This is a genomic window from Embleya sp. NBC_00888, assembly GCF_045207655.1.
GTDB lineage: Bacteria > Actinomycetota > Actinomycetes > Streptomycetales > Streptomycetaceae > Embleya.
Window position 1 is genome coordinate 6203994 of record NZ_CP108784.1, and the last position, 57671, is coordinate 6261664.

Below are 57671 nucleotides of genomic sequence, written 5' to 3' on the forward strand. Positions count from 1 at the left end.
CGATGACGCCCGACCAGTTCGAGCAGTGGCAGACCATCCAACAGATCCACCAGCGCGACGCCGCGCTGAACTCGCTGCTCCAGCAGTCGCTGCTGGCCCTGCTGCTGCTGTCGGTGATCGCCTTCGGGTTCGGCTACGTGATGGCCGGCCGGGTGCTGCGCCCGCTCGAGCGGATCACCTCGATCGCCCGCGAGGTGGCCGGATCCAATCTGCACCGGCGGATCGACCTGGACGGTCCGGACGACGAGTTCAAGGAGCTCGCCGACACCTTCGACGACATGCTCGACCGGCTGGATCGCTCGTTGGAGTCGCAGCGCAAGTTCGTCGCCAACGCGTCGCACGAGCTGCGCACCCCGCTGGCGATCAACCGCACCCTGCTGGAGGTCGCGCTCGGTGATCCGGAGGCGTCGGTCGAGCTCAAGCAGCTCGGCAAGACGTTGCTGGCCACCAACGAGCGCAGCGAGGGCCTGATCGAGGGCCTGCTGCTGCTGGCCCGCAGCGACAACGAGCTGACCGAGCGCAAGCCGGTCGACCTGGCCGAGGTGGCCCGCCGCGCGGTGGACCAGACCGGCGCGGAGGCTGCCGAGCGCAAGGTGACGCTCGACGACGAGCTGGGCCCCGCCGTGCTCCAGGGCAACGGGGTGCTGCTGGAGCGGGTCGCGATGAACCTGATCCAGAACGCGGTGCGCTACAACCGGGCCGAGGGCACGGTCGACATCTCGACCGAGACCACCGCGGGTGTCGCGGTGCTCACCGTGGTCAATACCGGGCCGGTGGTGCCCGGCTACGAGGTGGACAACATGTTCGAGCCGTTCCGGCGGCTGCGCACCGAGCGGACCGCCAGCGACAAGGGCGTCGGGCTCGGGTTGTCCATCGTGCGCTCGATCGTGCGCGCGCACGGCGGCTGGATCGAGGTCGAGCCCCGGGAAGAGGGCGGTCTGATGATGCGGATCGGCTTCCCGGCGGGCTGATTTCGGGCGGCGACCGCCCCGGTGCGGGCGGTCGCCGGGGCCGAAACCGATCGTACGTACGTGCGAGAGTCGTGGATCACATTTCCGTCTTGGGGTGGAACCAACCTACGCTGTCGTAAGTTACGGAATCGTAGGGACGCGTCGTGCGGGCGATGCACAGCGTCGTCCTCCGTGTCTGCCGCTGTACGACGTTGTCTGCCTATGCCCTGGAGAGCCGATGAACCTTCTCGCCCCCGCCCCGACCGGTGAGCACCTGCTCCGTGAGTTGGAGCAGGTCGTCGCCGTCGAGCTGGACCGCCACCTCGCGGTGGCCAAGGAGTGGTTCCCGCACGAGTACGTGCCGTGGAGCGCCGGTCGCGACTTCGACGGCGTGCTCGGCGGCGAGGCGTGGACTCCGGCGGAGTCCGGGCTCACCGATGTCGGCCGGATAGCTCTTACGCTGAACCTGCTGACCGAGGACAACCTGCCCAGCTACCACTACGAGATCGCGGCGATGTTCGGCCGCGACGGCGCGTGGGGCACCTGGGTGCACCGCTGGACGGCGGAGGAGGGCCGGCACGGCATCGCGATCCGCGACTACCTGATGGCCGCCCGGGCGGTGGACCCGGTCGCGCTGGAGCGCTCGCGGATGGAGCACATGGAGGCCGGCTACCAGGGCGACCACATGGACAATCCGCTGCACGTGATCGCCTACGTGACCTTCCAGGAGCTGGCCACCCGGGTCTCGCACCGCAACTCGGGCCGCACCTGCGGCGACCCGATCGCCGAGCAACTGCTCGCGAAGGTGGCCACGGACGAGAACCTGCACATGGTCTTCTACCGCAACCTGCTCAAGGCCGCCTTCGAGATCGCCCCGGACCAGGCGATGCGCGCGGTCACCGAGATGGTCACCGACTTCCGGATGCCCGGGCACGGGATCGGCGGCTTCGAGCGCGCGGCGGCCAAGCTCGCGGTGGGTGGCGTGTACAACCTGCCGATCCACCAGAACGACGTGATCCTGCCGGTGCTGCGCCACCTCAAGATCATGGAGCGCACGGACCTGGGCCCGGAGGGCGAGAAGGCCCGCGAGGAGCTCGCGCTGTTCCTCGGCGGCCTGGACTCCCAGGTGGTGCGCTTCGAGGAGCGCCGGCTCGCCTTGGAGGCCCGCAAGGCGGCCAACCGCCGCTGAGTGCACCCGAGCGGAACACGACAGGGCCCGCCGCCCCCTCGGGGGCGGCGGGCCCTGTCGTGCGCGCCGGTTCGGCGCCCGCCGGTCGAAGCCTCGGTTCAGCGCTTGCGGGCCGACCCGCCGAGCGACTCCTTGAAGCCGACCTTGCCGCCCATCCGCAACACCGCGCCCTCGTACATCCGGGCCGCGAGCCGCACCAGCGCCACCAGGGCCAGCAGCGCGATCGCGAAGGCGGCCAGGTTCTCCACCACGGAGACCTCGTCCGCCGCGGTCAGCGCCGGTTGCAGCATCGCCGAGAACGGCGGCACGTACGCCAGTACCTGGGCGAGCGTGCCGCCCTTCTGACCGAGGAAGACGGCGGCCAGGAACGAGGCGATCAGCAGCGAGGTCATCGGCGTGATGACGTTCTGCAGGTCCTCCTGGCGGGAGACCCGGGCCGCGGCGGCGGCGAACATGCACGCGTAGATCGCGTAGCCCACCACGAACCACAGCAGCACCAGCGCCACCGGGTAGACCATCGCGCCGGTCAACTCGATGGTGCCCATCGCGGACGCCGCGGCCAACCCGACCACCGCGGTGACCAGCATCTGGAGCAGGCCGAGCAGGCCGATCCCGAGGATCTTGCCGGTCAACAGCGCGCGGGCGGGCACGGTCGCGAGCAGGATCTCCACGATCCGGCTGGACTTCTCCTCGACCACGCCGCTGGCCACCCACATGCAGAACAGCATGAGCATGCCGTAGAGCACGAGCGTGCCGATGAAGGCGATGCCCTTGCGCGCGTCGCGTTGGTCGGCGTCCGGATCCAGGGTGGTCTTGGGCATCGGTGCGATCGCCGAGGCCTGGTTCACCACGTCCGGGTCGATCTTCGCCGCGCTCAGCCGCTGGTCGCGCTCCACCGTGGCCCACGAGCTCTGCAGCACGGCCGCCAGCGGATCGGCCAGCTTGCTGTCCACCAGGATCCGGCCGTTGTCCACGACCGCGTCCAGCTTCCCGTCCGCGAGCGCCTTCTCGGCCGCCGCCCGGTCGGCGACGGAGCCGACCCGCACGTCCACGTCCAGCAGCGTCGCCTGGCGCTGCGCGGTCTGCGCGAGCTGCGTCTGCTGCGGCCCGAGGAAGGCCACGTCGTACTTGTCCGACCCGCCGCCGAGCGCGGCCGGGATGGCCACCGACGCGAGCAGGATCGCCAGCATCACCGCCACCGAGATCTGGAAGCCCCGATCCCGGATGCGCTCGCTGAACTCGCGGCGCGCGACCAGCCGCACGGCGCACCAAAACGTGCTGCCGCCGGTGCTCACGCGCCGACCTCCGTTCCGTTGACGACCTCGCGGAAGAGTTCGGCGAGCGAGGGGGTCGCGGGCGCGAAGGCCAGCACCCGGCCCGCCGCCCGGGCCCCGTCGAGCAGAGCCTGCTCGCTGGTTCCGGGAAGCAGTTCGACCAGCACCGTGTCGCCCTCCGACTCCGAGGACAGCACCTTCAGGCCGGGCAGCGCCTCCGCCCAACCCGCCGGCGCGTTCGCCAGCCGCACCCGGTAGCGCACCGCGCGGCTGTCCCCGCGCAGCTCGGCCACGGTGCCCGAGGCGTGCATCCGACCGTTGTTGATGATCCCGACCGCGTCGCACAACGATTCGACCAGTTCGAGCTGGTGGCTGGAGAAGACCACCGAGGCGCCGGCGGCGGTGCGCTCGCGCAGCACGCCGGCCATCACATCCACGCCGACCGGGTCGAGGCCGGAGAACGGCTCGTCCAGGACCAACAGCTCCGGCTCGTGCACCAGCGCCGCGGCCAACTGCACACGCTGCTGGTTGCCCAGCGACAACGTCTCCAGCCGGTCCGCGGGCCCGCCCGCCACCTGGAGCCGGCTCAACCAGCGCTCGGCCGACGCGCGCGCGTCGGCGCGGGTCATCCCGTGCAGTTCGGCCAGATAGACCAACTGCTCCTGGATGCGCATCTTCGGATACAGACCACGTTCCTCGGGCATGTAGCCCCAACGACGGCGCACGCCGCGGTCCACCGGCGCGCCCCGCCAGCGCACGTCCCCCGCGTCCGGCGCCAACACGCCCAACGCGATGCGCATGGTCGTGGTCTTGCCGGCACCGTTGGTGCCGACGAAACCAAACATTTGACCCGGTTGTACGGTCAGCGACAGGCCGTCGAGGACGACCTTCTCGCCGAATCGCTTGTCCAGGTCGGCCAACTCGAGCACGACACTCCCCGTGATATTCCAGCCCCCGTGTCGCACTTATATACGGGGGCGAACGGGGCGTTCAAACCGCGGCGCGCGTGTGCGATCCGACACACCCGGGTGCACGTCCCGGCGGGCGTGGATCAGTCGATCCGGCGCAGATCGCGGCGGAATCGACGACCGTTCTCGACGTAGCTGCGCACCGTCTCCGCGAACGCGCCGATCGGAACGGCGTTCTCGCGAATCTTCGCCGGCACCCCCAAGGCCATCGCGTACGACGGCACCTCGAGCCGATTTCCGACCACCGCACCCGCTCCCACCAGGGCACCTGTGCGCACCACGGCCTGATGCATGACCACCGCGCCGTTGCCGACCAGGCAACGATCCTCGATCACGCAGCCCTCCAAATGCACAATGTGACCGATCACGCACTCGTCGCCCACTACCGTCGGCCACGGCGCCGTCGTGTGCAGGACACATCCGTCCTGGACCGACGTGCGCTCGCCGATCACGATCCGGCCGTGATCGGCGCGCAGTACGGCCCCCGGCCACACCGTAGAATCCGCGCCGATCTCCACGCTGCCGATCACGACCGCATCCGGGTGCACATAAGCATCCGGGTGCACCTTGGGTATTTGATCACCCAGCGCGTAGACCGTCACGATTCCTCCTGGTTGTGCAGGGCGGTACGGGGTTACAGTGGCCCCCCATCCAACCAAGTCACCTCTTTGGGGGTTCGGTTGGGTGTCGATTGCGTAACGAGCCTTGATGTAAGGCAAAATCTGCGCTTCGGGTCGGGCACAACTCCGGCCCCTCAAGCGTTACGTGCGCTGAAGGCATCGTCCAAGCAGGTTCACGGGCGGTGTCTGCACGACTGAGCACCGCAGATCCACCCGGAGGGGGAGAGGTACATGGCAACCGACTACGACACCCCGCGTAAGACCGATGACGACATCAACGAAGACAGCATCGAGGAGCTGAAGGCTCGGCGCGTGGACAAGTCGGCCGGTTCGGTCGACGTCGACGAGTTCGAGCAGGCCGAATCACTCGAGCTTCCCGGTGCGGACCTCTCCAATGAGGAGCTGTCCGTCCGGGTCGTCCCGAAGCAGGCCGACGAATTCACGTGCTCAAGCTGCTTCCTGGTGCATCACCGGAGCCAGCTCGCCAAGGAGAAGAACGGCCAGCCGGTCTGCAGCGACTGCGCCTGATCGTGTGCGGTCGAGGACGACCGGCGATGAACGGCAACCCTGCACACGCCATACGGGTACCGGCAGGAGTTGGACCGTCGACGTTCGCCGAGCGTCCTTGAACGCGGGAGCACGACGCGGGACGCGGTGGATGACGCGGATCGTGGGAAGTACCGAAGACGCACGCAGGACGTACGAAGTCGAACGTCCGCCGATTCACCGGCGGGCGTTCTTGACTGTCCGCCGCCGTCCGCCGCCGCATCGCGACGCCGGACGATTCGCTCACTCCCGGCTCCTTCGAGCCGGGATCGAGCCTGCCCTCGCCGATCAGGCGCGGGCGCGCAACGCCGCCACGACGTCGACCAGGCGTTGCGGGTTGCGCGAGGACAGATAGAGGTAGGGCGTGGGATCGGCCGGGTCGACGACCTCGATCCGCGCGGCCCCCGGGATGTAGGCGCGCAGCAGCATGAACGCGCGCGGATCGGCGTTCTCCATCCGCAACGAGCGGGCCTGCTCGGGATCGAGCGCGACCCCCGCACCCAGCGCGGTGAGCGGGATCCGGGCCCGACCGGCCAGCAACTCCGTCTCGGTGACGGTGATTCGCGCCGCACCGTAGGCGCCGGTGGCCCACGCCGCCAGTGCGCCCAGGGCCAGGGCCAGCACGATGGTCGGCACGATCCCGAAGGCCAGCCCCACGAGTGCGCCGGAGACGGCCATCAGGGCGGTCAGGGCCCACCAGGAGGCCGGCACGCCGAGTCGTTCGCTGTACGCCTGCATGCGCCCAGCCTGTCATGCGCGCCCGACACGGGTCAGCGGGGGCCGTGTCGCCGGGTCAGCCGGGCCAGGGCGCGGGTGACGCCCTCCGGAGGCGTGCGCAGGCCCGTCGCCACCCCTTTGGCGTAATCCGAGAGAGCGGTGGGCGCCAACAGATCGAGCAGCGCGCCGGCCCTGGCGTCGTTGCCCACCAGATAGCGCGGCCTGGGACGCGGCGCGCTCAGCGCGGTCCGCACCGCGTGTGCGACCGGGGCCGGACCCGGCAGCGCCTTGGCCCGCCGGACCATGTCGTCGGCGAGGTCGTAGGAGTCGTTGTAGGCCGACGTCTTGCGCGGCGGCAGCCGGGACATGGCGCGCTCCCAGATGTCGGTGCCGAAGCTGCCCGGCTCGATCAGCACCACCTTGACGCCGAACCCGGCGGTCTCGATCCGCAACGAGTCGGTGATCGCGGCCAGCCCCTGCTTGCTCGCGCAGTACCAGCCCAGGAACGGATTGGAGACCCGGCCGGAGACGGAGGAGATGTTGACGATCCGCCCGTCCCGCCGTTGGCGCATCTGCGGCAGCACCAGGCGGGCGATCCGCGCGGGCGCGATCAGGTTGGTCTCCAACTGGGCGCGGATCTGCTCGTCGTCCACGTCCTCGATCGCCCCCGGCTGCGCGATCCCGGCGTTGTTGACCACCGCCCACGGGCCGCCGGCGGTCATCTGGGCGATCTCGGTGAAGGCCCGCACCGTCGACGTGGCGTCGGCGACGTCGAGCAGGACCGTGCGTACGCCCACCTCGGCGCGCTCGGCGGCCTCGCGCAGGCGCTCGGCCCGGTCCTGGGTCCTGGCCGTGCCGATCACGTCGAAGCCGGACCCCGCCAGCTCCAAGGCGACGGCAAGGCCGATCCCACCGGTCGCCCCGGTGACGACCACGCTCTTGGTCATGCGCTTCCTTCCGTCCCGCGACCCTTTCGGGCCGCGGCGCCGGCGGCTCCCAAGCCGCTGCGCAGGTGTCGGTCGGAACGACGGTAGTGTCCTTCGGCGTGAGTCGACCAACATCCCTGACCCCGCCTCCGGAAGCGGTGGTGCCCCAGCCCCACCCGGACGCCCCTCCTCCCGGCACCGAGCTGGGCGAGCACTACAGCGACTGCTTCGGCTGCGGCGAGGCCGCCCCCGGCGGGCTGCGCATTCGCGCGCGCGCCGGCGAGGGCGTCTCCGTGGACGCCGAGTTCACCGTCACCACGCTGCACCAAGGAGCCCCGGGCCTGGCCCACGGCGGGCTGCTGACCTGCGCGTTCGACGAGGCACTCGGCGCGATCGGGTACATGCTGCACACCACGGCGGTGACCGGGCACCTGGAGACGGACTTCCGCCGTCCGGTGCCGGTGGGGTCCACCCTGTACATCCACGCGTGGTGCGAGGCGGTGGCCGGCCGCAAGATCTACTCGCGCGCGGTCGGGCGGCTGGACTCCCCGCAAGGGCCGATCGCGGTCGAGGCGGCGGCACTGTTCGTCAGCGTCGGACTCGCGCACTTCGTCGACAATGGACGTGCGGAAGACGTACAGCGCGTCATGGACAACCCCGACCTGATGAAGGCGGCCCGAGCGTTCGAGGTGAACCCGTGAGCACGAGTGTGGACATCCTGGTGCGTCGGCTCGACCCCGGTCTTCCGCTGCCCGCGTACGAGCACCCGGGCGACGCAGGGGCGGACCTGGTGACCGCGCAGGACGCCGAGATCGCCCCCGGCGAGCGGATGGTGCTGCCCACGGGCATCGCCATCGCGCTCCCGGACGGGTACGCCGCGTTCGTGCATCCGCGTTCGGGACTCGCCGCGCGGTGCGGAGTATCCCTGGTGAACGCCCCGGGCACTGTCGATGCGGGATACCGTGGCGAAATCAAGGTTGTCGTGGTCAACCACGACCTGCGTACGCCGGTCGTTTTTCGTCGCGGCGACCGAATCGCCCAACTCGTGATCCAACGGGTCGAGCGAGCGGGGTTCCACGAGGTCGCCGAGCTGCCCGGTTCCGGGCGCGGCGAAGGCGGCTTCGGATCCACCGGCGGGCACGCGGCGATGGGCGTTTCGAGCGCCGTCGCGGCGGGCAGCGCGGGCATCGTGCAAGACTCGGCTTCCGACAGGGAAGGACTGTGACGTGTTCGGTCGTCGCCGACGCAGCGAAAAGGATGATCTGCCCGTCGAGGAGCACGAAGACCTCGACGACATCATCGATGACGAGGGCGATGCCGACGAGGCGTCGAGCGACGGGGCCGCGCAAGGCTCCGACGACTCGGACCTCGACGAGCTGAGCCGACCGATCCCGCCCGCGCCCCGGCCGGACGGTCCGTGGGACTTCGACGAGCTCGAGGACCCGCACGAGGAGCGCATCGACCTCGGCGGGATGCTGATTCCCAGCGACCCGCGGATGGAGCTGCGGGTCGAGGTCTCCAACGACCTGATCATCGCGGCTACGGTGGTCCTCGAGGACAGCGGTCTCCAGCTCCAGGCCTTCGCCGCTCCGCGCAACGAGAGCATCTGGCACGAGGTGCGTGCCGAGATCGCCTCCGGGATCACCCAGCAGGGTGGCATCGTGGACGAGCAGGACGCCGGCCTGGGCTGGGAGCTGCGCGCCCAGGTGCCGGTCCAGCTTCCGGACGGCACCCAGGGCCACCAGTTGGTGCGCTTCGTCGGGTGCGACGGGCCGCGCTGGTTCCTGCGCGGCGTGATCTCCGGTCGGGCGGCGGTGGACCCCAACGTCGGTGCCGACCTGGAGACCATGTTCCGCGACACCGTCGTGGTCCGGGGCAACGAACCGATGGCGCCGCGCGACCCGATCCTGCTGCGCCTGCCGGAGAACGCCCAGGTCGACCCGAACAGCGGGCTCGCCGTGCCGCAGCAGGGCGCCGACGAGGACCGCTTCGCGGGCGACCTGGACCCGTTCCAGCGCGGCCCGGAGATCACCGAGGTTCGCTAGGTCCGCCAGTCCCGGGGGCGCCCACGAAGGCGTCTCCCCCTTGCCCGCAAGACCCGTACGAGACACCGAAGCCCGATCCCGCCGCAAGGCGGGGTCGGGCTTCGTGCGTGTCCGGTCGCGGTTTCGGGCGCCTCGCGTGCGTGGTCGACCCCGGGTTTCGGGTGGTCCGCGCGCGTGTCCGGTTCCGGGTGCTTCGAATCTTGATGTCAAGGGCGCATCAAGAAGGCATATGGGCGCGTCAGGACGCCGCCAACGCTTTCTGGTTTGCCCCATTTATGAGGATTTTTGGCGGCTTGGAAGTGCTATCAATGTCCTCCTTACGGGCGATCAAGCGCCTGTCCGTCCCAAGGAGCACCCGCGATGGCTGATCTGGCCTTCGTAGTCCTGACGATCGCGTTCTTCGCGCTGGTCGTCGTGATCGCCAAGGGGGTGGCGAAGCTGTGAACGCGGACGGCATCGTCGGCCTGAGCGTCGCCATCGCCCTGCTCGGCTACCTGGTCCTGGCCCTGATCTTCCCCGAGAGGTTCTAGGTGAGCGTCACGCTCGCGGGGATACTCCAGCTGTCCCTGCTGATAGCCGTCCTGGCCGCGGTACATCGCCCATTCGGCGACTACATGGCCCGCGTGTACTCCAGCGACAGGCACCTGCGCGGTGAGCGCGTCCTGTACAAGCTGATCGGCGCCGATCCGGACGCCGAGCAGCGCTGGACCGTCTACCTGCGCAGCGTGCTCGGGTTCTCGATGTTCTCGGTGCTGGGCCTGTACGCCCTCCAGCGGTTCCAGGACCACCTGCCGTTCGACCTCGGGATGAAGCCGATCACACCGGACCAGGCGTTCAACACCGCCGCGTCCTTCACGGCGAACACGAACTGGCAGTCGTACTCCGGTGAGACCGCGATGGGCCACACGGTCCAGATGGTCGGCCTGACCGTGCAGAACTTCGTGTCGGCGGCCGTGGGCATGGCCGTGGCGATCGCGCTGGTGCGCGGCTTCGTCCGGGTGCGCTCGGGCGAGATCGGCAACTTCTGGGTCGACCTGATCCGCGGCTCGATCCGGATCCTGCTGCCGATCGCGATCATCGGCACGATCGTGCTGGTCGCGTCCGGCACGATCCAGAACCTGGCCGACCCGCACACCGTGCAGACGCTCTCCGGCGGGACGCAGACCATCCCGGGCGGTCCGGTGGCCTCGCAGGAGGTGATCAAGGAACTCGGCACCAACGGCGGCGGCTTCTTCAACGCCAACTCGGCGCACCCGTTCGAGAACCCCAACGCGTTCACCAACGTGTTCGAGATCTTCCTGATCCTGGTGATCCCGTTCTCGATGCCCCGCACCTTCGGTCGCCTCGTCGGCAACCTCAAGCAGGGCTACGCGATCCTCGCCGCGATGTTCGTGATCTGGTTCGTCGCCGTCCTGCTGATGTGGTGGACCGAGGCGCACGGCAACGGCGCCGCCCCGGAACTGGCCGGCGGTGCGATGGAGGGCAAGGAACAGCGGTTCGGCATCCCCGGCTCGTCGGTCTTCGCGGTGTCCACCACGATGACCTCCACCGGCGCGGTCAACTCGTTCCACTCGTCCTTCACCGGACTGGGCGGCGGGATCACCCTGCTGGGCATGATGCTCGGCGAGATCACGCCCGGCGGTGTCGGGTCGGGCCTGTACGGGATCCTGATCATGGCGATCCTGGCGGTCTTCGTGGCGGGTCTGATGGTCGGCCGCACACCCGAATACCTGGGCAAGAAGATCGGCGCCGGCGAGATGAAGCTGGTCGCGATGTACATCCTCGTGGTGCCCGCCACCATCCTGACCTTCACCGGCATCGCCCTCGCGCTGCCCGGTGAACAGGCGGCGATCCTCAACTCCGACTCGCCGCACGGCATCTCCGAGGTGCTGTACGCGTTCACCTCCGGCGCCAACAACAACGGCAGCGCGTTCGCCGGGCTCGGCGCGAACACCGAGTTCTACAACACGATGATCGGGTTGGCCATGCTGATCGGCCGATTCGTGCCGATCTGCCTCGTGCTCGCCCTCGCCGGTCGACTCGCCGAACAAAAGAGCGTCCCCGACAGCGCGGGCACCCTGCAGACGCATCGGCCCCTGTTCGTGGGTCAACTCGTCGGCGTGATCCTGATCATCACCGGCCTCACCTTCTTCCCCGCCCTGGCTCTCGGGCCGCTTGCCGAGGGATTGGCATGACAGACACCGCGATACGCCCCACCGAGGAACACGTCGACACCCCCACCGGCTCCGGCCGGGTCTCGGCCGGCCTGTTCGAACCCCGTCAACTGCTGAAGTCGCTGCCCGGAGCCCTGCTCAAGCTCGACCCGCGGGTCATGGTCCGTACCCCGGTCATGTTCGTGGTCGAGATCGGGTCGGTCATCACGACCGTCATGGCGATCAAGGACCCGAGCGTGTTCGCCTGGGTGGTCACCGTCTGGCTCTGGCTGACCGTGGTGTTCGCCAACCTGGCCGAGGCGGTCGCCGAAGGACGCGGCAAGGCGCAGGCGGACACGCTGCGCAAGGCCAAGACCGACACGGTCGCCCGACGCGTGGTCGACGGCCGGGAAGAGCGGGTCGCGGCCACCGACCTGGCCATCGGCGACCTCGTGGTGTGCGAGGCCGGCGACATCATCCCCGGCGACGGCGACGTCGTCGACGGTGTCGCGAGCGTGGACGAGTCGGCCATCACCGGCGAGTCCGCTCCCGTGATCCGCGAGTCCGGTGGCGACCGCTCGGCGGTGACCGGCGGCACCAAGGTGCTCTCCGACCGGATCGTCGTCAAGATCACCACCGAGCCCGGCAAGACCTTCATCGACCGGATGATCGCCCTCGTCGAGGGCGCCGCCCGGCAGAAGACGCCGAACGAGATCGCGCTCAACATCCTGCTCGCGTCGCTGACGATCGTCTTCCTGTTCGCGGTCGTCACACTGCAGCCGATCGCGATGTACGCGCACGCCGAGCAGTCGATGATCATCCTGGTCGCGCTGCTGGTCTGCCTGATCCCGACGACCATCGGGGCGCTGCTGTCCGCGATCGGCATCGCGGGCATGGACCGCCTGGTCCAGCGCAACGTGCTGGCGATGTCGGGGCGCGCGGTCGAGGCCGCGGGTGACGTGTCGACGCTGCTGCTCGACAAGACCGGCACGATCACGCTGGGCAACCGGCAGGCGTCCGAGTTCGTCCCGGTGGACGGCGTGACCGAGGCCGAGTTGGCCGACGCCGCGCAGTTGTCCTCGCTCGCGGACGAGACCCCCGAGGGGCGCTCGATCGTGGTGCTGGCCAAGGAGCGCTACGGGCTGCGCGAGCGACACCAGGGCGAATTGGCGCACGCCGAGTGGATCGCCTTCACCGCGCAGACCCGGATGTCCGGCGTCGACCTGACCGACGACAACGGTGCGCGAATGGTGCGCAAGGGCGCCGCCTCCGCGGTCAACGCGTGGGTGTCCGAGCGTGGCGGCACCGTGCCCGCCCGGTCCGGCGAACTCGTCGACGGCATCTCCGCCGCCGGTGGTACGCCGCTGTTGGTCGCGGTCGAGGACGTGGACGGCGCCCGGATCCTGGGCGTGATCCACCTCAAGGACGTGGTCAAGGAGGGCATGCGGGAGCGCTTCGACGAACTGCGCCGGATGGGCATCCGGACGGTGATGATCACCGGCGACAACCCGCTGACCGCCAAGGCGATCGCGGACGAGGCCGGCGTCGACGACTTCCTGGCCGAGGCCACCCCCGAGGACAAGCTCGCGCTGATCAAGCGCGAGCAGGCGGGCGGCAAGCTGGTCGCGATGACCGGCGACGGCACCAACGACGCGCCGGCGCTGGCCCAGGCGGACGTCGGCGTGGCGATGAACACCGGGACCTCGGCCGCCAAAGAGGCCGGGAACATGGTCGACCTCGACTCCAACCCGACCAAGCTGATCGAGATCGTCGAGATCGGCAAGCAGTTGCTGATCACCCGAGGCGCGCTCACCACGTTCTCGATCGCCAACGACGTCGCGAAGTACTTCGCGATCATCCCGGCGATGTTCGCGAGCATCAAGGGCGCCGAGGCGCTCGCCCCGCTGGACAAGCTCAACATCATGCAGCTCGCCACCCCCGAGTCGGCGATCATCTCGGCGGTCGTCTTCAACGCCCTGATCATCGTCGCGCTGATCCCGCTCGCACTGCGCGGCGTGCGCTACCGGCCGATGTCGGCCGACAAGCTGCTCGGCCGCAACCTGCGGATCTACGGCCTCGGCGGCCTGATCGCCCCGTTCGTCGGGATCAAGCTCATCGACCTGCTCGTCTCGCTCATCCCCGGAATCGGTTGATTCAGATGGCCTCCAATTTCAGTACCCGCATCCGAGTCCTCGGCGCGTCGCTTCGGGCCTTCCTGGTGCTCACCGTGATCCTGGGCATCCTGTATCCGCTGTCCATGACCGGCGTCGCGCAGGCGTTCTTCAAGGACAAGGCCGACGGATCGATGGTGAGCGTGAACGGCAGGGACGTCGGCTCCGGCCTGATCGGCCAGTCGTTCGACCTGGTCGACGCGCACGGCAACGCGCGCAAGTTCGACGCGGACGGTCGCGAGGTGATCGCCACGGCGGACGGCGAGGGCTACACCTACCTGCAAGGCGGCGGCGCGCTGACCGCCGAGCAGGCCGAGGGGGTGGGCACGCTGCCCGACCCCAAGTGGTTCCAGCCGCGTCCGTCGGCGTCCAACTACGACGGCCTGGCCTCGGGCGCGTCCAACTACGGCCCCGAGAACCCCGTCTTCGTCAAGCTCATCGCCGACCGCAAGGCGCAGGTCGCCAAGTTCAACGGCGTGGGCGAGGACAAGGTGCCGGTGGACGCGGTCACCGCGAGCGGATCCGGCCTGGACCCGCACATCTCCAAGGCATACGCCCTGCTCCAGGTCGAGCGGGTGGCCAAGGAGCGCGGCGGCCTGGACGAGGCCGAGGTGCGCGCCCTGGTGGACAAGCACGTGGACGGACCCAACGCCGGATTCCTCGGTCAGGACCGGGTGAACGTGCTGAATCTGAACATCGCGCTCGCCAAGCTCGCCGGCTGATCCGGCGCAGTCGTGATGGCCACGGGGGCGGGGTCGGGGAGTGCCGGTGCCGGCACTCCCCGAACCCAGGCAGAGAATGGGTGACATGGCACGCGGCAAGCTCCGGATCTATCTCGGTGCCGCGCCCGGTGTCGGCAAGACCTACGCGATGTTGGGCGAAGGGCAACGTCGGCGCAGGCGCGGCAGCGACGTCGTGGTCGGTTTCGTGGAATGCCACGGCCGGCCCACCACGGAGGAGGCACTGGTAGGTCTGGAGGTCGTCCCCCGGCGGGAGATGACCCACCGAGGCGGCTCGTTCACCGAGATGGACGTGGACGCCGTCATCGCGCGGCGACCCAGGATCGCCCTCGTGGACGAACTGGCGCACACCAACGTGCCCGGTTCGCGCAACGAGAAGCGCTGGCAGGACATCGAGGAGATCCTCGACGCCGGCATCGACGTGATCTCCACGGTCAACGTGCAGCACCTCGAATCGCTCAACGACGTGGTCGAGTCGATCACCGGCGTCCCGCAGCGTGAGACCGTGCCGGACGAGGTGGCCCGCCGGGCCGACCAGATCGAACTGGTCGACATGGCGCCGGAGGCGCTGCGCCGGCGGATGGCGCACGGCAACGTGTACGCGCCGGAGAAGGTGGACGCGGCGCTGTCCAACTACTTCCGGGTCGGCAACCTGACCGCGCTGCGCGAGCTCGCGCTGCTGTGGACCGCCGACCGGGTGGACGAATACCTCCAGCAGTACCGCAGCGAGCACCAGATCGACGCGACCTGGCCGGCGCGGGAGCGGATCGTGGTCGGCCTCACCGGCGGACCGGAGGGCGAGACGCTGCTGCGTCGGGCGGCGCGGATCGCCACCCGCGGCTCCGGCGGCGAGCTGCTCGCGGTGTACGTCTCGCGCAGCGACGGCCTCACCGGCGCCTCGCCCGAGGCGCTGGCCAGGCAGCGCGCGCTGGTCGAATCGCTGGGCGGCACCTTCCACTCGGTGGTCGGCGAGAACGTGCCCACCGCGCTGCTGTCCTTCGCGCGCGGGGTGAACGCGACGCAGATAGTGCTGGGCAGCAGCCGGCGCAAGCCCTGGCAGTACCTGTTCGGCCCGGGTGTGGGCGCCACCGTCGCAGCACAGTCCGGCGACATCGACACGCACATCGTCACGCACGAGCACGCGGGTGTGGGGCGGGTGCTGCGCCCGCTGCGTTCGCCGTTGGGACGCGGGCGGCGGATCGCGTCGTGGGCGGTGGCGGTGATCGGTCCGGCCGCGCTCACGTACACGCTGGACGCGACACGTGACAGTCACGGCCTGTCCACCGAGATGTTGCTGTTCCTGACGGTCACCGTCGCGGTCGCGCTGATCGGCGGGCTGTGGGCGTCGGTGTTGACCGCCGTGGTGTCCTCGATACTGCTCAACTACTACTTCACCCCGCCGCTGCACAACCTGACCATCGACGACCCGGAGAACATGCTCGCGTTGGGCATCTTCGTGCTGGTCGCGCTGTCGGTGGCCTCAGTGGTGGACCTGGCGGCCAGACGCACCCATCAGGCCGCGCGAAGTCAGGCCGAGGCGCAGACGCTGAGCTTCTTGGCGGGCAGTGTGCTGCGCGGCGAGCAGGCGCTGCCGGCGCTGTTGGACCGGGTGCGCGAGACGTTCGCGATGGAGTCGGTGGCGCTGCTCCAACGCGAGGAGCACCACAGTCCGTGGATGTGCGTGGGCAGTGTGGGGCCGCATCCGGCGGTCCGGCCCGAGGACGCGGACGTGGACGTGCCGGTGTCCGACTCGCTGGCGCTGGCGTTGTCGGGCCGGGTGTTGCCCGCCGAGGACCGTCGGGTGCTCGGCGCGTTCGCCGCGCAGGCCGCGGTGGTCCTGGAGCGGCGGCAGTTGGTCGCCGAGGCGGCCCAGGCGCGCCGGCTCAAGGAGGGCAACCGGATCCGCACCGCGCTGCTGGCGGCGGTCTCGCACGACCTGCGCACGCCGCTGGCCACGATCAAGGCCAGCGTGTCCAGTCTGCGGGCCGAGGATGTGAGCTGGTCGGAGGAGGACGAGGCCGAACTGTTGGCGGCGATCGAGTTCGGCGCGGACCGGTTGGACACGCTGATCGGGAACCTGCTGGACATGAGCCGGCTGCAGACCGGGACGGTGACCCCGCTGATGGGCGACATCGGCCTGGACGAGGTGGTGCCGGGCGCGCTGGCCGGTGTCGCCGAGGACCGGGTGGCGCTGGACATCCCCGAGACGCTGCCCGCGGTGTGCGCGGACGCGGGTCTGCTGGAGCGGGTGCTGGCCAACGTGATCGAGAACGCGGTCAAGCACAACCCCGAGGGCCGGCGGGTGCACGTGTCGGCGGGAGCGCTCAAGGACCGGGTCGAGCTGCGGGTCGCCGATCGCGGCCCGGGTGTGCCGGACGAGTCCAAGGAGCGGATCTTCGAGCCGTTCCAACGCTTGGGCGACGCGCCGAAGGGCAATGGGGTGGGACTCGGCCTGGCCGTCGCGCGCGGCTTCGCCGAGGCCATGGACGGCACGTTGATGGCCGAGGACACCCCCGGCGGCGGGCTGACGATGGTGCTGGCGCTGCGGACGGCCGGGTCGCCGGCCGCGGGCGCGGCCGAGGGGCGAACCCCTGCGGCCGAGGAACGAACCACTTTGGAGGAACAACGATGACACGGGTCCTGGTGGTCGACGACGAGCCACAGATCGTGCGGGCCCTGGCCATCAACCTCAAGGCCCGAGGCTACGACGTGGACACCGCGGGGGACGGTACGGCGGCGCTGACCGCCGCCGCCGACCGGCATCCGGACGTGGTGCTGCTGGACCTGGGCCTGCCGGACATCGACGGGGTCGAGGTGATCAAGGGACTGCGCGGCTGGACCCGGATCCCGATCATCGTGTTGTCCGCGCGACACGCGTCGGCGGAGAAGGTGGCCGCGCTGGACGCGGGCGCCGACGACTACGTGACCAAGCCGTTCGGGATGGACGAGTTGCTCGCGCGGCTGCGGGCGGCGGTGCGGCGTGCGGTGCCCGAGGAGGAGGCGCCGGTCGTGGTGACCGACTCGTTCACGGTGGACCTCGCGGCCAAGCGGGTCTCCCGGGACGGCGCCGATGTGCGGCTTACGCCGACCGAGTGGCATCTGTTGGAGGTGCTGGTTCGGCACGCGGGCCGGTTGGTCAGCCAGCGGGCGCTGCTGCAGGAGGTGTGGGGGCCGCAGTACGGGACGGAGACGAACTACCTGCGGGTCTACATGGCGCAGTTGCGGCGCAAGCTGGAACACGACCCTTCGCATCCGCGGCATCTGCTCACCGAGCCGGGGATGGGGTATCGGTTCGAGGGTTAGCGCGTCCGTTGTGCCCGCGTGCGGTCCCGGGTGTCGGTTCGGCCGAGCGGGTCGGGCCCGTCGGCGGGTGATTTCGGGCAGCGGGAGGCGGTGGGTTAGGCGGTACCCTTGCCGGCATGAGTGGTAGCGCAGCCGGGGTGGAGCGTCGGTCCGGGCGATTGCGGCGAATGCTGGATCGGTGGACGTCGACCCATGAGGAATTGCACGCCGAGGAGCTGCTGCACGACACCCAGCGGCTCGGCTGTACCAAGATCGTGGACGTGGTCGAGCGGGATCTGATCACGGTCGGCGGCACGCTGCGGACGGTGACGTTTCGGCCGCGAGCGGGCGTGCCCGCGCTGGAGGCCGAGTTGTACGACGGCTCGGCCGCGTTGTCGGTGGTCTGGCTCGGTCGTCGGCGGATAGCCGGGATAGAGCCGGGGCGGCAGTTGGTCGCCCACGGGCGGGTGAGCACCACTCAGGGGCGGCCCGTCCTGTTCAACCCCAGGTACGAGCTGCGCCCCGTCGGCCGAGAGTGAACGAGTGACCGCCCACATGGAAAAGCCCGCCTCCGACTCGGCCGCCGAGCAGCCTGCCCCCACCGACAGCGCGGCCTCGATGATCGCCGCCTTGGGTGGCGTGCGCGGCATGATCGACATGACCGTGCCGGGGCTGGTCTTCGTGATCGCCTTCACGATCACCCATTCCACCCGGACCGCGGCGATGACCGCCGGCGGTGTCGCGCTGGCGTTCGCCGTGGTGCGGATCGCCCGCCGTGAGACCCTCCAGCACGCACTCGGGGGCTTCCTGGGCGTCGCGGTGGCCGGCTGGATCGCGGTCAAGTCAGGCAAGGCGGAGAACTTCTACGCGGTCGGGATGGTGTTCTCCGGTAGTTACGCGCTCGCGTACCTGATCTCGCTCTTGGTGCGTTGGCCGATCATCGGCGTGGTGCTCGGCCCGGCGCTCGGTGAGAACTTCACGTGGCGACAGATCCCGGCCCGGTACGCGGCGTACCGCAAGGCCACCTGGGTCTGGTTCATCATGTTCGTGCTGAAGATCGTGATCCAGATCCCGATCTACTGGACCGGCAACGTCACCGCGTTGGGCATCGCGAAGGTCGCGCTGGGTGTGCCGCCGTTCCTGGTGGTCTGTTACATCACCTGGCTGATCATGTCGAAGGCGCCGCCGCCGGTGCGAGTCGTCGACGAGGACGACGACGAGGACGACGCGGACGGTGTCGGCGAGCGGTCCGCGGCGGGTGGCGATGCGGTGGACGGCGGTGCGTCGGCGGTGGTCGAGCAGCGCGACGAGCGGCGGGAAGACCGCGTCGCGGATTGAGCGGTGCGGGTGCGGTTCGCGTCCCGGCGCGCTTCCGGTGCGGGTCGGGCGGCCCCGGGGGCGGGCGTGGGCCGATCGATGGGTGGCTCCGCGCCGGCGATCGAGCCCGTTTCTTTTGCGCGGTGCGATCGGCGGCTCCGGTTGCGTGGGACGACCGATGATTCGAGCCGTGTGGCGTGCGCCGGTTGCGGTCGCGAGTTGATCATCGGAGTGATCATTCGATCACCGCATCCCGGTCGATTCCGGAGAATTTGGGCCAGGTGCGGTCCAATCAGCCATTCCCGCATGATCCCGTAACTGGGCGATTAGCGTCCCCGTTAGACCTCCAGTGGACGAAGGAGGCGGGGACGGTGGCCGGAAACGGTGACCTCATCGCATTGGTAGCGGAAGCCGGTTTCTCCCGGCGCGAACTGGCCCGCTGGGTCAACACGGTCGCCGAACGGCGCGGCCTGCACCTCGGGTGCAGCCACACCTCGGTGGCTCGTTGGCTGGAAGGCGCCCAGCCGCGCTGGCCGATTCCCGAACTGTTGGCCGAGGCTCTCGGTCGACGGCTGGGATGCGAACTCACGGTCGCGGACCTCGGGCTGTGCGATCGGCGGCCACCGACCCCCGACCCCTTCGACGGGCTGAACGTCGCCCGGACCGCGGCCGAAGTCAGACACGCCGTGGCCGAATTGTCGGAGAGAGACATGAACCGCCGTACCTTCCTGGCCAACACGGCCTTCGGCGTGGGGGCGTTCGCCGCTCCCGCGTTGTTCTGGTCGACCACGTCCCGGGCCGAGGGCGAGCTCGAGAGACTCACCTCGCACGGGCCCACCACCGTGCGCGACGCCGACGTACTACGCATCCACCAGACCGTCCTGGCCTTTCGTCGACTCGACCGCGCGCAAGGCGGCGGGGATCTGCGGGACACCGTGGTCAACCACCTCAACGGCGTCGCGCGCACCAAGCTGGCCGGCTCCTACGGCGAGGAAGTGGGTCGCCGGTTGTTCCGCGCGGTCGCCGAACTCACCGAACTGGCGGGCTGGTTGTCGTTCGATTCCGGCCGGCACGCGCTCGCCCAGCGCTACCACATCCAGGCGCTGCGGCTCGCGCAGGCGGCCGACGACCCGGCGTACGGGGCGTACGTGATGGCCAACATGGCCTGCCAGGCGGTGTACCTGGGGCACGGCTGGGAGGCGGTGCAACTGGCCCGGGCCGCCGGTCAGGGGGCCGGCGACAAGCTGGGTCCGCGGGCGCGGGCGATCGTGGCCGCGATGGAGGCGCGCGGCTACGCGGCGATGGGCGACCGGCGCGCGTGCGAGCGGGCGATGGGGGTCGCCGAGCGGCATCTGGACGCGGCCGGCGCGATCGAGGACGACCCGTCGTGGTGCAACTACTTCGACGAGTCGGAACTCCAGCACGAGTTCGCGCACAGCCATCGCGACCTCGGCCTGCCGGAGAAGATCCACGGCTTCGCGGGCGAGTCGATCAAACTGCGCCGGGCGGGCGCGTCCCGCCGGTGTGCGCAGGACACCACCTTCATGGCCGCGGCGCACCTGGCCCAGGGCGACCTGGACGCGGCGTGCCTCAAGGCCACCGACGCGTTGCGGATCGCGGGCAATCTGTCCTCCGCGCAGTGCAACGACTTCCTCGCGGACTTCCGCAGGCGGCTGCGCCCGTACGGCAGGGAGCCGATCGCGCGCGCGTTCAGCGAGGAGGCGGACCAGGTCATGGGTGACCTGGCCGCCGCCTGAGCCGTCGTTCGAAGGGCGCCGTCGGTCAGGCCGACAGCAGCTCCTCCAGTTCCTCTTCGCGGTGCGGCGCCGCGACGAACAAGAGTTCGTCGCCGGCCTCGAGCGAGTCGTCCTTGCCGGGTACCAGCACCCGGCCCTCGCGGATGATCGTCACGAGCGCCGTGTCCTCGGGCCACGCCACGTCACCGACGCGCGTGCCGACGAGGGCGGCGTCGCCCGGAAGGGTCAGCTCGACCAGGTTGGCGTCGCCCTGGCTGAACCGCATCAGGCGGACCAGGTCGCCGACGCTGACCGCCTCTTCGACCAGTGCCGACATCAGGCGCGGCGTGGACACCGCGACGTCCACGCCCCACGCCTCGTTGAACAGCCACTCGTTCTTCGGGTTGTTCACCCGGGCGACCACGCGCGGGACGCCGTACTCGGTCTTGGCCAGCAGCGAGACGACCAGGTTGACCTTGTCGTCGCCGGTCGCGGCGATCACCACGTTGCAGCGCTGTAGCGCGGCCTCGTCGAGCGAGGAGATCTCACACGCGTCGGCGAGCAGCCACTCGGCCTGCGGCACGCTGTCCACCTTGATGGCGTCCGGTGCCTTGTCGACGAGCAGGACCTCGTGGCCGTTCTCCAACAACTCGGCCGCGATCGAGCGACCCACCGCACCCGCGCCCGCGATTGCGACCCGCATCAGCTCTCCTCCGGCGCTTTCTCGAAGGCCGCCTCGACGGCGGCCACATCCGCCTGGTGCATGACCACGTGCACGAGGTCGCCCTCCTGGATCACGCTCTCGGAGGTCGGCAGGATGCCTTCGCCCAAACGGGTGATGAAGGCGACGCGCGCGCCCGACGCCTGTTCGAGCCGGGTGATCCGGTGGCCCACCCACGTCGAGCTCACGTGCACCTCGGCAAGCTGCACGCTCCCGGACGGGTCGCGCCACAGCGGCTCGGCGCCGCTGGGCAGCAGCCGGCGCAACATCTGGTCCGCGGTCCAGCGGACCGTGGCCACCGTCGGGATGCCCAGGCGTTCGTACACCTCGGCGCGCCGAGGGTCATAGATTCGCGCGGCCACGTTCTCCACGCCGAACGTCTCGCGGGCTACCCGCGCCGCGATGATGTTCGAGTTGTCACCGCTGCTGACCGCCGCGAACGCGCCGGCCTCTTCTATACCGGCCTCGCGCAGGGTGTCCTGGTCGAAACCGATGCCCTTGATCCGGCGGCCGGAGAAGTGCGACCCCAGGCGGCGGAACGAGGAGGGATCGCGGTCGATGACCGCCACCGAATGCCCCAGTTCCTCGAGCGTCTGGGCCAGCGTGGATCCCACGCGCCCGCAGCCCATGATGACGATGTGCACGGCCGTCCTTCCGGATTTGGTCCGTTGTGCCCGGTCTGATGCTCGTTTGTGGTGTTACCAGGGTGGCAGACCTCGCCGAGACGTTACACGTGGGAGCCTTGCGGCATGCCCCCGGCCCGGCGAAAGTCGATGGGCTTACGATCACCTGCGTGTCAAGACTGACCGATCTGTCCAAACGCATCCTTGTCGGCCGAGCCCTGCGCAGCGACAAGCTGTCCGAGACGCTCCTGCCGAAGCGCATCGCGCTGCCCATTTTCGCCTCCGACGCACTGTCCTCCGTCGCCTACGCGCCGGACGAGATCCTGCTCACCCTTTCCATGGCGGGAATGGCGACCTACCACTTCTCGTGGAAGGTCGGTCTGGCCGTCGTCGTGGTCATGCTGACCGTCGTCGCCTCCTACCGTCAGAACGTGCACGCCTACCCCAGCGGCGGCGGTGACTACGAGGTCGCGAGCGTCAACCTGGGTCCCAACGCCGGTTTGACGGTCGGCAGCGCGCTGCTCGTCGACTATGTGCTGACGGTGGCGGTGTCGGTCTCCTCCGGGGTGGCGAACATGGCCTCCGCGGTGCCCGCATTGCAATCACACAAGGTGCTGTTGGCGGTCGGTCTGGTGCTGCTGCTGATGGCGATGAACCTGCGCGGCGTCCGGGAGTCGGGCAAGCTCTTCGCGGTTCCCACCTACGCGTTCATGGCCGCCATTCTGGGGATGACCCTGTTCGGCCTGATCCGCGGCGCCACCGGCGCGGACATGGAGGCCGAGAGCGCCGGCTTCCACATCGAGGCCGAGGACAGCTTCAGCGGCTTCGCGCTCGTGTTCCTGCTGCTGCGTACCTTCTCCTCCGGTTGTGCGGCGCTGACCGGTGTCGAGGCGATCAGCAACGGCGTGCCGGCCTTCCGCAAGCCCAAGAGCAAGAACGCGGCCTCCACGCTGCTGCTGATGGGCACCATCTCGGTGACCATGCTGATGGGCATGCTGGCGCTGGCGAACATGACGAAGGTGCGGTTCGCGGAGGACCCGGCCAGTCAGATCCAGGGGGCGCCGGCCGACTACGAGCAGAAGACCGTGGTGGCCCAGGTCGCCGACGCGGTCTTCGGCGGCACGTTCGCGTCGCCGCTGTTCTACCTCGTGCTCGCGGTCACCGGCCTGATCCTGATCCTGGCCGCGAACACCGCGTTCAACGGCTTCCCGGTGCTCGGCTCGATCCTGGCCCAGGACCGCTACCTGCCCCGGCAACTGCACACGCGCGGCGACCGGCTCGCCTTCAGCAACGGCATCATCATGCTGGCCGCGTTCGCGATCGTGCTGATCATCGCCTTCGACGCCGAGCCCACCAAGCTGATCCAGCTCTACGTCGTCGGCGTCTTCGTGTCCTTCACGATGAGCCAGGCGGGCATGATCCGGCACTGGACCCGGCACCTGAAGACCGAGACCGAGCCGGCCGCGCGCGGTCGGATGATGCGCAGCCGGGTGATCAACGCGTTCGGTCTGTTCATGACCGGCACGGTGCTGGTGATCGTGCTGGTGACCAAGTTCGCCCAAGGCGCCTGGATCGCGATAGCGGCGATGGGCGTGCTGTTCCTGCTGATGAAGCAGATCCGCCGGCACTACGACCGGGTCGCCGCCGAACTCGCGGCGGTCGAGATCGACGACACCAAGCTGCCCTCGCGCGTGCACGCGATCGTGCTGGTGTCCAAGCTGCACAAGCCGTCGCTGCGGGCCCTGGCATACGCGCGCTACTCGCGGCCCAACGTGGTCGAGGCGGTCACCGTCAACGTCGACCCGGCCGAGACCGAGGCGCTGCGGCGGGAGTGGGACGAGCGCGGGATAGAGGTGCCGCTCAAGGTGCTCGACTCGCCGTATCGCGAGATCACCCGCCCGGTGATCGAGTACGTGAAGTCGGTGCGCCGGTCCAGCCCGCGCGACGTGGTGAACGTGTACATCCCCGAGTACGTGGTCGGGCGCTGGTACGAGCAGATCCTGCACAACCAGAGCGCGCTGCGGCTCAAGGGCCGACTGCTGTTCACGCCGGGGGTCATGGTGACCTCGGTGCCGTGGCAGTTGGAGTCGTCCGAGCGGCTCAAGGAGCCGAAGGCGTGGGTCGCCCCCGGTTCGGTACGGCGCGGACCGGCGCGCACGCCGCGTGCCGGGGACGGTCGGCGGGGGTCGGGCGGGACGGCCGGCTCGGGCGGACCGACCAAGTCGGGCGGGCCGGGCGGAGCGGGCGGAGCGCCCCGGCCGGACGGGTCGGCGGGGGAGTCGGGATCGGGGTCGGGCTCCTGAGTCGGCTCGTGCGGGCCGGTTGATCCGGGGCATGGTCGTGGGGCACGACGGTGGGCGCGGGTTCTTCGGGTAGGGACTACCCTGGGACCGCGCCCACTGCCGTGAGGCGCTTTCTTTGTGTCGTCGTGTCGTCCCCGGGCGTCGCCGTCAGGCGCCGCCGGCCGAGGGATCACCGAAACTCTTGTCGATGTCTGTGCGAGCTGAGCTGTATGAGGAGTGCCGTGCCTGTCGGATCGACCACCCCCGAATCGGACCAGTCCCTGCGGGGTGAGCGGTACGAGGTCGAGATCGGCCCGGTCGCTCACGGTGGGCACTGCGTGGCCCGCCACGAGGGCCGCGTCATCTTCGTCCGGCACGGGCTCCCGGGCGAGCGGGCCGTCGTGGAGATCACCGACGGCGGGCCCGCGTCGCGCTTCCTGCGTGGTGACGTGGTCGAGGTGCTGGCCGCTTCGCCGGACCGGATCACCCCCGCGTGCCCGGTGGCCGGTCCCGGTATGTGCGGCGGCTGCGACTGGCAGCACGCCACGCCCGCCGCGCAGCGCCGGCTCAAGGCGGACGTGGTGGCCGAGCAGTTGTCGCGGCTGGGCAAGGTCGACGTACACGTCGAGGTCGAGGGCGTGGACAGCCCGCCAGGGATGCCCGAGGGCCTCGGCTGGCGAACGCGCGTGCAGTTCACCGTGGACCCGGCGACCGGCCGCGCGGGGCTGCGCAAGCACCGCTCGCACGACGTGCAGCCGATCGACTCCTGCCCGATCGCGGCGCCCGGCGTCGAGGAACTGGGCATCGAGGCGCACGAGTGGCCCGGTGTGGCCTCGGTCGAGGCGATCTCGGCGACCGGCTCGCTGGATCGCGCGGTCACCGTGGTGCCCGCCGAGGGCGCGGACGGGCGGATGCCGATCGTCGAGCTGAACCGCGCGGTGTCGGTGTTCCGGGCCGACGACAAGGGCCGGGTACGCAAGGTGCACGGCCGACCGGCGGTGCGCGAGGTGGCCGCGGGACGGACCTGGAAGGTCTCGGCGGGCGGCTTCTGGCAGGTGCACCCGGCCGCGGCCGACGTGCTCGTGCAGGCCGTCGTGGAAGGGCTGGAGCCGCGACCGGGCGACCTGGCACTCGACCTGTACTGCGGCGTCGGCCTGTTCGCGGGCGCGATCTCCGAGCGGCTCGCGGACAGCGACACGATCATCGGGATCGAGAGCTCCAAGCAGGCGGTCGAGGACGCGATCCACAACCTTCGGGACGTGCCGGGCGCGCGGTTCGAGACCGGCACGGTGGAGAAGGTGCTGAGCCGACCGGGCTTCCTGCGCCGGGCCGACATCGTGGTGCTGGACCCGCCGCGCGCGGGTGCGGGCAAGGCGGTCGTCGAGCGGATCGCGCGGCTGACGCCGCGACGGGTCGCGTATGTGGCCTGCGACCCGGCGGCGCTGGCGCGCGACGTGGCGTACTTCGCGGGTGTCGGGTTCAAGCTGCGGTCGGTGCGGTCGTTCGATTTGTTCCCGAACACGCATCACGTGGAGTCGGTGGCGATTCTGGAGCCGGCGCCGCGTGCGGCGAAGCGGGACGGTGGGCGCGGGCGGCGGTGATCGGCCGTGGGGTGGTGGGGGTTGGTCGTGGGTGTGTGTGGGTGTGTGTGGGTGTGTGTGGGTGTTGGTAGTAGGTAGGTAGGTGTAGGTGTTTGGTGCAGGGCCGTCCCGGTTTGGTCGGGGCGGCCCTTTCGTGTGTTCGGGTGTGGGGCTGGGTTGGGTTGAGTTGGGTTGCGACGGGGCTGGGTTAGGCCGGTGGCGGTGCCTGGGGCGGCGGTGGGGTGGTCCACCAGTCTTCGGCCGGATGGGTTGCGTAGCGGGTGCCGGGGCGGGTGCGGGGGGTTGGGGTGGCGGGGGTGCCGGCTGTGGTGGGGGCGGTCACCCACGTGGGGGACGTGGGGATGGCGGGGGTGCCGTTGTGGGCGGTGCCGCCGACGAGGTTGGGGACGGGGGCGGAGTGCGCGGCGTCGTGGGTGCTTGCCGGGCCGTCGTTGTTGCCGCTGCCGTCGCCGCGTAGGCCGGGTGCGATCCGGATGCCGGTCACCGGGGCGACCGGGGTCGAGGGTGATGGCGCGGTGTGTTGGAGGTGTGGACCGATTCCGGCCGGGCGCACCGGGCGGGGCTCGTGGGGCAGCGGGGTGCCGACGACGGGCGGGGCCGGTGGGGCGGGCGGGTATGGGGGTGCGGCGCAGGTGCTCGGGGGTGGCGGGAGGGGTGGAACGGGAGCGGATGCGGACGCGGGTGGGGGTGGGACGTCGGGCGGTGGTGGGGGCGGCGTCGTGGTGGCCATGCAGGTGGCCAGTGGAGTGGTCGGCGGAGTCGGCGGAGTCGGCGGGGGTGGTGGGGGCGGCGTGGTCGTCGAGGTCGTCGACGTCGTTGTGGTCGGTGGCAGCGTCGAGGGGGCCTCGGGAGTCGGAGGCTCGGGAGGCTCGCACGAGGCCGTTGTGGCGGCGGGTGGCGGGGGTGTGGTCTCGTCCGGCGCAGCTGTCGGGATGGAGTCGGCTGCGGGGGCGATGGGGTCGCTGCCGGTGGGTTCGGGAGTAGTGGAGTCCGGAGTGGCGGGATCGGGAGTAGCGGGATCGGTGGTGGCCGGGGTGGTGGCCGCTGTGCATGGGCGGGGTGAGGTCCGGTCGGTGATGTCGGTGATGTCGGTGGTCGTGGTCGCGCTCGATGGTGTGGGTTTCGGTGCGTCGGCGGGGCTCGGTGGGTCGGGCAGGGCGCACAGGCGGTCGCCGAGGTCGCGATACACGTCCTCCAGGCGCGTGGCGGCGGCTGGCGCGGCCGTCGGGTCGGACGCGTGCTCCTGAGCCAGGGCCAGGGCTTGGGCCGCCGCGCCGAGGTGCTCGTGCAGGGCGGTGCCCTGGGCGGCGAGTCGATCGGCGGCGTCGGCCAGGGCGTGGCAGCGGGCGGTGAATCGCTCGGCGCCGCCACCGGTCCAGATCCGCGCGCCGTGCCGGGCGGTCTCGGCGAGCGCGTCCCTCAGTTCGGCCAGTCGGGCGGCGGCCAGGCGCCAACCGTCGGCCGCGGCGCCGACCTCACCGGGCCGGGCCGCGTGGATCGCCGCGTACGCTTCCACGGCGTCGGGGGCGGTCATCGCGGCGCCATCGTGCGCAGCAGTGTGCCGACCTCGGCCTCGGTGTCGGTGAACCGGTCGGCGGTGCGGCCGAGTTCGACCCGGGTCGCGGCCAACTCGGCGCGGATTTCGGTCAGGAGGTCCACCATCCGGGCCGAGGCGCGGCGGTGCCGGTCGCTCAGCTCGGCGGCGCCCGGGAGCGAGCCCAGGGCGTCGGTGCCCAGTGCGGTGTCGGCCGCGACCCGGGCGGGTTCGGCGAAGCAGCCGCGCGCGAGGTAGTCGGTGCCGATGTTGTGCAAACGCCGGACCAGACCGTGCAGTTCGCCGGTGTCGACGGTGTAGCCCGCCGTGCCGTCGCCGTCGGTGCGGGACATGCCACCACCCCCTGATGTGTGTTCGTGCCGTGTGCTCGATCGCCGGTCGCCCTCGGGCGCGGGCCGGCCGGAACGCGGTGCTCGGTCGGGAATCGATCGAGGCACCCTCCCGGGAAACGATCAGGTTGGCACACGGTCACTCTGCGTGCCGAAGTCCTGTGGACAACCGGGGGAGTACGTCACTCCGGAGAGTGAAACCGCGCCAAAATCCGCTTGGTTGTCCACAGATTGTTCAGTGACGGGCGATTCGTCCGTCCCTCGGGCGCAACCTGGAGGCGTCGTGAACACACCGGACCGACACCAGGCGAGCCGGACGAGCACCGCACGAGGGAGCGATCATGCACACCATTGAGACCTTCGCCGAACTGGACGACGAACTGGCCACCGTCGATTCCACGCCACGCGCGCTGGCCGCCGTCGCCCTCGCGCTGCACACCGTGCAGGAGGTGGTGCACGCCTGGAGCGGCAAGCCGGACCGGGGCGGCTGCCTGTGTCGGGTCGCCGACGAACTCGGCGACGCCCGGGAGATCGTCGCCCGGATCGTGGGTCCGGACGCCGACACGGTGGTTCCGCTGCCCGGCGGCGATCCGGCGAGTGTGCCGATCGCGGGCGCCGCCCGAGTGCTCGGGCGAGTGGCCAAGGTGCTCACGCTCCTGGCTCGGCAAGGAGTGGCGGACAACCCCTGCGGGGACTGGGCGCGGCTCGAGCCCGCCGAGCGCCGGGCCTGCGCGGCGGCCTGGGCGATTGTCTTTCGCAATCTGGTCCGGCTGCGCGCGGCCGAGGAGACCGCGACCTGGTCGGGCCGACCACATCGGCACGCCCCCGCGATCCCGCCACGCCGGCGGCGCGGTTCGGCGCACGTGCTGCCCTTCCCCGCGCGGCTCGCGTGATCGCGTCCCGCGCGCCGAGGCCGCACCGTCTCCGTGCGGTGCGTTCGCTCGGGGCGCGTGCGGTGCGCCTGCTCGGCTTCCGTGTGCTGCGCGGGGTCGGCTCCCGTGCGACTCGCGCGCTCGGGAGAGGATGGGCGTATGGATCTTCGAATCTTCACCGAACCTCAGCAGGGCGCGACCTACGACACGCTGCTGACCGTGGCCAAGGCCACCGAAGACCTCGGCTTCGGGGCCTTCTTCCGCTCGGACCACTACCTGCACATGAGTGGCGACGGCCTGCCCGGTCCCACCGACGCGTGGATCACCCTGGCCGGACTGGCCCGGGAGACCAAGCGCATCCGACTGGGCACGCTGATGACGGCGGCGACCTTCCGCCTGCCCGGCGTGCTCGCGATCCAGGTCGCGCAGGTCGACGCGATGTCCGGGGGCCGGGTCGAACTGGGCATCGGCGCGGGCTGGTTCGAACAGGAGCACACCGCTTACGGGATCCCGTTCCCGCGCGAGAGGTTCGGGCGGCTCGAGGAGCAGTTGGACATCCTGACCGGGCTCTGGGACACCCCGGTCGGCGACACCTTCCGCTACGACGGGCGGCACTACTCGCTGGCCGACTCGCCCGCGCTGCCCAAGTCCGCGCAGCACCCGCACCCGCCGATCCTGATCGGCGGCTTCGGCGCCAAGCGCACGCCGGCGCTGGCCGCCCGCTTCGCGAACGAGTTCAACTTCCCGTTCGGGTCGGTGGACACCAGCGCGCAGCAGTTCGAGCGGGTCCGGGGCGCGCTGATCGAGCACGGCCGCGAGGCGGAGGACATGGTCTTCTCGAACGCGCTGGTGGCCTGCGTGGGCAAGGACGACGCCGAGGTGGCCCGACGCGCCGGGGTGATCGGCCGCGAACCCGCCGAGCTCCGGGAGAACGGCCTCGCCGGTTCACCGGGCGAAGTGGTGGACAAGATAGGCCGGTTCGCCGAGATCGGCTCGACCCGGATCTACTTCCAGATCCTGGACCTGGACGACCTGGACCACCTGGAGTTGATCGCGTCGGAGGTGATGACCCAGCTCGGCGGCTGAACCGGCGAACCGAGGGTGAACGGGACGCCCAGGGGCACCGGGGACCCCGGGAGACCCGGAGGGAACGGGAAAGGGCTCTGTCGCAGCCCGTGCGCTGCGACAGAGCCCCTCTTCTCACCCCACCGCCCCCAGTGCCACAGCGGGCGGCCGTTCGGTGTGCTCCCCCGTCGTCAGGGGGTCGCGGGAGTGTCCTCGTCGCCGTCGCCGAAGGTACCGCTGCCCGCGAGCAGCGCGCTGCGGGTGCCGCGTGCGCGGTACCACATGACGCCGCCGATCATCAGGAGCGTGCCGCCGGCGGTGCCGAGCAGGCGCGGGTCCAGCAGGCTTCCGGTGCGCGCGAGGCTACCGCCGCCACCTCCGTTGCCGCTGCCGGCGGAGGTACCGGAACTGGTGCCGGAGGCCGTTCCGGTGGTCGTGCCGGTCGTGGTGCCCGTCGTTGTTCCGGTCGTGGTGCCGGTGGTGGTACCCGTGGTCGTTCCGGTGGTGTCACCGGCCGTGGTGCCGGTGGTGGTCCCGGTGGTCGTGCCGGTGGTGGTGCCCGTGGTGGTACCGGTCGTGGTGCCCGTCGTGGTGCCGGTGGTCGATCCGTTGGTGGCTCCGGCGTGCACGAGCGTGATCTTGAAGGGCCGTTCGACCTTGGGCCCGGTCTCGGACGCGGTGACCGTCAGGACGTAGTCGCCGTCGGTCCACGTGGCCGCGGTCCGCGGGAAGACGGAGCGGACCGCGGTGAAGAGACCTTGTGCGTCCGTCCGGTCCGAGGCCAGATCGACCGAAGGGAAGGTTGTGTCGTTCTTCTTGGTGACCGTGGCCTTGAACGGGACGCTCGCGGGGAAGTTCGTCAACGAGAGCGAGTAGTTGACCTCGACGCCGGCCGCGTCGGGAATCTTGATCTCCTCGTCGAAGCCCACGGTCGGGACGACCGTGGCCACCACCTTCCAGGTGGTCCCCTCGAGCTTCAGGTTGACCCGCGCGAGGTCGTTCGCCACCACCGTGCCGGCGTCATCCAGGCACTGGGCCCGGACGCGGTAGTCACCGGCCGCCCCGTTCGGGTTGATCGGCTTCGGCGTAATCGCCGGCTTGCGGTCCGCCGGCAGCGGCTGCGGGGAGAATCCGCCGATGCGAATCTCGGAGCCGCCCCCGGGAGGAGTCATGATGAACAGGAACTTGGTCGCTGCTTGAGGACACGCCTTCGCGGCGGTGATGCTCGCCCGCGCCCCCAACTCACCGCTCGTGGGATCGAGAACGAGCGTCTCGTTTTCGCCGGTCGGGGGCGTCGTCGTCGGCGGCGCGGTGGTCGGCGGCTCGGAGGTGGGCGGAGCGGCCACGCTCCACGTCTTGCCGTCCGGTCCGTCCGCCGTGGTGATGTCGACCGACGCGGGTTCACTCAGCAACTCGCCGAGTTCGCTGACACACTGCGCGGTCATCTTGAAGGTGCCCGTGAGATCGGTCGCCGCCAGGAACAACCGGATCGGCGCGGTGCGGTCGGGGATGCGATCGGCGGGAAGCGGATCGCCGGTCTCGCCCCCGATCAGACGCGGCGTCGTGAGTGTGCCCCCGGACACGGTCCACCGGAAGTTGACGGCCGGTTCCGCACAGGGCACCGTCGCCTTCATCGTGACCTTGGTATCGATCTTGCCGGTGCCCGGAGCGACGACGATCGTCGGTGTCGGGGAGCCGGAGTCGGCTGCCGCCGCGAGCGTCGGCATGGCCGACATTACGAGCAGCCCGGCTCCGCACGATGCCAGCACGCGCGCGAGTCTTAGGCTCATCTGGTCAACTCCGTTGAGAAGAAAGGAAAACGGGGACGGATCGCAAGTGGGCCACCGGGAGAATCCCGGCGGCCCAAGGCGTTGTCACCGACGCCGCGTCACCACCACAGGCGGGACGAGTCGAGGGTGATCGCGACCGAGGTGGTCGCCTTCGAGTCCGTGCCGGAGAGCACGAGCGTGTAGGAACCGTCGGCCACGGTCGCCGGAAGCGTCAGCAGCGCGCCGCCCCAGGTGCCGTCGGGCGCGATCTGCGGCTGGAGCGAGACCGGGGTGGAGGTGCCGTCGGCGGCGCGCACCGCGCCGTCCACATGCTCACCGGGCGCGAAGCCGCGGAACAGGACCAGACCGAAGCGCAGCGCGCCGATCTTGGTCGGCAGCGCCCGGGCCTCGGGCGAAAGAGCGCTCCACACGCCGGAGTTGACGCGCAGGTCGACCGACGCGGGCTCGGTGATGGTCAGCACACCGTCGGCGCCGGTTGTGTAGCACTGGGCGACGAGCTTGTGCGCGACGCCTTCCTGCGTGGCGGAGCCGACCGGGAACAGCGCACGCTGGCCGACGACCGCGGTGTCCGCGACCTTGTCGGCCGGCAGCGGGGTGCCCAGGAACGAGCCACCGAAGACCCGCTCGTTGGCGCCCTCCGAACGCACCACGAACCGGAACGCGGTCGCGTCGGGGCCACACGGCACACTCGCGCGGACGGTCGCCTTGCCGGTGGCGTCGGCCGGGCCGTACAGCGGGCTCACCTTGATCGTGCCCGGCGCGGTGGTCGCCGACGACGTGGGAGCGGCGTCCGTGGCGATGGCCGGCACGGAGGCGATCGCGAGCGCGGCCGGAACCGCGACCGTGAGCGCGAGCAGACGACGGAGCTTCATGAAATGCCCTTCCGGGGTCAGTGGGTTCGAGCAAAACAGCACGCGGCGGCCGATTGGGCATCCGCGAGGGAAACGTCAGGCGCTCGCGATGGCGAATGGATGAGCGATCCGCCACCGGAGGGTGAACAGTGCCGCGAGGACTCTCGAGACATCGGATCGGGAAGGCGGCCGAGTCGGAGCATCACGTCGGCCCGGCGACAATCAGGGCCTGAAACCGTGGAAGGCCCGGATCGGGAGCTGCGCCGGAGCCTCGGCCCCCTGGTGCACACGATCGTCGCGGTGTCGTCCAGGGCGAACCCACCGCTGCCGGCCTTCCTCGGCGGCCGCGTCGTGCGCGCGAACACCGAGACCGTACTCGCGCGGGGCCCCGCGCTCATCGAGAAGGGGTTGCGCCACGGGCCCGAAGGCCCGTGGGACGGGCCGTCCCGAATCCCCCGATTCGGGACGGCCCGCCACTGGTCACGTCGTGCGGTTCGGCTCGGGCGAGGACTAGGCGACGAAGCCGAAGGTCTGCCAGATCGGGAGCTGAGCCGGGGCCTTGGCCCAGTTGATGAACGCGATCGTGTCGGTGTCGCTCTCGGTGTCCAGCGGGTCGTAGACGAAGTAGACCGAGCGGTTGCCGACGAAGCCGGTCGCGTTCGGCGCCTTGCCGTCGATCTGGCGCGGGGTGAAGCCGTTGGTGTGGTTGGTCACGCCCGACGCGGGGGTGGTCTGCTCGCCGTACGCGGCCTGCGAGTAGGGGATGATCGCGTCGGTCGTGGTGATCTGCGGCGCGTCGCCGCGGTTCTCCTGCGCGGTCTGGATCACGGTCGCGGCGCAGGCGCCGTTCGCGGCCGAGGTCGGGTCGAAGCCACCGAGCACCTTGTCGATGAACTCCTGGCGGGTGCCGGAACCGGCCTGCGGGATGTGCTTCTGGATCGCACCCGACAGGCTCGGGTTGATCTGGCTCCAGTTGGTGATCGAGCAGTCGTAGATGCCGTGCAGCTGCGCCGAGGTCAGGCTCGCGGGCGCGCCGGCCTTCTTGGTGGCCCAGGTGACCGCGTCGCCGCCGACGCGGACGAAGGTGAGCGTGGTCTCGGCGGTACCGGCCTTCGGGCCACGCGAGGAACGCGCGAAGTTGAGGCAGTTGGCACTGGTACCGGCGCGCTCGGCCAGCAGCGCGTTGATGCCGGCGCTCGAGCCGTTCGGCCACGGGTTGGCGCCGGTGCCGTACTGGGTGTTGCACGCCGCCTTGCCGGTGGCCTGGCCACCGGCCGGGACGCCGGCGTTCACGGTTATCCAGTTGTTGCCGCCCGGGTCGACGTTGGCGGCATAGTCCGACGCAAGCGCCGCGGTGACGTTCTGCAGCGTGTCCGAACCGGCGTTGACGTAAGTGGCCGCGTTCGCCGACGCGTTGGCGCCGACGACGAGCGCCATGGCGGCGGTCGCGGTGCCCAGTACGGTGGCGGTCTTGCGCATGCTGAAGACGCTGGACATTCGAAGTCTCAACTCTCTCTTGGCATTTGCTGGCCGTCGACCGCAGTGGCCGACGCCGACAACGCTGCCGGCGGCTTGATCGTCGTGGGATGTCCGGCAGGGAAACGGCACCGGGCCGCACGAGGCGCCGACACGAACGGACCGCGCCTGTAACGGAAACCGGATACTCCACAACCGGAGCGGCACGGATACGACAACTGCCGTACACCCTCGGCACCGGTTGTTTCCGTAGCGGACAGTTGCCGAGGGGCTGCGCTCTGGTTGTCTCCAGGCGAGGGGCATCCGGCTTGATCGCCGGGCGACATGACGAACGGTCAGGTCGGTTCGCCACCCGCTTCCAGGAGCCGACAGCCATGGCACATCCGCCCGTGTTCGCACCCGAGTCGCCGGAACTCATCGATCGGCCCCGGCGGATCGTGGTACGCCGGACCAGGGCCGACCACGCCTTCCGCTGGACCACGCGCGGCGTCGCGATCCTGGTCCTGGGGCTGCTCGTCGCGATCGGCGGCTACCTGCTCTACCAGGGCAGCAGCGCACTGGATCGGGCCGGTTGGGGATTCCTGACCGAGGACGTGTGGGAGCCCAAGTCCGGCACGTTCGGCGTACGCGGCCTGCTCACCGGCACGGTCCTGGTCGCGCTCGTCGCGCTCGTGGTCGCGGTGCCCATCGCGCTCACCGCGGCCCTGTACATCACCGAGTTCGCGCCCCGACGCCTGCGCGGCGTGCTCACCTCGACCGTGGACCTGATGGCCGCGGTGCCCAGCATCATCTACGGCATCTTCGGCTTCTTCGTGCTGCAACCCCAGTTGATCCCGGTCAGCCGATGGCTCGCCACGAACCTGGAATTCCTGCCGATCTTCGAGATCCGCACGATCGACGTGAAAGCCCGCTTCGTGGACAGCCAGTTCAGCTCGTCGCTGTTCATCTCCGGCGTGGTCGTGTCCACGATGGTCATCCCGATCTGCTGCTCGGTCAGCCGCGAGGTGTTCGGCCAGGCGCCGGTCGGGGAGAAGGAGGGCGCGCTCGCGCTCGGCGCCACCCGCTGGGGCGTGATCCGCGCGGTGGTCCTGCCGTTCGGTCGCGGCGGCATGATCGGCGGCATCATGCTCGGCCTGGGCCGGGCCCTGGGCGAGACCATCGCCGTCGCGATGATCATCTCGTTCAACACCGACTTCTCGTTCCGCATCCTCGACGGCCAGGGCTCGACGATCTCCTCGTTGATCGTCCTGAAGTACGGCGAGGCCGACAACGAGTCGATCTCCGCGCTGATGGCCGCCGGCCTCGCGCTCTTCGTCCTCACCCTCGCCGTCAACACCGTCGCCGGTGTGCTGGTCGCGCGCTCGCGCAGCGGCAAGTCCACCGAGATCTGAACACCGAACAGCGGCTCCACCAGACCCACCACCGAGGGGATCCACGACGATGACCGTCACCGAGCCGATCGTTCGGCCCGGGCCCGACGCGCCGCCGCCCGCGACCGCGCCGCGACCACCGGAGGAAGCCCGCGTGGCGCTGCGCCGCGTGGCCCCCGACGACGTCGGCGTCGCGCTCGGCGCGGGGGTCGCGGGCGCGAGCCTCGCCTGGGTGCTCTACGGGCGGATCCTGCCGGTCACCGGCTGGCAGGGATACCTGATCACCGCGTACGTGTGCTTCCTGGTGCTGTACGCCACCGCCACCCGCATGCGCCTGGACCGGGTGGCCGCGAGCGACCGGGTCGCGGGCGCGGTGATCTCCACCGGCGCGGCCCTGATGGTCGGCACGGTCGCGACCGTGATCGGGTACGTCTTCGTCAAGGGCTTCGGCCAGATTCTGCACGCCGACTTCTTCACCGCCACCCAGCGACACTTCAGCGCGCTGAGCACCGAAGGCGTCGCGGTCGGCGCCGCACACGCCATCGTCGGCACCTTCGAGCAGATGGGCATCGCGATCGTCCTGAGCGTCCCGCTCGGGGTGACCGCCGCGATCTACATGAACGAGGTCGGCGGCCGGTTCGCGGCCGTGGTGCGGGTGGTCGTCGAGGCGATGACCGCGATCCCCTCGGTGGTCGCGGGCCTGTTCGTCTACGCCTTCTTCGTCATCTCGCTCGGCCAGGGCTTCTGCGGCCTGGCCGCCGGTCTCGCGCTGTCCGTCGAGATGATGCCGGTCGTCACCCGCGCGACCGAGGTGGTGCTGCGCCTGGTGCCCAACGGGCTGCGCGAGGCCTCGTTGGCGCTGGGCGCCGGGGAGTTCCGCACCCTGTGGAACGTGGTCCTGCCCACCGCGCGCAGCGGCCTGGTGACCGCGGTCATCCTCGGTTGCGCCCGCGTGGTCGGCGAGACCGCGCCGGTACTGCTGGTCGCGGGCGGCAGCGCGGGCATGAACTGGAACCCCTTCAGCGGTGTGCAGAACTCGCTGCCGTACTTCATCTGGGAGAACTACAAGTCGCCCAGCGACGAGCTCAATTCCCTCGCGTGGGGCGCCGGCGTCACCCTGCTGCTGATCGTCCTCGTGCTGTTCACCCTCGCGCGCCTGATCGGCGGGCGCACCCCCGGCGAGTCCGGGCGTCGCAAGCGGCAGCGCTCCGCCGTCGCCAAGTCCCTCACCCCGGAGCCCACCTCATGACCAGGATCAGGCGCGTCCCCGCGCTCTTGCTACGACTGGCCACGGCGTCCGCGCTCGCCGTCCCGCTCACCCTGATGCCCGCCGACAGCGCGTCCGCCGCCGCCGCGATCCACGGCAGCGGCTCAACGTGGAGCGCGCCCGCGACCAAGCAATGGGCGGCCGACGTCGCCGCCCGCGGCCTCGCCGTCGACTACAACCAGAACGGCTCCACCGCCGGACGCACCGACTTCTCCCAACACCTCGTCGACTTCGCGGTGTCGGAGATCCCCTTCCAGGGCAACTACGTCGACCGCACCGGCAAGGCGACCAACGAACTCGCGGCGCTGGCGAGCACGAACACCAAGTTCAAGTACCTGCCGATCGTCGCCGGCGGTACCTCGTTCATGTACAACCTCAAGATCCGCGGCCAGCAGGTACGCAACCTGCAACTGTCGCCGCGCACCATCGCCGGGATCTTCACCAACCAGATCAAGCTGTGGAACGACAAGGCGATCAAGGACGACAACCCGGCGCTCTCGCTGCCGTCGACCCCGATCACCCCGGTCGTGCGCTCCGACGGCTCGGGTACCAGCGCGCAGTTCACCGCCTTCCTGACCAACCAGGTCAACGACATCTGGCGGCCGTTCTTCCCCGGCGGGATGACCTCCGAGTTCCCGGTCAAGGGCGCGGCCAAGGCGCAGGCGGGCTCCGAGGGCGTGGCCAACTACGTCGCGGCGGGTTACGGCGACGGTGCGATCACCTACGTGGAGACCGCGTACGCCCTCCAACGCCAGTTCCCCGTCGCCTCGGTCAGGAACGCCGGCGGGGTGTACGTCCAGCCCACCTCCGACGCGGTGGCCGTCGCGCTCACCAAGGCCCGGCTGAACCCGGACAGCACGCAGATCCTCGACGACGTCTACACCAACGCCGATCGGCGCGCGTATCCGATCTCCAGCTACAGCTACATGATCGTGCCGGCCGCCAAGCAGTTCTCGTTCAACGAGGCCAAGGGCGAGACGCTCGGCAAGTTCATCAAGTACTTCCTGTGCGCGGGGCAGGCGCAGGCCCCGAGGTTGGGGTACTCACCGCTGCCGCCCAAGCTGGTCAGCTTCGGCTACGAGGCGATCAAGTCGATCCCCGGCGCGCCGGACCCGGGAGCGATGCCGGCGAACCTGGACAAGCCGACGAAGGCCGACTTCGACGCCTGCCCGAACCCGACCTTCGACCCGTCCTGGGTCCCGCCGGAGCAGAAGTCGCAACAACAGCAGCAGCCGCAGCAGAACGGCGGCAACCAGAACAACAACACGAACAACAACAACGGGAACAACAACAACTCGGCCAACCCGAGCGGGAGTTCCACGCCCACACCGGGTGACCCCGGTGCCGGGGGCACGGCCGGGGCGCAGGGCGGGGACGGGAGCAACGGCGGTACGCCCGACGCGGGCACAGGCGAGGTCGTGGCCGGCGGGGACAAGGGCAACGGCGGGCCCGTCAGCGCGGGATCCGTCGAAGCGGGCGACTCGCCACCGCTGCCACCGGTGTGGTTCTACGCGCTGACCCTGGTCTGCCTCGCGGCGGCCGTGTTCGGCGCCCCGTTCCTGTACAGCCGGCTCGGTCGAGGACGTGGGCCCGATGTCGGTTGAGCCGGTGGAGCCGGTGGAGCCGGTGGAGCCGGTCGAGCCGGTCGGGTCGGGTGACCGGGAGATGTCCGGTCCGTGCGGCGCAGGCGAACTTTCGAACACCGTGTCGGTTTCCGCTCCCGCGGTGCCGCCGCGCCGCGCGAGGATCGGCGCGGGTCGTCCTCGCCGGGAGTCGATCCCGAACGCGGGCGAAAGAAGTGGAGTCGCCGTGACGGGCACCGAACGATCCGCCGCCTCGTCGGAGGGACGAGCCCTGTCCGTCGCCGGCGTCCTCGCGTTGTGCGTGGCCCTGCTCGCCGGCTGGCTGAGCGTGGTCGCGGGCTCCGCCGGCGCGGCTGAGCCGGCCCGGCCCGCGGTGACCGTGTCGCAGAGCGCCAACCTGGTCAACCAGCGCATCCTGGTGAAGTGGACCGGCTTCACGCTCGCCGCCGGCACCAACAGCATCGTGGTGATGCAGTGCAAGGGCACCACGCCCAAGCCCCGGGACTGTTGGGCTCCGCGCTGGACGCAGAACGGCCAGGAGATCAGCCAACCGGACGGACTGCCGCCGGGGTTGGCGACCAAGCAGACCGGGTTGCCCACCTCCGCGGACGGATCGGGACAGGTCTGGATCCAGGTGCGGCCCGCACTGCAACTGGCCGAACTCGGCTGCTCCGACCGGCAGGCGTGCTCGATCGCGGTGTTCGTGATGCCCGACGAGACAAGCACCGCCACGTCCTTCCGCCCCTTGTCCACCGTGCTCCTGGGCGACACCCTGGCGCCTCGAGACACCGACATGGAACTGGCCTTCGCCGCCGGGCAGGCCGCGTTCACGCCGCTGTCCTTCGTACCCACGCCCGACGCGTGCCCGGGCATGGAGCACCCGGACCTGTCGGTCAACGGTTCCGGCGAGTTCACCCAGGCGGGAGCCTCGTGGGTGTTCGGGCTGTGCTCCGCCCGGAACAACGCGGTCAACATGACGGTGAGCGCCGGTTCCGGACCCAGCGGTCGCGAGGTCTTCCTCAGCGACGGGGTCGACATCGGCGTCACCCAACAGCCGATCGGCGGCGCACTCGACCAGGCCCGTCCGGTACCGCTGCCGGGCATCCGCGACAAGGCCAAGACGGTGTACGCGCCGCTGACCAACGGGGCGCTGGCGTTCGCGTTCAACATCGACGACGTGCAGACCCACCTGCCCATTCCGTCGATGAAACTGACACCCCGTCTGATCGCGAAGCTGATCACCGGCGCGTATCCGGCCGCGCCGCAGACGCCCGGTTCGATCAGGTCGTTGTGGACGGACCCGGAGTTCACCGCCATCAACGACACCCGCAACTGGCCCGGGAACATCCGGACCCCGATCCTGCGCGGTGTCCAGGACGACACCATCTGGGCGCTGACCACGTGGCTGGCCTCCGACCGGGAGACCCTGGCGTGGCTGTCGGGCACACCGGACCGGAACAACGTGGTGTGTCCCGCGGAGTGGCGCGTGGGCAACGTCGGCTATCCGCTCGCGGTGTACACCAACCGCCTGGAGATGCTCGTCGATGTGAACGTGCCGCAGACGGTGTACGAGGACATCGCCAACCGGCTGGGCAACTCGGTGCCGACCAACCGCTCGATGACCGATGTCGGTCCCAAGGACGACGGTCAGGACAAGTACGGCTTCCACAGCGTCATGGCGATCACCTCGGTCGAGGCGGCCACCCGGATGGGCACGCCGGTGGCCAAGATCCGCAACGCGGCGGGCAACTTCGTCGACCCGACCGACCCCGCGACCGTGCGCGCCGGCCTCGCCGCCGCCAAGCCGGGGCCGGACGGGGTGACGCTGACCAACGACTTCCAGAGCACGGTCGCGAACGCCTACCCGCTCACCGTCACCGACGTGGCGATGGTCTCCACGGACAAGCTCACCGCCGCCAAGGCCGCCAAGATCGACGCCTTCCTCGCCTACGCGGCCACCGCCGGCCAGGTGCAGACCGGGAGCTTCCAGCCCGGCAGCCTGCCGCCCGGCTACATCCCGCTCAGCGACGCCCAGAAGCAGCAGATCGCCGCCGCCCGGCAGAAGATCGCCGCCGCGCCCAAGTGGACCGGAGAGCCGCCGCCCACCACCCCGCCGCCGGTCGACCAAGGCGGCGACAACAACAACGCGGGCACCTCGGCGGGCACGAGCGCCGGCAACACGGGCAACCCGAACACCCCGCCCGCGACCGACCCGAGCACGACCCCGACCGCGGCGCCGTCGACCGCGCCCTCCACCGCCCCCGTCGGCGCGGCCGCCCCGCCCGCCGACAACAACCCGTTCCCCTCGGTCGCCAACGTGATCAAGGACGCGCTCGCCGGCGACCCGTCCGCGGTCGTGCTGCTGATCCTGATGTGCGTGAGCGGGGCCGCCCTGCTCGCCTGCCCCGTGCTGCTCTCGCTCGGGCACAAGCGCCGCACCGGCGACTGGCCACCACCGGTGGCCGCCGTCCTGCGCCTGATCGGTCGCCAGGGGGCAGCCGCATGACCGCCGACACCGTCTCCAAGGTGCCCGCGACCGCGCCGGCGACCGCCCCCGCGACCACATCGACGCCCGCGGGCGCACCCGCGGGCACCGGGGCGCGACCGCCCGCGAGCGCGATCAAGCCGCGTGCGGGGCGCCCCGACCCGTATACGATCGCCGGCGCGTCGGTCGCGCTGCTCGCGCTGCTCATCGCGGGCTTCGTCGGCTACCTGTACGTGGTCTCCGACATCCAACAGGCGCGCGACCAGAGCATCCTGGCCGACCGGCTCTCCGACGAGCTCTACCGCGACGTCGGCCCGCTCGGCGGCAGCATCGACAAGGGCAGCCCCGTGGCGATGTTGCGGGTCCCCGCGATCGGCCTCAGGCAGGTCGTGGTCGAGGGCACCACCGCGGACTCGCTCGCCAAGGGACCCGGACACCTGCGCACCAGCGGCCTGCCCGGCCAGGGCGGACACAGCGTGATCATGGGCCGCGCGCACACCTTCGGCGGCCCGTTCCGCGACATCGGCAAGCTGCGCGTCGGCCAGCGCATCGAAGCCACCACCCAGCAGGGCGAGTTCACCTACAAGGTGATCGAACACCGGCACGTGACCAACGGCAAGGACGACGTGCTCGCGCCCGGCCGGGAGAACCGGCTCGTGCTGATCACCGCCGACTCGTGGATCCGGCCCGGCGGTCGCACCGTGGTCATCGCCGAACTGCAGGGCGCCCTCAAGGCCCAGGAGGGCCGCCGTTCGCAAGGTCTACGCGCGGACGAGAAGGGCACCGGCGGCTACGCGGACGCCGGCGTGCGACTGCTGCTGTGGGCACAGGCGTTCACCCTCGTGCTCGTCGTCCTGGCCTGGGCGCTGCGCCGCCATCCCGATCGCCGAGTCACGCTCCTGCTCGGCACCCCGGTCGTGCTCGCCGTCGTGTGGGCACTGTACGAATCCGCCGCTCGCGTACTCCCGGCGACGCTCTGACGCCGGTTCTCGTCCCGTCCCACTCCATACCCCGGAGGCTCCGCACGTGACCAGCCCGGACAGCGGTGCGACGACTCTCGCTCCCGCAGCTGAGACCCAGCCTTTACCGGCCCAATCCGCCGGCGGGCGTGGTTCCACGCTCACCGCGGAGGCCGTCAGCGCCTGGTTCGGCACCCACAAGGTGCTCGAACGCGTCGACCTCGTGATGGCGGCCAACTCCGTCACGGCCCTGATCGGGCCGTCCGGCTGCGGCAAGTCCACGTTCCTGCGCATCCTCAACCGGATGCACGAACTCGTGCCCAGCGCCCAACTCGCGGGCCGGGTCCTGCTCGACGGCGAGGACATCTACGACTCCACCCGCCGCCCGATCGAGACCCGGCGGCGGGTCGGGATGGTCTTCCAGAAGCCCAACCCGTTCCCGGCGATGTCCATCTACGACAACGTGGTCGCCGGCCTGAAGCTGACCGGCGTGCGCAACGCGGACAAGGACGCCGTCGTGGAGTCCTCGCTGGTTCGGGCCGGCCTGTGGATGGAGGTGAGAAATCGGCTCAGGCAACCCGGCGGCGCGCTCTCCGGGGGCCAGCAGCAACGTCTCTGCATCGCCCGCTCCCTGGCGGTCGACCCGGACGTGCTGCTCATGGACGAGCCCTGCTCGGCGCTCGACCCGACCTCCACCCGGCGGATCGAGGACACCATCGGCGAGCTGCGCGACGACATCACCATCGTGATCGTCACGCACAACATGCAGCAGGCCCAACGTGTCTCCGACCACTGTGCGTTCTTCCTCGCGGCGGAGAACACCCCCGGCCACATCGTCGAGGCCGGACCCACCGCCGCGATCTTCGGTGCCCCCCGCGACCCCCGGACGGCCGACTATGTCGCCGGTCGCTTCGGATGAGTCGCGGGCCCCGGACGGTACGCCGGAACGGCACGCGCGCTACGACGTCCACCTGGACGCCGAGCAGCACGTGCGGTGGCGGCTCATCGCCCCGAACGGCCGCGTGCTCGCGCGGTCCGCTCGTGGCCATGTCACGGCGGGGGCCTGCCGTATCGAGTTGGACCGGCTGCGTCGCCGGGTGGTCGACCTCGTGCCCGTCATCGGACGGGCCACCGGAGCGCCGGGCTGGTTCTGGAGCGTGGCTCTGGAACCCAGCGCTCCGGTCGCGTTGTCGGCCCGCACCTACGAGCGCCTGGAGAGTTGCCAGGTGTCCTACGAGAGATTCGTCCGCCTGTTGACCGTCACCGAGCCCGACGACTGGTGACCCGGGCCGCGCGCCCGCCGCGATCACGACGATCGTGGCGGCGCGCCCCTGCGGCCGGGACCTCCCGTACCCCTGCGGCTGGGACCTCCCCGCGCCCCTGCGCAGACCTTTCCGGGGTTGTGGAGCTTCCCGCGCCCCTGGGCCGGGCCTTCCGGTGCTCGTGTGGTGGAGCTTTCGGTGCCCCTACGCCGGGCCTTCCGGTGCCCGGCCGATGGAGCCTCCCGAGCGCATGCGCTGGACCTCCCGGTGGCCCCGCGGTGGACCCTCCCGTCACGGGAGAGGGCACTGTGGTCGATCGGGAGGTGATGGGGATGTTCCTCGGCATCGGAGACTTCGCGCGCGCCACGGGCCTGACCGTCAAAGCGCTGCGATGGTATGACGAACAGGGCGTGCTGGTGCCCGCGGACGTGGATCCGCACACGCGCTACCGCCGGTACACGATCGGCCAACTCGAACAGGCGGGTCTGGTCCGCGCGCTCCGCGCGGCCGGCGTGCCGCTCGCGGCGATCCGCACCGCGATGGGCGACGGCGGTTCCGCGCACGAGGCGCTGCGGGCGCGCCGGGAGGCGGTCCGAACCGAACGAGCACGCGAGGACCGGGCGATCGCGGCGGCGGAGCGGGTGCTCGCCGGCGCCGACGTGGACTACGACGTGCGAGTGCGCCGGACCGGAGCCCAGGCGTGGGTCGGCGTCGTCGAGTACGTCGCGACGCCCGAGGACGGAGAGCCCGTGATCGAGGGCTCGGACGGCGCGGTCGTGGACGCCGACGTCGCGATCGAGGGCGCACTGCTCGACCTGTACGCGAGCCTGCACGCGGACGGCATCGCACCCACCGGCGCCTTCTGGCTCGACCTGGGACGCCCCGCCGACGCCGCTGGGGCAGAGGTCGCCCTGTGCCTGCCGCTCGCCGAACCGGCCCCCGAGGGCTGGTCCGTCCCGGGCCGGCGGACGATCGCCGGCGTACGTCCGGCCGGCCGCGAACTGTGCACCGACCACGTGGTCACCGACGACGACCCCGACGACGGCACCGCCGTACACCCGGCGTTCGCCGCGCTCGTGCGCGCCGCCGCCGCGCGGGACCTGTCGATCGACCTGGGCAGCCTGCGCCAACACTGCCCGCGCGAGCTCGCGAGCGCGCCCGGGGCGGCGACCCGTATGGCGGTGGAACTGTCGGTCGACGTCGACGTCGACGATGGCTTCGATGGCTTCGATGGCGACGTCGACGGTGGCCTCGACAGTGGCGTCGACGGGTGAAGGCTCCGGGGAGGGGATGTAACGGCGAGGGTGTGCCGAGCGAGGGTATGGAGTGACGGCGCAGACCGGTGAAAAGCGATCGTCGGCGAGTGGGCATCTGACACATAATCGGCCTGGTGTTCCTGACCATCGCAACCACTCATCAGCCCGCCACCGACCTCGGCTTCCTGCTGCACAAGCATCCCGGGAAGGCGCAACGGTTCTCCACGACCTACGGCGAAGCACACGTCTTCTACCCCAAGGCCGACGACACGCGCTGCACCGCGGCGCTGCTGCTCGACGTCGACCCGATCGCGCTCACGCGCGGGGTCAAGCGGGGCAAGGGCGCCAAGGGTTCGCCCGACCTCGCGCTCGCGCAGTACGTCAACGACCGGCCCTACGCCGCCTCGTCGCTGCTCGCGGTCGCACTCGGCACGGTCTTCCGTACCGCGATGCAGGGGCGCTGCGACGCGCGGCCCGAACTGCCCGCGACGCCGATGCCGTTGGAGATCGAGGTTCCCGCGCTGCCCGCGCGCGGTGGCGAGGAGATGGTCCGGCGGCTGTTCGAACCGCTGGGATGGCAGGTGGCGATCGAGCCGATTCCGCTGGACCCGCGCTTCCCGGCGTGGGGCGACTCGCGTTATGTGCGGCTCGCGCTGACCGGCACGATGCCGCTCGCGGAGGCGCTGCGGCAGTTGTACGTGCTGCTGCCGGTATTGGACAACGCGAAGCACTACTGGGTCGCGCCCGACGAGGTGGACAAGCTGCTCCGCGCCGGCGAGGGCTGGTTGTCGGCGCACCCGGACCGGGACCTGATCGCGAGCCGGTACCTCTCACGGCGACACACCCTCACCCGCAGCGCGATCGAGCGCCTCGCCGAGATCGACGAGACCGCGCCGGAGAATCTGGACAACGCGGTACCGGACGAGGTCGAGGAGGACGCGGGGGCGGCGGAGGAGTCGGCCGCAGACGCGGTCGCAGTCGCGGTTGTGAGCGCGAGCGCCGCTTCGGCTGCGGACGTGCCCGAGGGCGTGGGTGCGACGCCGGCGGGTGCGACCGCCGAGAGTGCGCCCGCAGGTGCCCCCGCGACCGGGGTACCGGTGCCCGCGCCCGCGGGTGATGTCGCTGCGGGCGCAGGTGTCGTTGCCGCGGACGAGGCACTCGCGACTACGCCGGCGACCGCCGACGCCGTGGTCGCGGGCGCACCCGTGGGTGCGGGTGCGGACGAGCGGCCCATGACGCTCGCCAGGCAGCGGCGGGACGCGATCCTGGCGGCCCTGCGGGCGGCCGGGGCCGAGCGCGTGCTCGACCTGGGCTGTGGCGACGGCAAGTTGATCGGGTCGATGCTCCGGGAGCCGCGCTTCCGCGAGATCGTCGGGGTCGACGTGTCCACTCGCGCGCTCACCATCGCGGAGCGCAAGCTCAAGCTCGCCCGGATGTCGGAACGCCAACGCGACCGCGTGCGGCTGATCCAGGGTGCGCTGACCTACACCGACAAGCGGCTCGTCGGTTACGACGCGGCCGTGCTGTGCGAGGTGATCGAGCACCTGGACGAGCCGCGCCTGCCCGCCCTGGAGTACGCGGTGCTCGGCGCGGCCCGGCCGGCCACCGTCGTGGTGACCACGCCCAACGTCGAATACAACATCCGCTACGCCCCCGAGGAGCCGGGCGGCGAAGGCCTCGCGGCCGGCGCCATGCGGCACGGCGACCACCGCTTCGAATGGGACCGCGCCACGTTTCGCGCGTGGGCCGAGCGGGCGGCCGCCAAGTACGGCTACGCGGCCCGCTTCGAACCGGTCGGCGAGGTCGACCCCGAGGTCGGCCCCTCCACCCAGATGGCCGTGTTCACCCGTACCGAGACCGAACCCGCCGGCACCGCGCGAACCGCCGATGCCCCCCGGCCCACCGACACCGCCGTCCCCACGCCCACGCCCATACCCATCCCCACCGCGAACGACGAAGGCACCGGAGCAACGGCATGACCCACGACGCGAGCGCCCGCCGCGCATTGACCATGCCCGACCTGTGCCTGGTGGTCCTGATCGGCACCACGGGCGCGGGCAAGTCGACCTTCGCCCGCACCCACTTCAAGCCCACCCAGGTGCTCTCCTCCGACTACTTCCGCGGCCTGGTCGCCGACGACGAGAACGACCAGGCGGCCTCCGGCGACGCGTTCGACCTGCTGCACCACGTCGCCCGGATGCGACTCGCGTCCGGCCGGCTGACCGTCGTGGACGCGACCAACGTGCAGCGCGAGGCCCGCGCGCACCTGGTCAAGGTCGCCCGCGACCACGACGTGTTCCCGGTCGCGATCGTGCTGGACATCCCCGAGGCCGAGTGCCAGGCACGCAACGCCGAGCGCCCGGACCGGATGCACCTGCCCCCGCACGTGGTCCAGCGCCAGCACCGGGACCTGCGCCGCTCGCTGCGCGGCCTGCAACGCGAGGGCTTCCGCAAGGTGCACGTGCTCTCCGGCGTGGACGAGGTCGCCCGCGCCGAGATCGTGCACGAGCGCCGATACAACGACCTGCGGCACCTGACCGGGCCGTTCGACGTGATCGGCGACATCCACGGCTGCCGCGCCGAGTTGGAGGCGCTGCTGGTCGAGCTCGGCTACGGGATCACCCGCGACGACGCGGGGCGCCCGGTCGACGCCGTACACCCCCTGGGCCGCACCGCCGTGTTCGTCGGCGACCTGGTGGACCGGGGACCGGACACGCCGGGCGTGCTGCGCCTGGTGATGGGCATGGTCGGCGCCGGGCACGCGCTGTGCGTACCGGGCAACCACGAGAACAAGTTGGTGCGCGCGCTCAAGGGGCGGCAGGTCAAGACCACCCACGGCCTTGCCGAGTCGCTCGAACAACTGGCCGCGGAGAGCGAGGAGTTCCGCGCCGAGGTGGTCGACTTCTGCGAGTCCCTGGTGAGCCACTACGTGCTCGACGAGGGCAGGCTCGTGGTGTGCCACGCGGGTCTTCCGGAGAAGTACCACGGTCGGATGTCCGGTCGGGTGCGCAGCTTCGCGCTGTACGGCGACACCACGGGGGAGACCGACGAGTACGGTCTGCCGGTGCGCTACCCGTGGGCCGACGAGTACCGGGGCAAGGCGACCGTGGTCTACGGCCACACGCCCACGCCCCGTGCCGTGTGGGTGAACAACACGATCTGCCTGGACACCGGAGCGGTGTTCGGCGGCGAGCTGACCGCGCTGCGCTGGCCGGAGCGCGAGTTGGTCGCCGTGGCGGCCGAGCAGGTCTGGTACGAGCCGGTGCGACCGTTGGCCTCGGAGGCCCCCGGTGGTCGGGACGGGCGCACCCTCGACCTGGGCGACGTGCTCGACCTGAGCCCCGGCGGGGTCGGTCGCCGGCACGTCGAGACGGCCGGCGCGGGCAGGGTGACGGTACGTCAGGACAACGCGGCGGCGGCCCTGGAGGTGATGAGCCGGTTCGCCATCGACCCGCGCTGGCTGGTGTACCTGCCGCCGACGATGGCCCCGTGCGCGACCAGCACGCTGCCGGGCCTGCTCGAACACCCGGCCGAGGCGTTCGCGCAGTTCCGCGCGGACGGGGTCACCACGGTGATCTGCGAGGAGAAGCACATGGGCTCGCGCGCGGTCGCCCTGGTCTGCCGGGACGAGGCAGCCGCGCGCGAGGCGTTCGGCGTGGACGAGGGGATGGGTGTGGGCGCGGTGTGGACCCGCACCGGCCGCGGCTTCTTCCCCGACCGCGCCACCACCGACGGCTTCCTGGACCGGCTGCGCGCGGCGATCGACGCCGCGGGGCTGTGGGCGGAACTGGACACCGACTGGCTGCTGTTCGACGCCGAGCTGATGCCGTGGTCGGCGAAGGCGCAGGAGTTGTTGCGGCAGCAGTACGCCTCGGTGGGCGCGGCCGCGACCTCCGCGCTGCCGGTCGCCGGCGCCGCGCTGGCGCGTGCACTCGAACGCGGCATCGACGTCGGCGAGCTCGCCGACCGGATCCGGGGCCGCGAGGCGAACGCGCACGCCTTCGTGGACGCGTACGGCCGGTACTGCTGGGAGACCGACGGTCTCGCGGGTCTGCGCTTCGCGCCGTTCCAGGTGCTCGCCGGGCGCGGCGGGTCCTACCTGGGGCGGGACCACGCGTGGCATCTCGCGCTCGCCGACCGTCTGGTGGCGGCCGACACCTCGGGGTTGCTCGCGCCCACCGGCCGACTGGTCGTGGACGTCACCGACGACGAACAGGTCGCGGCGGGCGTCGAGTGGTGGACCGCGCTGACCGCGGCCGGCGGTGAGGGCATGGTCGTCAAACCGCTCGCGGGCGAGGCCGCGCGGGTGGCGAACCGACGTGTGCAGCCCGGGGTCAAGTGCCGTGGTCCGGAGTACCTGCGGATCATCTACGGCGCCGACTACACCGAACCGGTGAACCTGGAGCGGTTGCGTGATCGCGGCCTGGGCCACAAGCGTTCGATGGCGCTGCGCGAGCACGCGCTGGGCGCCGAGGCACTGGACCGACTGGCGGCCGGCGAGGCGCTGTGGCGCGTGCACGAGGCGGTCTTCGCCGTACTCGCGCTGGAATCGGAGCCGGTGGACCCCAGGCTCTGAGTCCGCGTCACCTGTTCGCAGCAAGGGCGGTATCCGGGGCGACACGGATGCCGCCCTTGTGTGCGTGATTGCCGGAAAGTTTCGGGTATGTCGCTTCAGTGTCCTGTGCCGATCGAGGTGGATCGATGGTCCCGTGTCGAGAGGGTCCAGTGACACCGCAGGTCGTGACCTGTGTCGGAGGTGCGTGCCCGCTCCCGGGTGCAGGATCCGAACGTGGTGAAAGCGGAGCCGAACCCGCGGCGCCGGATCGCCTCGACACACGGAGGAGCAGCGATGAGCCACGTGGTGGATCCCACGACCCCCACGTCCTCGCCGGCGGCCGCGCCCGAGACCTCGTCGCAGGCGTCCGCACCCGCGGCCGGCGAGGCCTCGCCGGGCACCCTCAGCCTCCCGCAGGCGACCGCACTCGTGGTCGGCGGCGTCCTGGGCACCGGGATCTTCCTGCTACCGGCCGCGCTCGCCAAGTACGGCACGGTCGGCATCCTCGCCCTCGGCCTGGTGACCATCGGCGCCCTGGCGATCACGGCGATCCTCGGCGCACTGGGCGCGCGCGTCCCGGCGGCCGGCGGTCCGTACGCATACGCCCGCGCGGCGTTCGGCGAGTTCCCCGGCTTCCTGACCGCGTGGTCGTTCTGGATCACCGCCTGGGTCGGCAACGCCGGCATCGCGGTGGCCTGGGTCGGCTACGTGAACTACTTCCTGCACTGGGACTCCACACCCGGCAAGATCGCGATCGCCCTGGTCGGCCTGTGGATCCCGGCCCTGATCAACCTGTCCGGGGTCGGGAACACGGGCCTGTTCCAGGTCGTGACCACCGTGCTCAAGGTCGTCCCGCTGCTGTTCGTGGCCGTCGTCGGTCTGTTCTTCGTCGAGAGCGGCAACTTCGGCGGGTTCAACACGAGCGGCGAGAACTTCCTCGGCGCGTTGCAGGTCTCCGCGGCGCTGGTGGTGTTCGCCTACTCGGGCATCGAGGCCGTGTCCGTGGCCGCCGGGAAGGTCGAGAACCCCGAACGCAACATCGGCAGGGCCTCGATCCACGGCACGCTCGCCTGCGCCGCCCTGTACATGCTGAGCACGATCGCGGTGATGGGGACCGTCCCGCACGCCGAACTCGTCGACTCGTCCGCACCGTTCTCCGACGCGCTGAACCACATGTTCGGCGGCGGCCCCTGGGGCGGCGTGATGGCCGCGGTCGCGATCGTCTCCGGCATCGGCGCGCTCAACGCCTGGACCCTGCTGTGCGCGGAGATGCCGTACGCGGCGGCGAAGGACGGCGTGTTCCCCCGGCGGTTCGCCGCCGTCGACCGGGCGGGCGTGCCGGTCTTCGGCGTGCTGGTCGCCGCCGTCCTGACCTCGGTCGTGGTCGCGGTGAACCACGTGTGGTCCGAGGACGCCTTCGAGACGATCCTGCTCCTGGCCACCGTCACCACCGTGATCCCCTACCTGTCCTCCGCGTCGGCGCAACTGCTCTGGCTGGTCACCCGCGAGCATGCGGTCACTCGTGCGGCACTGGCCAAGGACCTCACCATCGCCGTCGTGGGCTTGCTGTTCGCCCTGTGGATGCTCCACGGCGCGGGCACGGACGCGGTGCTCAAGAGCCTGATCATGCTGCTGCTCGGCATCCCGGTCCATCTCGGGGTCAAGGCCGCGCGCGGCGCGTCCCGCCCCGGCGACAAGGAGACGACCCGCGTCGAGGTCGAGGGCGCGACCCGCGCCACGCGCGAGTAGCGCGGCGCACGCGCCCGGCGCGCGTCGTACCTTTCGAAATCGGAAACATCATTCGCAGGCGCACACGGCACGAGAACCGGAAACACCGTCGGAAGCAGAACCGGACCCGGTCCCGATGGCCGGAAGGCACAAAGCAGTTCGCAACGGTCAGGAGGACCATCCATGGGGTTCCACGTCGAGTCGGAGACCGGTCGACTCAAGCAGGTGATCCTGCACCGCCCGGATCTGGAGATGAAGCGGCTGACCCCGACGAACAAGGACGAGCTCCTGTTCGACGACGTCCTGTGGGTCAAGCGGGCCCGCGAGGAGCACGACGGTTTCGCGGACGCGCTGCGGGATCGGGGCATTCGTGTCCACCTGTTCACCGACCTGCTGCGCGAGACGCTCTCGGGCGAGCCGGCCGCCAAGAAGATGGTGCTGGACCGGGTCTTCGACGAACGTGAGTTCGGCCTGCTGGCGGTGGACGAGTTGCGCGGCCTGTTCGAGGGCTTCGACACCAACGAGCTGGTGCGCTACCTGGTGGGCGGGATCACCAAGCGCGAGATCCTGGAGTTGATGCAGGAACCGCACAGCGTCGCGTTCCACACGATGGACGTGGACGACTTCGTGCTCAAGCCGCTGCCCAACCACATCTTCACCCGGGACACCTCGTGCTGGGTCTACGACGGCGTCGCGGTGAACGCGATGATGATGCCCGCCCGGCGGCGCGAGACCGTGCACTTCGAGGCGATCTACAACTACCACCCGAACTTCGCCAAGGGCGACTTCAACGTGTGGAACCCGGGCCAGAGCAGCTTCCCCGCGTCGATGGAGGGCGGCGACGTCCTGGTGATCGGCAACGGCGCGGTCCTGGTCGGGATGAGCGAGCGGACCACCCCGCAGGGCGTCGAGGCGCTCGCGCGGGCGCTGTTCAAGCACGGTTCCGCGACGAAGGTGGTCGCACTGAACATGCCGAAGAAACGCGCCTTCATGCACCTGGACACGGTGATGACGATGCTCGACGGCGAGACCTTCACCAAGTACGCGGGCATGGGCATGCTGCCGTCGTACACGATCGAACCGGGCGAGCACGACAAGGAGCTCAAGGTCACCGACCACCCGGCACACGACATGCACAAGGCGATCGCGAACGCCCTGGACCTGTCCGACATCCGGGTGCTGACCGCGACCCAGGACGTGCGCTCCGCCGAGCGCGAGCAATGGGACGACGGTTGCAACGTGCTCGCGGTCGAGCCCGGTGTGGTCTTCGCCTACGAACGCAATGTCACCACGAACACCTACCTGCGCAAGAACGGCATCGAGGTGGTCACCATCCGGGGCAGCGAGCTCGGCCGCGGTCGCGGTGGGCCGCGCTGCATGAGCTGTCCGGTGGAGCGCGAGGCCGTCTAACCTGGCGGTTTGCCGATCCGACGACGCGTTGGCAGACCCGCCCGACTCGTCCACCGACCTTTCGATCCCGCACGAAGAGAAGCCTGGAGCCATGGCCTTCAACCTGCGTCACCGCAACTTCCTCAAGGAATTGGACTTCACCCCGAAGGAGTTCAATCACCTCCTCGACCTCGCCGCGGACCTGAAGGCCGCGAAGTACGCGGGCAACGAGCGCAAGCGTCTCGTCGGCAAGAACATCGCGCTGATCTTCGAGAAGACCTCCACCCGCACCCGGTGTGCGTTCGAGGTCGCCGCGTACGACCAGGGCGCGGGTGTGACCTACCTCGACCCGAGCGGCTCGCAGATCGGGCACAAGGAGTCGATGAAGGACACCGCGCGGGTGCTCGGGCGGATGTACGACGGCATCGAATACCGGGGCAGCAAGCAGGAGTACGTCGAGGAGCTCGGCAAGTACGCGGGCGTGCCGGTGTGGAACGGCCTGACCGACGAATGGCACCCCACGCAGATGCTCGCGGACATGCTCACCATGCGCGAGCACTCGGACAAGCCGCTGCACCAGGTCTCGTTCGCCTACCTCGGCGACGCCCGCAACAACATGGGCAACTCGCTGATGATCACCGCCGCGATGCTGGGCATGGACGTACGCATGGTCGCGCCCGAGGAGTTGTGGAACGACGCGGAGATCGTCGCCAAGGCCAAGGAGATCGCGACCGCGACCGGCGCCCGGATCACGCACACCGCCGACGTCGCGGAAGGCGTCAAGGGTGTGGACTTCCTCTACACCGACGTATGGGTGTCGATGGGTGAGCCCAAGGAGGTGTGGGACACCCGCATCGCACAACTGAAGGCCTACCAGGTCAACATGGACGTGGTGAAGGCCACCGGCAACCCCAAGGTCAAGTTCATGCACTGTCTCCCGGCGTTCCACGACCGCAACACCAAGGTCGGCCAGGACATCTTCGAGAAGACCGGCATGGAGGCGCTGGAGGTCACCGACGAGGTCTTCGAGTCGGACTTCTCGATCGTCTTCGACGAGGCCGAGAACCGCCTGCACACGATCAAGGCGGTCATGGTCGCCACACTCGGCGACTAGAGCGCGGTACGAGGAACGGCGCGGCCCGGGCACCGGACCAACCGGTACCCGGGCCGCACGTGATTGTGGAACGCCCTATTTGCCCCATTGATTCGCTTTGCCGCGACGAGCCGACCGGTCGACGCCGCTCGCGCTCGCCGCCCGAACCGAAGGGATCCACCATGCGCGTCGTCGTCGCCCTCGGCGGAAACGCGATGCTTCAGCGCGGGGACAAGCCCGACGCCGACATCCAGCTGCACAACATCCAAAAGGCGGTCAAGTCGCTGGCCCCGCTGGCGCGCGAACACGAACTCGTGGTCACCCACGGCAACGGCCCCCAGGTGGGCGTGCTCGCCCTTCAGTCCGCCGCCGACCAATCGCTCACCCAGCCCTACCCGTTCGACGTCCTGGGCGCGATGACGCAGGGCATGATCGGCTACTGGCTGCTCCAGTCCCTCCAGAACGCGCTGCCGGGCAGGCAGGTGTGCTCGCTGATCAACCAGACCCTCGTTTCCACCGCCGACCCCGCGTTCCAGGATCCGACCAAGTTCGTCGGCCCGGTGTACGAGGAGGACGAGGCCAAGCAACTGGCCCACGAGCGCGGTTGGATCGTCAAGCCGGACGGCAAGTGGTGGCGCCGGGTGGTGCCCTCGCCCAAGCCCGCACGGGTCGTGGAGACTCGACTGATCCGGCAACTGCTCGCCTCCGGGGCGGTCGCGGTGTGCGCGGGCGGCGGCGGTGTCCCGGTGGTCCGCAACGAACTCGGCCAACTCACCGGCGTCGAAGCCGTGGTGGACAAGGATCTGACCGCAGCCCTGCTGGCCGAGGCACTGGATGCGGACGCGCTGTTGCTGCTCACCGATGTCCCCCGCGTGGTCCGCGGATTCGGACAACCCGACGCGCAGGAGATCACCAACTCCACCCCCATGCAACTGCGCGCGGGGGACTTCCCGGCCGGTTCGATGGGCCCCAAGGTCGACGCGATCTGCCGCTTCGTCGAGATGACCGGCGACATGGCGGCGATCGGCGCGCTCGACCAGGCCGCGGAGATCCTCCGGGGCAACGCGGGGACGATCGTCACGCCCAGCGGCAAGTACCCGGAGACCAGTTTGTTGTGACGGCGGGGCTTGGGGGTTGAGGGGGCAAGAGGGTCGAGAAGGCCAAAGGGCCAGAGGGTCAGAGGGTCAAAGGGCCAAAGGGCCGAATGGTCGGAGGCGAGGTGTCGAGGCCCGGTGTCGCGGGTGAGGCGCCGGCCTTCGGGGGGCTGCGGGGGTGGGTCGGCGTGACGGTGAAGGCAGTGCGGATCGCGGCGGACACGTGCGGGGGAGCGGGTTCGCCGACGATCTTTTCGAGCGCGGATCGGTAAAGGGTCTGGTCCGATCGGCCCGTGTCCTGTGACCATGTCGAGCATGGCCGTCTCCGTGATGCCTGCCGCCGACACACTCGCTCGAACGCTGCTCGCCGCCCGAGGCGCCGAGTGGGGGGACTGGTCCGTCGAAGCCATGCAGGAGACCGCCGGACGGCTCGGCTGGGAGACTCGCCGCGTCGAGGACGGACAGGTGGCGATCGAGACCGGCATACCCGGGCTGCAGTGCCGGGCGGATCCCGGCGAACTCGCCGAGGGCGCGCCGTGCGTACGCTTCAGCGCCCCGCTGCCGGTCCGGGTGGACCCACCGCCGCCGGTGCCCGGGTTCCAAGGCCCGTCGGTGCCGGGTCAATACGCGTACGGACCGGGTTCCGGTTCATGGGGCGCCGTGCCCTACGTCCGCGATCGAGGGCGGGAGTTGGACGCCGCGCACACCCGGCTGGGCGCGGCGCTGACCGCGACGCTGGGGCCCGCGCCGTGGCGGGGCGGGCCCGCCGCGTGGCTGCGCTGGCGATCGCGTCGGATCACGCTGCGCCTGTCTCGGGACGACGCGAACGAGGCCCTCGTCATGGAGTTGTTTCCGACGCGCGCCGGCGAGGCGTTCGAGCGGCGCGGCTTCGAGCGGGCGGGGTCCCTGGCCGAGTTGCCCTACATCTGGTGTGTCAGTCGGCCGGACATGAGCCTGGCGGAACTGTTCCTGCCGTTCGGGCCGGACCCGCGCGACTGGGCCGACTTCCGCGAGGCGCTGCCGCGGGTACTGTCCTCGCTGGTGGTGGACATGCCGCTGGTCGGGTGGGTGGAACCGGTCCTGTTGGTGCTGGGGGATGTAGCCGAACCCGCGCACACGGTCGAGATCCGGGTCGGGCAGGACCGCCTCGAACTGGGCAACGTGCCGGGCAACGGACGCCAGGTATGGCTGCGCCCCGGCACCGAACACGCGGTCGCGGCGGCCGAGTCGATCCTGGAGGCGTTCGCCTTCTGGGGCATCGACGGCGCACGGCGGCTGCGCACCCGGGCATGGACGTCGGGCGGGTATGTCGACCTGCCCGGGATCGGAGTACGCCCGGAGGGGACACACCCGGACGACGCGTGACCGGGACGAGTGGAGACCTGGGGCTCGAGGCCCGACACGCAGTCGAGGCGGGGACGGGTCACGGGGCGGCGAGCGCGGTCGCGGGGGCGGAGGAGCGGAAGCGGCGTGATGGGGCGCGCACCTGCGCCTGCGACCGGTGCGCCTCGTACCCGCGATCGCGATCGCGACCGCGACCGTGAGCCTGCGCTCGCGACCGCGCCGGCGACCGCCTGACTGCGCGCCCGCGCCCGCGCCCGCGTGAGCGCTCGGCTGCGCGTGCGGCCGCCACCGCCGGCGCCTGCGTCCGCACGGGCGATCGCGCACACGCAGGCGCCGGCGGTCGCATGCGTACCCTCGCGACCGGGCCGCGTGTACCCGCAGGCGCACCTGCGACCGTGACCGCGATGGCGCTGCGCTCGCGACCGCGCCGGCGTGTACCTCCACCCGCACCCGCACCCGTGACCGGGTCGCGGTTTCCGTGTTCGGTTTGCTCGTCAGTCCTTGGTGCCCGCTCGCCATTGCAGGCCCCAACCGTAGGTCTGGTCGACCTTCTGCTGGTTGCCCTTGATGTAGCGCACCTCGCGCTGGATCGTCAGGTCCCCGCCCTGGTTCTGGACGAGCGCGATCGCGCACGAGCGCGCCGCACCGCCGGTCTCGTCGAGCCGGATCTCCAACTCGGGGCCGGTCGCCGGGGTGAGCGTCACCACCGCCTGCGCGTCGTCGAACGTCACACCCTTGTAGATGAACGCGAAGATCAGCAGGCGCTTGAAGCTGCTCTTGTGGTCGAGGTTGATGTACAGGTTCTCGCCGGCGGTGTTCGCGCCGGTGCGGTCGTCCCCGTCCAGGTACACGTACGGCGGCGCGTCCGCCGAACCGAACATGTTGCCGAGCGCCTGCACGATGCCCTTCGTGCCGTCGTTGAGCTCCCACAGGCAACACAGGTCGAGGTCGGTCGGTCCCATCAGCCGCTTGAGCATGCCGCGCCCGGGAGCGGCCTGCACCCAGTTGAGGTTCACCCGCATGCGACTGCCGGTGATGCCCTCCTTGCTCAGCGAGACCATCGGTGAGGCCTTGGTCAGCGTCACCTTGCTCAACCGCACCGGCGGCCGGTTCGGAGTGGTCGCCGGCGCCGGCGTCGGCGCGGGTGCGGGCGGTACGGGCGGCTGCCGTACCGGCTCGGGCTTGCGGACGTTCAGCCGAGGCGCCGGCGGAGGTGTGGGTGCCGGCGGGGGCGGCGGCGGAGGCGCCTGCACCCGCGGGGGAGGCGGAGGCGGGGCCGTCACCGAGATGCCGAAGTCGGTCGCGAGTCCCTCCAGACCGGTCGAGTAGCCCTGCCCGATCGCGCGGAACTTCCAGGCCCCGCCCCGGCGGTACAACTCGCCCGCGAGCATCGCGGTCTCCACGGTCGCGTCCGCGATGTCGAACCGGACCAGGTCCACCTCGGCCCCCGGATCGCTCACCAACAGGTGCAGATCCCGGATGCCCGCGAAGGTGCCACTGTGCGCCGACGCCGCGAGCACCACCCGATCCACACTCGCCGGAAGCGACCCCAGGTCGATCTCCAGCGCGTCCCTCGACCACGTCCCCTCGTTCTTGCCGGCGTGGCGGACCGCGCCGGAGGGATGGGTCGGCTGGTTGTAGAACACGAAGTCCGCGTCGCCCGAGACGCGACCCGACGCACCCAACAACAGCGCCGACGCGTCCAGACCGGGCGTGCTCGGCCCCGGTCGCCAGACGAAGACCGCGCTCACCTTCGCGGCGGCCACCGGCGTGTTCTGTCCCTTGCCCAACTGCTGCACCATGCGCACGATCGTCACACGAGTGGGCTGATCGGTTCATCCTTTGCGGAGAAAAAATCGGGTGCCCACTCGTACGGGTCAGTAAAACCGGGGTGAAACGTACCCGCTCGTCCGCTACTCTTGCTCGCCTTGCCCGGGGTGTTGCGGGCCGGGGCCGGCGTTCGTCACGCATCAGGCTCGGCGCAACGAAACCAAGAGTGAGCATCCCCACACCTCCGACCGAGGTCACTTCGGTATGCCCGGAGTCGCGTGTCCGCTCGGCCCCGCCGATGCCGCACGCTGCCCGGGGAAAGGGATTCCACCATGTCGTTCGCTTCCGCGCGCTCACTGCGGATCGACCAACCGCCGGACCGACGGGCCCGGCTGTACCGCTTCGGCGCGCTGTTCGGCGCGGGCTTCCGCCGCTGGTCCACCTACCGGCAGGCAACCCTCGCCGGACTGTTCACCAACATCGTCTTCGGTGTGATGATCTACTCGTTGATGCGCGCCCTCGCCGACGACGGCCGCCGGCCCGGCGGCTACGACGCGCCGCAACTCGCCACCTATGTCTGGGTCGGTCAGGGCATCCTCAGCGTCGTCCACGTGTGGACCTGGAACGAACTCGCCGACCGGGTCCGCAGCGGCGACGTGACCGCCGACCTGCTGCGCCCCATCGACCCGTTCGAGGCGTTCTTGGCCGCCGACCTCG

General features: G+C 70.5%; 48 protein-coding genes (2 of these 48 cut by a window edge). 35 read left to right on the top strand and 13 right to left on the bottom strand.

The window, feature by feature from the left end:
* Positions 1–971, top strand: partial view of a sensor histidine kinase gene (locus OG948_RS26530; protein WP_406298845.1) — the 3' portion only. Its footprint begins 523 nt before the window's first position; the window shows 971 of its 1494 coding nt (coding positions 524–1494); the start codon falls outside the window, past its left edge; its stop codon occupies positions 969–971.
* A gap of 217 nt (positions 972–1188) precedes the next feature.
* Positions 1189–2139 carry an acyl-ACP desaturase gene (locus OG948_RS26535; protein ID WP_406298846.1) on the top strand — a complete coding sequence of 317 codons (951 nt, stop codon included), beginning with the start codon at positions 1189–1191 and terminating at the stop codon, positions 2137–2139.
* Between the two features lie 98 nt (positions 2140–2237).
* Here the strand turns inward: OG948_RS26535 and OG948_RS26540 are convergent, their stop codons facing one another.
* From OG948_RS26540 to OG948_RS26550, 3 genes are all read right to left on the bottom strand, one after another.
* Positions 2238–3434, bottom strand: coding sequence for an ABC transporter permease (locus tag OG948_RS26540; RefSeq protein ID WP_406298847.1), 1197 nt, complete (start codon positions 3432–3434; stop codon positions 2238–2240).
* A complete protein-coding gene (locus tag OG948_RS26545; protein WP_406298848.1) occupies positions 3431–4342 on the bottom strand; it encodes an ABC transporter ATP-binding protein in 912 nt (303 codons plus the stop codon). The genes OG948_RS26540 and OG948_RS26545 overlap by 4 nt, the downstream gene beginning before the upstream one ends.
* A 122-nt stretch (positions 4343–4464) precedes the next feature.
* On the bottom strand, positions 4465–4983 hold the full coding sequence (locus OG948_RS26550) for a gamma carbonic anhydrase family protein (protein WP_406298849.1): 519 nt from the start codon (positions 4981–4983) through the stop codon (positions 4465–4467).
* Positions 4984–5232: 249 nt separating this feature from the next.
* On the opposite strand from OG948_RS26550, the gene OG948_RS26555 reads away from it, so the two are divergent.
* Positions 5233–5529: a DUF4193 domain-containing protein gene (locus tag OG948_RS26555; RefSeq protein WP_395859864.1), complete on the top strand. Its 297-nt coding sequence runs from the start codon at positions 5233–5235 to the stop codon at positions 5527–5529.
* Between the two features lie 306 nt (positions 5530–5835).
* Here the strand turns inward: OG948_RS26555 and OG948_RS26560 are convergent, their stop codons facing one another.
* Together OG948_RS26560 and OG948_RS26565 are read right to left on the bottom strand one after the other, a co-directional pair.
* Complete coding sequence (locus tag OG948_RS26560; RefSeq protein ID WP_406298850.1) at positions 5836–6285, bottom strand: DUF3093 domain-containing protein; 450 nt, start codon at positions 6283–6285, stop codon at positions 5836–5838.
* 32 nt (positions 6286–6317) lie between these two features.
* Positions 6318–7211: an SDR family oxidoreductase gene (locus OG948_RS26565; RefSeq protein WP_406298851.1), complete on the bottom strand. Its 894-nt coding sequence runs from the start codon at positions 7209–7211 to the stop codon at positions 6318–6320.
* Between the two features lie 98 nt (positions 7212–7309).
* Here OG948_RS26565 and OG948_RS26570 point away from each other — a divergent pair, with 98 nt between their 5' ends.
* From OG948_RS26570 to OG948_RS26625, 12 genes are all read left to right on the top strand, one after another.
* Positions 7310–7891, top strand: coding sequence for a PaaI family thioesterase (locus tag OG948_RS26570; protein WP_395859859.1), 582 nt, complete (start codon positions 7310–7312; stop codon positions 7889–7891).
* Positions 7888–8415, top strand: a complete 528-nt coding sequence (dut, locus tag OG948_RS26575; RefSeq protein ID WP_406298852.1) for a dUTP diphosphatase — start codon at positions 7888–7890, stop codon at positions 8413–8415. Before OG948_RS26570 ends, dut begins: the two co-directional genes overlap by 4 nt.
* A 1-nt stretch (position 8416) precedes the next feature.
* Complete coding sequence (locus OG948_RS26580) at positions 8417–9235, top strand: DUF3710 domain-containing protein (RefSeq protein WP_406298853.1); 819 nt, start codon at positions 8417–8419, stop codon at positions 9233–9235.
* A 440-nt stretch (positions 9236–9675) separates the two neighbouring features.
* On the top strand, positions 9676–9765 hold the full coding sequence (kdpF, locus tag OG948_RS26585) for a K(+)-transporting ATPase subunit F (protein WP_391581698.1): 90 nt from the start codon (positions 9676–9678) through the stop codon (positions 9763–9765).
* Positions 9766–11430, top strand: coding sequence for a potassium-transporting ATPase subunit KdpA (gene kdpA / locus OG948_RS26590; RefSeq protein WP_406298854.1), 1665 nt, complete (start codon positions 9766–9768; stop codon positions 11428–11430). It abuts the gene before it with no gap.
* On the top strand, positions 11427–13541 hold the full coding sequence (gene kdpB, locus OG948_RS26595; RefSeq protein WP_406298855.1) for a potassium-transporting ATPase subunit KdpB: 2115 nt from the start codon (positions 11427–11429) through the stop codon (positions 13539–13541). Before kdpA ends, kdpB begins: the two co-directional genes overlap by 4 nt.
* 5 nt (positions 13542–13546) lie before the next feature.
* The gene (locus OG948_RS26600) at positions 13547–14281 is read left to right on the top strand and encodes a potassium-transporting ATPase subunit C (protein WP_406298856.1); all 735 of its coding nucleotides are present in this window, start codon (positions 13547–13549) and stop codon (positions 14279–14281) included.
* A gap of 85 nt (positions 14282–14366) precedes the next feature.
* Positions 14367–16931, top strand: coding sequence for a DUF4118 domain-containing protein (locus OG948_RS26605; RefSeq protein ID WP_406298857.1), 2565 nt, complete (start codon positions 14367–14369; stop codon positions 16929–16931).
* Positions 16928–17602, top strand: a complete 675-nt coding sequence (locus OG948_RS26610; RefSeq protein WP_078974940.1) for a response regulator — start codon at positions 16928–16930, stop codon at positions 17600–17602. Before OG948_RS26605 ends, OG948_RS26610 begins: the two co-directional genes overlap by 4 nt.
* A gap of 116 nt (positions 17603–17718) precedes the next feature.
* Complete coding sequence (locus tag OG948_RS26615; RefSeq protein ID WP_395859852.1) at positions 17719–18120, top strand: OB-fold nucleic acid binding domain-containing protein; 402 nt, start codon at positions 17719–17721, stop codon at positions 18118–18120.
* Positions 18121–18124: 4 nt separating this feature from the next.
* The gene (locus OG948_RS26620) at positions 18125–18919 is read left to right on the top strand and encodes a DUF3159 domain-containing protein (RefSeq protein WP_406298858.1); all 795 of its coding nucleotides are present in this window, start codon (positions 18125–18127) and stop codon (positions 18917–18919) included.
* A 350-nt stretch (positions 18920–19269) separates the two neighbouring features.
* Positions 19270–20655 carry a hypothetical protein gene (locus OG948_RS26625; RefSeq protein WP_406298859.1) on the top strand — a complete coding sequence of 462 codons (1386 nt, stop codon included), beginning with the start codon at positions 19270–19272 and terminating at the stop codon, positions 20653–20655.
* A gap of 25 nt (positions 20656–20680) precedes the next feature.
* On the opposite strand, the gene OG948_RS26630 is transcribed toward OG948_RS26625, so the two are convergent.
* A complete protein-coding gene (locus tag OG948_RS26630) occupies positions 20681–21337 on the bottom strand; it encodes a TrkA family potassium uptake protein (protein WP_078974936.1) in 657 nt (218 codons plus the stop codon).
* Complete coding sequence (locus OG948_RS26635) at positions 21337–21999, bottom strand: NAD-binding protein (RefSeq protein WP_406298860.1); 663 nt, start codon at positions 21997–21999, stop codon at positions 21337–21339. The genes OG948_RS26630 and OG948_RS26635 overlap by 1 nt, the downstream gene beginning before the upstream one ends.
* Before the next feature lie 149 nt (positions 22000–22148).
* On the opposite strand from OG948_RS26635, the gene OG948_RS26640 reads away from it, so the two are divergent.
* Together OG948_RS26640 and OG948_RS26645 are read left to right on the top strand one after the other, a co-directional pair.
* Positions 22149–24281: an APC family permease gene (locus tag OG948_RS26640; RefSeq protein ID WP_406298861.1), complete on the top strand. Its 2133-nt coding sequence runs from the start codon at positions 22149–22151 to the stop codon at positions 24279–24281.
* Positions 24282–24490: 209 nt separating this feature from the next.
* Positions 24491–25861 carry a class I SAM-dependent RNA methyltransferase gene (locus OG948_RS26645; protein ID WP_406298862.1) on the top strand — a complete coding sequence of 457 codons (1371 nt, stop codon included), beginning with the start codon at positions 24491–24493 and terminating at the stop codon, positions 25859–25861.
* Between the two features lie 187 nt (positions 25862–26048).
* On the opposite strand, the gene OG948_RS26650 is transcribed toward OG948_RS26645, so the two are convergent.
* A complete protein-coding gene (locus tag OG948_RS26650) occupies positions 26049–27395 on the bottom strand; it encodes a hypothetical protein (protein WP_406298863.1) in 1347 nt (448 codons plus the stop codon).
* Complete coding sequence (locus OG948_RS26655; protein WP_406298864.1) at positions 27392–27748, bottom strand: hypothetical protein; 357 nt, start codon at positions 27746–27748, stop codon at positions 27392–27394. Before OG948_RS26655 ends, OG948_RS26650 begins: the two co-directional genes overlap by 4 nt.
* Before the next feature lie 338 nt (positions 27749–28086).
* On the opposite strand from OG948_RS26655, the gene OG948_RS26660 reads away from it, so the two are divergent.
* Both OG948_RS26660 and OG948_RS26665 read left to right on the top strand, forming a co-directional pair.
* Positions 28087–28638: a hypothetical protein gene (locus OG948_RS26660; RefSeq protein ID WP_406298865.1), complete on the top strand. Its 552-nt coding sequence runs from the start codon at positions 28087–28089 to the stop codon at positions 28636–28638.
* Between the two features lie 138 nt (positions 28639–28776).
* Entirely contained in the window at positions 28777–29703 is a 927-nt protein-coding gene (locus OG948_RS26665; protein ID WP_406298866.1) for an LLM class F420-dependent oxidoreductase, read from the top strand.
* A 170-nt stretch (positions 29704–29873) separates the two neighbouring features.
* On the opposite strand, the gene OG948_RS26670 is transcribed toward OG948_RS26665, so the two are convergent.
* From OG948_RS26670 to OG948_RS26680, 3 genes are all read right to left on the bottom strand, one after another.
* Positions 29874–31409 carry a hypothetical protein gene (locus OG948_RS26670; protein ID WP_406298867.1) on the bottom strand — a complete coding sequence of 512 codons (1536 nt, stop codon included), beginning with the start codon at positions 31407–31409 and terminating at the stop codon, positions 29874–29876.
* A 161-nt stretch (positions 31410–31570) separates the two neighbouring features.
* On the bottom strand, positions 31571–32344 hold the full coding sequence (locus tag OG948_RS26675; protein ID WP_406298868.1) for a hypothetical protein: 774 nt from the start codon (positions 32342–32344) through the stop codon (positions 31571–31573).
* Between the two features lie 489 nt (positions 32345–32833).
* Entirely contained in the window at positions 32834–33802 is a 969-nt protein-coding gene (locus tag OG948_RS26680) for a PstS family phosphate ABC transporter substrate-binding protein (protein ID WP_406298869.1), read from the bottom strand.
* 371 nt (positions 33803–34173) lie between these two features.
* Between OG948_RS26680 and pstC the strand changes: the two genes are divergently transcribed.
* The 15 genes from pstC (at position 34174) to OG948_RS26755 (ending at position 55205) form a co-directional block, all read left to right on the top strand.
* Positions 34174–35190 carry a phosphate ABC transporter permease subunit PstC gene (pstC, locus tag OG948_RS26685; RefSeq protein ID WP_406298870.1) on the top strand — a complete coding sequence of 339 codons (1017 nt, stop codon included), beginning with the start codon at positions 34174–34176 and terminating at the stop codon, positions 35188–35190.
* Between the two features lie 49 nt (positions 35191–35239).
* Positions 35240–36418, top strand: a complete 1179-nt coding sequence (gene pstA / locus OG948_RS26690) for a phosphate ABC transporter permease PstA (RefSeq protein WP_406298871.1) — start codon at positions 35240–35242, stop codon at positions 36416–36418.
* Positions 36415–38040 (top strand): phosphate ABC transporter substrate-binding protein PstS, encoded by a 1626-nt coding sequence (gene pstS / locus OG948_RS26695; RefSeq protein ID WP_406298872.1) that lies wholly within the window; start codon positions 36415–36417, stop codon positions 38038–38040. The genes pstA and pstS overlap by 4 nt, the downstream gene beginning before the upstream one ends.
* A gap of 205 nt (positions 38041–38245) precedes the next feature.
* The gene (locus tag OG948_RS26700) at positions 38246–40525 is read left to right on the top strand and encodes a hypothetical protein (RefSeq protein WP_406298873.1); all 2280 of its coding nucleotides are present in this window, start codon (positions 38246–38248) and stop codon (positions 40523–40525) included.
* Positions 40522–41484, top strand: a complete 963-nt coding sequence (locus tag OG948_RS26705; protein WP_406298874.1) for a sortase — start codon at positions 40522–40524, stop codon at positions 41482–41484. The genes OG948_RS26700 and OG948_RS26705 overlap by 4 nt, the downstream gene beginning before the upstream one ends.
* A gap of 181 nt (positions 41485–41665) precedes the next feature.
* Positions 41666–42382: a phosphate ABC transporter ATP-binding protein gene (locus OG948_RS26710; protein ID WP_406300346.1), complete on the top strand. Its 717-nt coding sequence runs from the start codon at positions 41666–41668 to the stop codon at positions 42380–42382.
* Complete coding sequence (locus OG948_RS26715) at positions 42360–42746, top strand: hypothetical protein (RefSeq protein ID WP_355529452.1); 387 nt, start codon at positions 42360–42362, stop codon at positions 42744–42746. Before OG948_RS26710 ends, OG948_RS26715 begins: the two co-directional genes overlap by 23 nt.
* A gap of 311 nt (positions 42747–43057) precedes the next feature.
* Positions 43058–43999, top strand: coding sequence for a MerR family transcriptional regulator (locus tag OG948_RS26720; protein ID WP_406298875.1), 942 nt, complete (start codon positions 43058–43060; stop codon positions 43997–43999).
* Positions 44000–44115: 116 nt separating this feature from the next.
* Positions 44116–45960: a 3' terminal RNA ribose 2'-O-methyltransferase Hen1 gene (locus OG948_RS26725; RefSeq protein WP_406298876.1), complete on the top strand. Its 1845-nt coding sequence runs from the start codon at positions 44116–44118 to the stop codon at positions 45958–45960.
* Complete coding sequence (locus tag OG948_RS26730; protein ID WP_406298877.1) at positions 45957–48557, top strand: polynucleotide kinase-phosphatase; 2601 nt, start codon at positions 45957–45959, stop codon at positions 48555–48557. Before OG948_RS26725 ends, OG948_RS26730 begins: the two co-directional genes overlap by 4 nt.
* A 273-nt stretch (positions 48558–48830) precedes the next feature.
* On the top strand, positions 48831–50285 hold the full coding sequence (locus OG948_RS26735) for an amino acid permease (RefSeq protein WP_406298878.1): 1455 nt from the start codon (positions 48831–48833) through the stop codon (positions 50283–50285).
* A 162-nt stretch (positions 50286–50447) separates the two neighbouring features.
* A complete protein-coding gene (locus OG948_RS26740) occupies positions 50448–51674 on the top strand; it encodes an arginine deiminase (RefSeq protein WP_395859828.1) in 1227 nt (408 codons plus the stop codon).
* 91 nt (positions 51675–51765) lie between these two features.
* Entirely contained in the window at positions 51766–52767 is a 1002-nt protein-coding gene (gene argF / locus OG948_RS26745) for an ornithine carbamoyltransferase (RefSeq protein ID WP_406298879.1), read from the top strand.
* 161 nt (positions 52768–52928) lie between these two features.
* Positions 52929–53864, top strand: coding sequence for a carbamate kinase (gene arcC / locus OG948_RS26750; RefSeq protein ID WP_406298880.1), 936 nt, complete (start codon positions 52929–52931; stop codon positions 53862–53864).
* 291 nt (positions 53865–54155) lie between these two features.
* Positions 54156–55205 carry a hypothetical protein gene (locus OG948_RS26755; protein WP_406298881.1) on the top strand — a complete coding sequence of 350 codons (1050 nt, stop codon included), beginning with the start codon at positions 54156–54158 and terminating at the stop codon, positions 55203–55205.
* Between the two features lie 473 nt (positions 55206–55678).
* Here the strand turns inward: OG948_RS26755 and OG948_RS26760 are convergent, their stop codons facing one another.
* Positions 55679–56986, bottom strand: coding sequence for a TerD family protein (locus tag OG948_RS26760; RefSeq protein WP_406298882.1), 1308 nt, complete (start codon positions 56984–56986; stop codon positions 55679–55681).
* A 300-nt stretch (positions 56987–57286) separates the two neighbouring features.
* Here OG948_RS26760 and OG948_RS26765 point away from each other — a divergent pair, with 300 nt between their 5' ends.
* Positions 57287–57671: the 5' portion of an ABC transporter permease gene (locus OG948_RS26765; RefSeq protein WP_406298883.1), read on the top strand. Its footprint extends 470 nt past the window's final position; 385 of the gene's 855 nt are visible here — the first part of the coding sequence; the start codon lies at positions 57287–57289; the stop codon falls past the right edge of the window.

Excerpts from the sequence above, each read along its gene's own strand:
- OG948_RS26610 (WP_078974940.1), top strand. The coding sequence starts at position 16,928 with ATGACACGGGTCCTGGTGGTCGACGACGAGCCACAGATCGTGCGGGCC.
- OG948_RS26660 (WP_406298865.1), top strand. The coding sequence starts at position 28,087 with ATGCACACCATTGAGACCTTCGCCGAACTGGACGACGAACTGGCCACC.
- OG948_RS26720 (WP_406298875.1), top strand. The coding sequence starts at position 43,058 with ATGTTCCTCGGCATCGGAGACTTCGCGCGCGCCACGGGCCTGACCGTC.
- OG948_RS26645 (WP_406298862.1), top strand. The coding sequence starts at position 24,491 with ATGAGGAGTGCCGTGCCTGTCGGATCGACCACCCCCGAATCGGACCAG.
- pstA (WP_406298871.1), top strand. The coding sequence starts at position 35,240 with ATGACCGTCACCGAGCCGATCGTTCGGCCCGGGCCCGACGCGCCGCCG.
- OG948_RS26735 (WP_406298878.1), top strand. The coding sequence starts at position 48,831 with ATGAGCCACGTGGTGGATCCCACGACCCCCACGTCCTCGCCGGCGGCC.
- OG948_RS26755 (WP_406298881.1), top strand. The coding sequence starts at position 54,156 with ATGGCCGTCTCCGTGATGCCTGCCGCCGACACACTCGCTCGAACGCTG.
- OG948_RS26615 (WP_395859852.1), top strand. The coding sequence starts at position 17,719 with ATGAGTGGTAGCGCAGCCGGGGTGGAGCGTCGGTCCGGGCGATTGCGG.
- OG948_RS26600 (WP_406298856.1), top strand. The coding sequence starts at position 13,547 with ATGGCCTCCAATTTCAGTACCCGCATCCGAGTCCTCGGCGCGTCGCTT.
- OG948_RS26650 (WP_406298863.1), bottom strand. The coding sequence starts at position 27,395 with ATGACCGCCCCCGACGCCGTGGAAGCGTACGCGGCGATCCACGCGGCC.
- OG948_RS26730 (WP_406298877.1), top strand. The coding sequence starts at position 45,957 with ATGACCCACGACGCGAGCGCCCGCCGCGCATTGACCATGCCCGACCTG.
- OG948_RS26605 (WP_406298857.1), top strand. The coding sequence starts at position 14,367 with ATGGCACGCGGCAAGCTCCGGATCTATCTCGGTGCCGCGCCCGGTGTC.
- OG948_RS26670 (WP_406298867.1), bottom strand. The coding sequence starts at position 31,409 with ATGCCGACGCTCGCGGCGGCAGCCGACTCCGGCTCCCCGACACCGACG.
- argF (WP_406298879.1), top strand. The coding sequence starts at position 51,766 with ATGGCCTTCAACCTGCGTCACCGCAACTTCCTCAAGGAATTGGACTTC.
- kdpB (WP_406298855.1), top strand. The coding sequence starts at position 11,427 with ATGACAGACACCGCGATACGCCCCACCGAGGAACACGTCGACACCCCC.
- OG948_RS26535 (WP_406298846.1), top strand. The coding sequence starts at position 1,189 with ATGAACCTTCTCGCCCCCGCCCCGACCGGTGAGCACCTGCTCCGTGAG.
- pstS (WP_406298872.1), top strand. The coding sequence starts at position 36,415 with ATGACCAGGATCAGGCGCGTCCCCGCGCTCTTGCTACGACTGGCCACG.
- pstC (WP_406298870.1), top strand. The coding sequence starts at position 34,174 with ATGGCACATCCGCCCGTGTTCGCACCCGAGTCGCCGGAACTCATCGAT.
- arcC (WP_406298880.1), top strand. The coding sequence starts at position 52,929 with ATGCGCGTCGTCGTCGCCCTCGGCGGAAACGCGATGCTTCAGCGCGGG.
- OG948_RS26560 (WP_406298850.1), bottom strand. The coding sequence starts at position 6,285 with ATGCAGGCGTACAGCGAACGACTCGGCGTGCCGGCCTCCTGGTGGGCC.
- OG948_RS26705 (WP_406298874.1), top strand. The coding sequence starts at position 40,522 with ATGACCGCCGACACCGTCTCCAAGGTGCCCGCGACCGCGCCGGCGACC.
- OG948_RS26715 (WP_355529452.1), top strand. The coding sequence starts at position 42,360 with ATGTCGCCGGTCGCTTCGGATGAGTCGCGGGCCCCGGACGGTACGCCG.
- OG948_RS26655 (WP_406298864.1), bottom strand. The coding sequence starts at position 27,748 with ATGTCCCGCACCGACGGCGACGGCACGGCGGGCTACACCGTCGACACC.
- OG948_RS26665 (WP_406298866.1), top strand. The coding sequence starts at position 28,777 with ATGGATCTTCGAATCTTCACCGAACCTCAGCAGGGCGCGACCTACGAC.
- OG948_RS26555 (WP_395859864.1), top strand. The coding sequence starts at position 5,233 with ATGGCAACCGACTACGACACCCCGCGTAAGACCGATGACGACATCAAC.
- OG948_RS26630 (WP_078974936.1), bottom strand. The coding sequence starts at position 21,337 with ATGCGGGTCGCAATCGCGGGCGCGGGTGCGGTGGGTCGCTCGATCGCG.
- OG948_RS26565 (WP_406298851.1), bottom strand. The coding sequence starts at position 7,211 with ATGACCAAGAGCGTGGTCGTCACCGGGGCGACCGGTGGGATCGGCCTT.
- OG948_RS26675 (WP_406298868.1), bottom strand. The coding sequence starts at position 32,344 with ATGAAGCTCCGTCGTCTGCTCGCGCTCACGGTCGCGGTTCCGGCCGCG.
- OG948_RS26740 (WP_395859828.1), top strand. The coding sequence starts at position 50,448 with ATGGGGTTCCACGTCGAGTCGGAGACCGGTCGACTCAAGCAGGTGATC.
- OG948_RS26680 (WP_406298869.1), bottom strand. The coding sequence starts at position 33,802 with ATGCGCAAGACCGCCACCGTACTGGGCACCGCGACCGCCGCCATGGCG.
- OG948_RS26760 (WP_406298882.1), bottom strand. The coding sequence starts at position 56,986 with ATGGTGCAGCAGTTGGGCAAGGGACAGAACACGCCGGTGGCCGCCGCG.